The 55,488-nt window shown below is 71.7% G+C and carries 55 protein-coding genes and 2 tRNA genes; 34 read left to right on the top strand and 23 right to left on the bottom strand.

Annotated elements, in window-relative coordinates; all coding sequences use genetic code 11:
• The first annotated feature begins 109 nt into the window (after window positions 1–109).
• The 3 genes from N801_RS09180 to N801_RS09170 are packed head-to-tail and all read left to right on the top strand — an operon-like array spanning window position 110 to window position 1,624.
• Window positions 110–607 (top strand): cysteine dioxygenase, encoded by a 498-nt coding sequence (locus tag N801_RS09180; RefSeq protein ID WP_035936645.1) that lies wholly within the window; start codon window positions 110–112, stop codon window positions 605–607.
• Complete coding sequence (locus N801_RS09175; RefSeq protein WP_035936641.1) at window positions 604–1,017, top strand: rhodanese-like domain-containing protein; 414 nt, start codon at window positions 604–606, stop codon at window positions 1,015–1,017. Before N801_RS09180 ends, N801_RS09175 begins: the two co-directional genes overlap by 4 nt.
• Window positions 1,018–1,048: 31 nt before the next feature.
• The gene (locus tag N801_RS09170) at window positions 1,049–1,624 is read left to right on the top strand and encodes an HhH-GPD-type base excision DNA repair protein (RefSeq protein ID WP_035936639.1); all 576 of its coding nucleotides are present in this window, start codon (window positions 1,049–1,051) and stop codon (window positions 1,622–1,624) included.
• A gap of 52 nt (window positions 1,625–1,676) precedes the next feature.
• Here the strand turns inward: N801_RS09170 and N801_RS09165 are convergent, their stop codons facing one another.
• The 3 genes from N801_RS09165 to N801_RS21010 all read right to left on the bottom strand — a co-directional run bounded on the left by N801_RS09165 (window position 1,677) and on the right by N801_RS21010 (window position 3,938).
• Entirely contained in the window at window positions 1,677–3,011 is a 1,335-nt protein-coding gene (locus tag N801_RS09165; RefSeq protein WP_035936636.1) for an ABC1 kinase family protein, read from the bottom strand.
• Window positions 3,008–3,619 carry a hypothetical protein gene (locus N801_RS09160; RefSeq protein WP_035936634.1) on the bottom strand — a complete coding sequence of 204 codons (612 nt, stop codon included), beginning with the start codon at window positions 3,617–3,619 and terminating at the stop codon, window positions 3,008–3,010. Before N801_RS09160 ends, N801_RS09165 begins: the two co-directional genes overlap by 4 nt.
• A 157-nt stretch (window positions 3,620–3,776) precedes the next feature.
• Entirely contained in the window at window positions 3,777–3,938 is a 162-nt protein-coding gene (locus N801_RS21010; RefSeq protein WP_009775774.1) for a DUF5679 domain-containing protein, read from the bottom strand.
• Between the two features lie 152 nt (window positions 3,939–4,090).
• Here N801_RS21010 and N801_RS09155 point away from each other — a divergent pair, with 152 nt between their 5' ends.
• Window positions 4,091–4,657, top strand: coding sequence for a M48 metallopeptidase family protein (locus N801_RS09155; RefSeq protein ID WP_035936632.1), 567 nt, complete (start codon window positions 4,091–4,093; stop codon window positions 4,655–4,657).
• A 6-nt stretch (window positions 4,658–4,663) separates the two neighbouring features.
• Here N801_RS09155 and N801_RS09150 read toward each other — a convergent pair whose 3' ends face one another.
• Window positions 4,664–5,263 carry an NUDIX hydrolase gene (locus N801_RS09150; protein WP_052112794.1) on the bottom strand — a complete coding sequence of 200 codons (600 nt, stop codon included), beginning with the start codon at window positions 5,261–5,263 and terminating at the stop codon, window positions 4,664–4,666.
• Window positions 5,260–6,684, bottom strand: coding sequence for a zinc-dependent metalloprotease (locus tag N801_RS09145; protein ID WP_035936629.1), 1,425 nt, complete (start codon window positions 6,682–6,684; stop codon window positions 5,260–5,262). The genes N801_RS09150 and N801_RS09145 overlap by 4 nt, the downstream gene beginning before the upstream one ends.
• Window positions 6,685–6,773: 89 nt before the next feature.
• On the opposite strand from N801_RS09145, the gene N801_RS09140 reads away from it, so the two are divergent.
• Entirely contained in the window at window positions 6,774–7,229 is a 456-nt protein-coding gene (locus N801_RS09140; protein WP_084108567.1) for a molybdenum cofactor biosynthesis protein MoaE, read from the top strand.
• Complete coding sequence (locus N801_RS09135; protein WP_245618323.1) at window positions 7,226–8,365, top strand: YlbL family protein; 1,140 nt, start codon at window positions 7,226–7,228, stop codon at window positions 8,363–8,365. The genes N801_RS09140 and N801_RS09135 overlap by 4 nt, the downstream gene beginning before the upstream one ends.
• 4 nt (window positions 8,366–8,369) lie before the next feature.
• Here N801_RS09135 and N801_RS09130 read toward each other — a convergent pair whose 3' ends face one another.
• On the bottom strand, window positions 8,370–8,906 hold the full coding sequence (locus N801_RS09130; protein ID WP_035936626.1) for a PPA1309 family protein: 537 nt from the start codon (window positions 8,904–8,906) through the stop codon (window positions 8,370–8,372).
• 89 nt (window positions 8,907–8,995) lie between these two features.
• Here N801_RS09130 and N801_RS09125 point away from each other — a divergent pair, with 89 nt between their 5' ends.
• Together N801_RS09125 and N801_RS09120 are read left to right on the top strand one after the other, a co-directional pair.
• Entirely contained in the window at window positions 8,996–12,118 is a 3,123-nt protein-coding gene (locus tag N801_RS09125; protein WP_035936624.1) for a UPF0182 family membrane protein, read from the top strand.
• A 107-nt stretch (window positions 12,119–12,225) separates the two neighbouring features.
• Window positions 12,226–12,302: transfer RNA gene (locus N801_RS09120), tRNA-Met, on the top strand.
• A gap of 111 nt (window positions 12,303–12,413) precedes the next feature.
• On the opposite strand, the gene N801_RS09115 is transcribed toward N801_RS09120, so the two are convergent.
• The gene (locus tag N801_RS09115; RefSeq protein ID WP_035936621.1) at window positions 12,414–12,776 is read right to left on the bottom strand and encodes a hypothetical protein; all 363 of its coding nucleotides are present in this window, start codon (window positions 12,774–12,776) and stop codon (window positions 12,414–12,416) included.
• A gap of 307 nt (window positions 12,777–13,083) precedes the next feature.
• Between N801_RS09115 and N801_RS09110 the strand changes: the two genes are divergently transcribed.
• From N801_RS09110 to N801_RS09100, 3 genes are read left to right on the top strand one after another with little or no spacing between them, the layout of a single operon-like run.
• Window positions 13,084–14,469 carry an NAD(P)/FAD-dependent oxidoreductase gene (locus tag N801_RS09110; protein ID WP_035936619.1) on the top strand — a complete coding sequence of 462 codons (1,386 nt, stop codon included), beginning with the start codon at window positions 13,084–13,086 and terminating at the stop codon, window positions 14,467–14,469.
• A gap of 49 nt (window positions 14,470–14,518) precedes the next feature.
• Complete coding sequence (locus N801_RS09105; RefSeq protein ID WP_035936613.1) at window positions 14,519–15,805, top strand: M16 family metallopeptidase; 1,287 nt, start codon at window positions 14,519–14,521, stop codon at window positions 15,803–15,805.
• Entirely contained in the window at window positions 15,802–17,160 is a 1,359-nt protein-coding gene (locus N801_RS09100) for a M16 family metallopeptidase (RefSeq protein ID WP_035936611.1), read from the top strand. Before N801_RS09105 ends, N801_RS09100 begins: the two co-directional genes overlap by 4 nt.
• A 13-nt stretch (window positions 17,161–17,173) precedes the next feature.
• Here N801_RS09100 and hisN read toward each other — a convergent pair whose 3' ends face one another.
• Window positions 17,174–17,956: a histidinol-phosphatase gene (hisN, locus tag N801_RS09095; RefSeq protein ID WP_035936608.1), complete on the bottom strand. Its 783-nt coding sequence runs from the start codon at window positions 17,954–17,956 to the stop codon at window positions 17,174–17,176.
• A 195-nt stretch (window positions 17,957–18,151) separates the two neighbouring features.
• Between hisN and N801_RS09090 the strand changes: the two genes are divergently transcribed.
• From N801_RS09090 to N801_RS09070, 5 genes are all read left to right on the top strand, one after another.
• Complete coding sequence (locus N801_RS09090; RefSeq protein WP_035936604.1) at window positions 18,152–19,816, top strand: peptide ABC transporter substrate-binding protein; 1,665 nt, start codon at window positions 18,152–18,154, stop codon at window positions 19,814–19,816.
• A gap of 281 nt (window positions 19,817–20,097) precedes the next feature.
• On the top strand, window positions 20,098–21,027 hold the full coding sequence (locus tag N801_RS09085; RefSeq protein WP_035936601.1) for an ABC transporter permease: 930 nt from the start codon (window positions 20,098–20,100) through the stop codon (window positions 21,025–21,027).
• On the top strand, window positions 21,020–21,940 hold the full coding sequence (locus tag N801_RS09080; protein ID WP_035936598.1) for an ABC transporter permease: 921 nt from the start codon (window positions 21,020–21,022) through the stop codon (window positions 21,938–21,940). Before N801_RS09085 ends, N801_RS09080 begins: the two co-directional genes overlap by 8 nt.
• Window positions 21,941–21,978: 38 nt before the next feature.
• Window positions 21,979–22,989 carry an ABC transporter ATP-binding protein gene (locus N801_RS09075; RefSeq protein WP_035936679.1) on the top strand — a complete coding sequence of 337 codons (1,011 nt, stop codon included), beginning with the start codon at window positions 21,979–21,981 and terminating at the stop codon, window positions 22,987–22,989.
• Window positions 22,982–24,208, top strand: a complete 1,227-nt coding sequence (locus tag N801_RS09070; RefSeq protein ID WP_035936595.1) for an ABC transporter ATP-binding protein — start codon at window positions 22,982–22,984, stop codon at window positions 24,206–24,208. The genes N801_RS09075 and N801_RS09070 overlap by 8 nt, the downstream gene beginning before the upstream one ends.
• Window positions 24,209–24,271: 63 nt before the next feature.
• On the opposite strand, the gene rsgA is transcribed toward N801_RS09070, so the two are convergent.
• The 3 genes from rsgA to N801_RS09055 are packed head-to-tail and all read right to left on the bottom strand — an operon-like array spanning window position 24,272 to window position 27,151.
• Window positions 24,272–25,327 (bottom strand): ribosome small subunit-dependent GTPase A, encoded by a 1,056-nt coding sequence (rsgA, locus tag N801_RS09065; protein ID WP_035936592.1) that lies wholly within the window; start codon window positions 25,325–25,327, stop codon window positions 24,272–24,274.
• Window positions 25,327–26,625 carry a 3-phosphoshikimate 1-carboxyvinyltransferase gene (gene aroA, locus N801_RS09060; protein WP_035936589.1) on the bottom strand — a complete coding sequence of 433 codons (1,299 nt, stop codon included), beginning with the start codon at window positions 26,623–26,625 and terminating at the stop codon, window positions 25,327–25,329. The genes rsgA and aroA overlap by 1 nt, the downstream gene beginning before the upstream one ends.
• Window positions 26,612–27,151, bottom strand: coding sequence for a DoxX family protein (locus N801_RS09055; protein WP_035936586.1), 540 nt, complete (start codon window positions 27,149–27,151; stop codon window positions 26,612–26,614). The genes aroA and N801_RS09055 overlap by 14 nt, the downstream gene beginning before the upstream one ends.
• 104 nt (window positions 27,152–27,255) lie before the next feature.
• Between N801_RS09055 and N801_RS09050 the strand changes: the two genes are divergently transcribed.
• The 4 genes from N801_RS09050 to rsrA all read left to right on the top strand — a co-directional run bounded on the left by N801_RS09050 (window position 27,256) and on the right by rsrA (window position 29,810).
• A complete protein-coding gene (locus tag N801_RS09050; RefSeq protein ID WP_035936583.1) occupies window positions 27,256–28,098 on the top strand; it encodes an SOS response-associated peptidase in 843 nt (280 codons plus the stop codon).
• Entirely contained in the window at window positions 28,095–28,730 is a 636-nt protein-coding gene (locus tag N801_RS09045; protein ID WP_035936580.1) for an alpha/beta hydrolase family protein, read from the top strand. The genes N801_RS09050 and N801_RS09045 overlap by 4 nt, the downstream gene beginning before the upstream one ends.
• A gap of 148 nt (window positions 28,731–28,878) precedes the next feature.
• Complete coding sequence (locus N801_RS09040) at window positions 28,879–29,505, top strand: sigma-70 family RNA polymerase sigma factor (protein ID WP_035936676.1); 627 nt, start codon at window positions 28,879–28,881, stop codon at window positions 29,503–29,505.
• A complete protein-coding gene (rsrA, locus tag N801_RS09035) occupies window positions 29,502–29,810 on the top strand; it encodes a mycothiol system anti-sigma-R factor (RefSeq protein WP_035936577.1) in 309 nt (102 codons plus the stop codon). Before N801_RS09040 ends, rsrA begins: the two co-directional genes overlap by 4 nt.
• Before the next feature lie 69 nt (window positions 29,811–29,879).
• On the opposite strand, the gene N801_RS21975 is transcribed toward rsrA, so the two are convergent.
• The gene (locus N801_RS21975) at window positions 29,880–29,954 is read right to left on the bottom strand and encodes a 50S ribosomal protein bL37 (protein WP_009775747.1); all 75 of its coding nucleotides are present in this window, start codon (window positions 29,952–29,954) and stop codon (window positions 29,880–29,882) included.
• A gap of 167 nt (window positions 29,955–30,121) precedes the next feature.
• Here N801_RS21975 and N801_RS21005 point away from each other — a divergent pair, with 167 nt between their 5' ends.
• From N801_RS21005 to N801_RS09020, 3 genes are read left to right on the top strand one after another with little or no spacing between them, the layout of a single operon-like run.
• Window positions 30,122–30,262: a hypothetical protein gene (locus tag N801_RS21005; RefSeq protein ID WP_169744238.1), complete on the top strand. Its 141-nt coding sequence runs from the start codon at window positions 30,122–30,124 to the stop codon at window positions 30,260–30,262.
• A 16-nt stretch (window positions 30,263–30,278) separates the two neighbouring features.
• A complete protein-coding gene (locus tag N801_RS09025; protein ID WP_035936574.1) occupies window positions 30,279–31,526 on the top strand; it encodes an HD-GYP domain-containing protein in 1,248 nt (415 codons plus the stop codon).
• Window positions 31,523–32,812, top strand: a complete 1,290-nt coding sequence (locus N801_RS09020; protein ID WP_052112792.1) for an HD-GYP domain-containing protein — start codon at window positions 31,523–31,525, stop codon at window positions 32,810–32,812. The genes N801_RS09025 and N801_RS09020 overlap by 4 nt, the downstream gene beginning before the upstream one ends.
• 69 nt (window positions 32,813–32,881) lie before the next feature.
• Here N801_RS09020 and N801_RS09015 read toward each other — a convergent pair whose 3' ends face one another.
• The 4 genes from N801_RS09015 to N801_RS09000 form a co-directional block, all read right to left on the bottom strand.
• On the bottom strand, window positions 32,882–33,778 hold the full coding sequence (locus tag N801_RS09015; RefSeq protein WP_035936572.1) for a dioxygenase family protein: 897 nt from the start codon (window positions 33,776–33,778) through the stop codon (window positions 32,882–32,884).
• A complete protein-coding gene (locus tag N801_RS09010) occupies window positions 33,775–34,098 on the bottom strand; it encodes a DUF2218 domain-containing protein (RefSeq protein ID WP_052112791.1) in 324 nt (107 codons plus the stop codon). The genes N801_RS09015 and N801_RS09010 overlap by 4 nt, the downstream gene beginning before the upstream one ends.
• A 195-nt stretch (window positions 34,099–34,293) precedes the next feature.
• Window positions 34,294–34,695, bottom strand: coding sequence for a superoxide dismutase, Ni (gene sodN / locus N801_RS09005; RefSeq protein WP_035936570.1), 402 nt, complete (start codon window positions 34,693–34,695; stop codon window positions 34,294–34,296).
• 66 nt (window positions 34,696–34,761) lie between these two features.
• Window positions 34,762–35,121, bottom strand: a complete 360-nt coding sequence (locus N801_RS09000) for a S24/S26 family peptidase (protein ID WP_211254698.1) — start codon at window positions 35,119–35,121, stop codon at window positions 34,762–34,764.
• Between the two features lie 168 nt (window positions 35,122–35,289).
• Here N801_RS09000 and N801_RS08995 point away from each other — a divergent pair, with 168 nt between their 5' ends.
• Complete coding sequence (locus N801_RS08995) at window positions 35,290–36,447, top strand: NAD(P)-dependent malic enzyme (protein ID WP_035936565.1); 1,158 nt, start codon at window positions 35,290–35,292, stop codon at window positions 36,445–36,447.
• Window positions 36,448–36,451: 4 nt separating this feature from the next.
• On the opposite strand, the gene mmuM is transcribed toward N801_RS08995, so the two are convergent.
• Window positions 36,452–37,330 carry a homocysteine S-methyltransferase gene (gene mmuM / locus N801_RS08990; protein ID WP_035936561.1) on the bottom strand — a complete coding sequence of 293 codons (879 nt, stop codon included), beginning with the start codon at window positions 37,328–37,330 and terminating at the stop codon, window positions 36,452–36,454.
• A 58-nt stretch (window positions 37,331–37,388) separates the two neighbouring features.
• On the opposite strand from mmuM, the gene N801_RS08985 reads away from it, so the two are divergent.
• Window positions 37,389–38,357 (top strand): zinc-binding dehydrogenase, encoded by a 969-nt coding sequence (locus tag N801_RS08985; protein ID WP_035936559.1) that lies wholly within the window; start codon window positions 37,389–37,391, stop codon window positions 38,355–38,357.
• 15 nt (window positions 38,358–38,372) lie between these two features.
• On the opposite strand, the gene N801_RS08980 is transcribed toward N801_RS08985, so the two are convergent.
• The 5 genes from N801_RS08980 to N801_RS08965 form a co-directional block, all read right to left on the bottom strand.
• Window positions 38,373–39,059: a GDSL-type esterase/lipase family protein gene (locus tag N801_RS08980; protein WP_035936556.1), complete on the bottom strand. Its 687-nt coding sequence runs from the start codon at window positions 39,057–39,059 to the stop codon at window positions 38,373–38,375.
• Window positions 39,060–39,062: 3 nt separating this feature from the next.
• Window positions 39,063–39,239 (bottom strand): DUF6104 family protein, encoded by a 177-nt coding sequence (locus N801_RS21000; protein WP_169744237.1) that lies wholly within the window; start codon window positions 39,237–39,239, stop codon window positions 39,063–39,065.
• A 73-nt stretch (window positions 39,240–39,312) separates the two neighbouring features.
• On the bottom strand, window positions 39,313–43,251 hold the full coding sequence (locus tag N801_RS08975; RefSeq protein ID WP_035936553.1) for a multifunctional oxoglutarate decarboxylase/oxoglutarate dehydrogenase thiamine pyrophosphate-binding subunit/dihydrolipoyllysine-residue succinyltransferase subunit: 3,939 nt from the start codon (window positions 43,249–43,251) through the stop codon (window positions 39,313–39,315).
• 115 nt (window positions 43,252–43,366) lie between these two features.
• Complete coding sequence (locus tag N801_RS08970; RefSeq protein ID WP_035936550.1) at window positions 43,367–44,167, bottom strand: ABC transporter permease subunit; 801 nt, start codon at window positions 44,165–44,167, stop codon at window positions 43,367–43,369.
• The gene (locus N801_RS08965; protein ID WP_035936546.1) at window positions 44,167–45,159 is read right to left on the bottom strand and encodes an ABC transporter ATP-binding protein; all 993 of its coding nucleotides are present in this window, start codon (window positions 45,157–45,159) and stop codon (window positions 44,167–44,169) included. Before N801_RS08965 ends, N801_RS08970 begins: the two co-directional genes overlap by 1 nt.
• 120 nt (window positions 45,160–45,279) lie before the next feature.
• On the opposite strand from N801_RS08965, the gene N801_RS08960 reads away from it, so the two are divergent.
• Both N801_RS08960 and N801_RS08955 read left to right on the top strand, forming a co-directional pair.
• Window positions 45,280–46,629 (top strand): hemolysin family protein, encoded by a 1,350-nt coding sequence (locus tag N801_RS08960; protein WP_035936543.1) that lies wholly within the window; start codon window positions 45,280–45,282, stop codon window positions 46,627–46,629.
• Window positions 46,626–47,684, top strand: coding sequence for a hemolysin family protein (locus tag N801_RS08955; RefSeq protein WP_035936541.1), 1,059 nt, complete (start codon window positions 46,626–46,628; stop codon window positions 47,682–47,684). The genes N801_RS08960 and N801_RS08955 overlap by 4 nt, the downstream gene beginning before the upstream one ends.
• A gap of 128 nt (window positions 47,685–47,812) precedes the next feature.
• Here the strand turns inward: N801_RS08955 and N801_RS08950 are convergent.
• A tRNA-Arg gene (locus N801_RS08950) sits at window positions 47,813–47,884 on the bottom strand.
• Between the two features lie 74 nt (window positions 47,885–47,958).
• Between N801_RS08950 and N801_RS08945 the strand changes: the two genes are divergently transcribed.
• The 7 genes from N801_RS08945 to N801_RS08915 form a co-directional block, all read left to right on the top strand.
• Window positions 47,959–48,393 (top strand): response regulator, encoded by a 435-nt coding sequence (locus N801_RS08945; protein ID WP_052112790.1) that lies wholly within the window; start codon window positions 47,959–47,961, stop codon window positions 48,391–48,393.
• 9 nt (window positions 48,394–48,402) lie between these two features.
• Window positions 48,403–50,049 (top strand): arginine--tRNA ligase, encoded by a 1,647-nt coding sequence (gene argS, locus N801_RS08940; protein WP_035936538.1) that lies wholly within the window; start codon window positions 48,403–48,405, stop codon window positions 50,047–50,049.
• Window positions 50,050–50,060: 11 nt separating this feature from the next.
• On the top strand, window positions 50,061–51,500 hold the full coding sequence (gene lysA, locus N801_RS08935) for a diaminopimelate decarboxylase (RefSeq protein WP_035936536.1): 1,440 nt from the start codon (window positions 50,061–50,063) through the stop codon (window positions 51,498–51,500).
• Window positions 51,501–51,550: 50 nt separating this feature from the next.
• Window positions 51,551–52,882: a homoserine dehydrogenase gene (locus N801_RS08930; RefSeq protein WP_035936663.1), complete on the top strand. Its 1,332-nt coding sequence runs from the start codon at window positions 51,551–51,553 to the stop codon at window positions 52,880–52,882.
• A 1-nt stretch (window position 52,883) separates the two neighbouring features.
• Complete coding sequence (gene thrC, locus N801_RS08925; protein WP_035936533.1) at window positions 52,884–53,972, top strand: threonine synthase; 1,089 nt, start codon at window positions 52,884–52,886, stop codon at window positions 53,970–53,972.
• Window positions 53,973–54,013: 41 nt separating this feature from the next.
• On the top strand, window positions 54,014–54,916 hold the full coding sequence (gene thrB / locus N801_RS08920; RefSeq protein ID WP_342666914.1) for a homoserine kinase: 903 nt from the start codon (window positions 54,014–54,016) through the stop codon (window positions 54,914–54,916).
• A 296-nt stretch (window positions 54,917–55,212) separates the two neighbouring features.
• Window positions 55,213–55,488 (top strand): Rho termination factor N-terminal domain-containing protein (locus N801_RS08915; protein WP_245618322.1); only part of this gene is annotated, 276 nt, incomplete at its 3' end.

Below are 55,488 nucleotides of genomic sequence, written 5' to 3'. Positions count from 1 at the left end.
GGCCATGCCCGCTGCCGTCATGTGCTGTCGCTGTCGCTGTCGCCCCTGACGCAGGCACCATGTCGCGCTCCCGGCGCGCCCCGCAGACGACACCCCACCGGAGACATCCATGACCCTCGCACGACCCGCATCCGCCATCCCCGGCGTCAGCTCCTTCACCCCCGTCCAGCTGCTGCGCGTCGCCCGGCTCTTCGCCGCCGACCCGGAGCTGCCCGACCTGCTCCCCGCCCGCGTCGAGGACCCCAGCGGTCGGCGCTGGCACCAGCTCGCCGAGACCCCCCACCTCCAGCTCTGGCTCATCGAGTGGCCACCCGGGGCCGGCACGGGGTTCCACGACCACGGCGGGTCGCGCGGCGCGATCACCGTGGTCCGCGGCTCGCTCACCGAACGCCAGGTCGTCCACGGCGACCTCCACGCCCGGGTGCTCACGGAGGGGGAGGGCCGCGCCTTCGGGGCCAACCACCTGCACGACGTCCGCAACGACTCGGAGGAGGCGGCCTTGAGCGTTCATGCGTACTCGCCCCGGCTGGACCAGATGACCCACTACGACGTCGTCGACGGCGCACTCGTCCTGTCCGGTGTCGAGCAGCGGGGCGAGGGCTGGTGAGCGGGCACGGCATCGAGGAGATGCTCGTGAGGGCCCGAGCCGGGCTCGAGCGGGTCTCGGCACGGGAGGCGTGGCGCGAGGTCCGGTCCGGCGCCGCGTGGCTCGTCGACATCCGCCCCTCCGGGCAGCGTGCCGCCGAGGGTGAGGTGGCTCCGGGCCTCGCGCCGCTGGTGGTCGAGCGCAACGTCCTCGAGTGGCGTTTCGACCCCCGGCAGGAGGTGGCGCTGCCCGGCGTCGCGTACGACACCCGCGTGATCGTCATGTGCCAGGAGGGCTACACGTCCAGCCTCGCCGCCGACGCCCTGCGCTCCCTCGGACTGTCGCGGGCGACGGATCTCGTCGGCGGGTTCGCGGCCTGGCGCGGGGAGGGCCTGCCGATGGCCCGGTCGGCGTCGGACCGACCCGCGTGAGCCCACACCCGCTGCGTCCTAGTCTGGGCGCATGGTCACCTTGACGATCGCCCAGGACGCCGCTGCCGACCAGGTGCTCAGCGAGGACCCGTTCGCGCTGCTGACCGGGATGCTGCTCGACCAGCAGTTCCCGATGGAACGCGCCTTCGCCGGTCCCGCCAAGGTCCTCGACCGGTTCGGCACGCTCGACGTCGCCGCCATCGCCGCCGCCGACCCGGAGGCGTTCGCCGACCTGTGCGCGACCCCGCCCGCGGTGCACCGCTACGGACGGTCGATGGCCGGGCGGATCCAGGCCCTGGCGACGGTCGTGCGCGACGAGTACGACGGTGACGCCAGCCGCATCTGGACCGGGGCGGGCAGCGGCGCCGAGCTCTTCACCCGGCTCACCAGGCTGCCCGGGTTCGGTGAGCAGAAGGCCCGGATCTTCGTGGCCCTGCTCGCCAAGCAGCTGGGCGTCCGCCCGCCGGGCTGGGAGCGGGCCGCCGGTGCCTACGCCGAGGAGGGCAGCTTCCGGTCGGTCGCGGACGTCGTCGACGCGGAGTCGCTCCAGAAGGTGCGGGACTTCAAGAAGGCGGCCAAGGCCGAGGCCAAGGCGGCCAAGGCCTGACCGCTGCAGACCGGCATCGCCGAGGACGGTCAGGGCACCGTATGCCGTCCGCTCACGTCGCGGCCGGGAGCCGGTCCTCGTCGATGCCCGGAACGTGGGCGACGATGAGGTCGCGCATGGGCACGGTGCCGCCGACCTGGCTGAGCACGCCGATGCAGCCGAGCCACACCCGGTGGATGAGCAGGTAGTCCGGGGGGAGGTTGAAGCGCAGGCTGACGAGGAACTCCTCGCGCCTCGGGTCCTGGATGGTCGCGGACACCGAGCGGAGCCAGCTCCGGCTGAACGTGAAGGTCTCGTGCTCGAGCGGCGCGACGAACGTCTGCATGAAGTGCATGAGCGCCGCGTCGGAGACGTCGACCGTGGGCCGGATGAAGCCGGCCCGGCGCAGCACCTCGCCGAGCGCCGGCTCGTCGCCGGCGAGGGTGGCGGTGATGATCTCGCCCATCGTCGACGGCATGCCGCCGGGCAGGCGGTTGACCGCGCCGAAATCCATGACCCCCAGTCGTCCGTCAGGGGTGATCCGGAAGTTGCCCGGGTGGGGGTCGGCGTGGAGCAGGCGCGCGCGGTTGGGACCGCGCAGCAGGAACTCGAGGTAGAGGCTCGAGGCCTGGTCGCGCTCGGCCGGCGTCCCGTGGGAGATCACCTGCGAGAGCGGGCGGCCCTCGACCCACTCCGAGACGATGACCTGCGACGAGTGGGCGAGGACGTCGGGGACGAAGGCGTCGGCGTCGTCGCGGAAGGCCTTGGCGAACACCCTCTGGTGGCGCGCCTCGAGGTCGTAGTCGAGCTCCTCGCTCATCCGGGCCTTGACCTCGTCGAGGATCGGTCCCATGGCGATGCCGGGGATCCACGCCCCGGCCAGGCGCGCCACGCGCGACAGCTGGGTGATGTCGGAGAGCAGGGCCTCCCCGGCCCCGGGGTACTGGATCTTGACCGCGACGTCGCGGCCGTCGCGCCACACGGCGCGGTGCACCTGACCGATGGAGGCGGCGGCGACGGGCTTGTCCTCGAACGACTGGAACTTCGCCGTGCGCCAGCGCGGCCCGAGCTGCTCGGCGAGGATGGCGTGGACCCGGTCGACGGCCATCGGCGGGGCGGCGTCCTGGAGCTTGGTGAGGGTGGCGCGGTAGGGCCCGGCCAGCTCCTCGGGCATTGCGGCCTCCATGACGGAGAGGGCCTGGCCGAACTTCATCGCCCCGCCCTTGAGCTCCCCGAGCACGGCGAAGAGCTGCTCCGCGGTGCGCGCCTGGAGCTCGGCGGCGATGGCCTCGGCCGGAGCCCCGCCGACGCGGCGACCGAGTCCCACCGCGGCCCGGCCCGCATGGCCCAGCGGCAGTCCGACCAGCTTCGCGGTGCGCTTCAGCGACCGCCGCGGGATCTCACTCACCCGGCCATTGTGTCCTGACCGGGGCCAGGCCACGACGGCGCCACCCCGGCAGCGCACTCGGTGCAGAGCGGGTGCCTGCCCCAGTGGCGGTGGACCACGCTCGGGCCCTCGACCTCGATCTCCGTCGACACCCCCGCGAGGCGCGAGGTGCCCGCGACGGCGGCGAGCACGACGGTGGCCGTCACCGCGGCGGTGAGGACGCCGAGACTGCCCGAGGGGAGCCTGACCCGGTCGAGGGAGGCGTGCCTCGTGCAGGGGGCGCCGATCGAGTCGAGGTCGTGCGCGGTGAGGGCGCGGCACCGCCAGCAGGCCCCGGTGCCGGGGACGACGAGGGGTCCGACGACGGCGACCCGCCCGTCGCACGTCACCGGGAGGTGCGGGACTCCGGCGCGGTGCCAGGGCGTGGTCGCCTCGAGGGCCACCGTGTGGGTGTCGACGAGGACCACGGCGGCCGGGCGCTCGCTCGGGCTGAGGGCTAGCAGGGACTCGGCGGCGTCGGCGGCGTACGCCCCACCGTGGACCCGGGCGGCGCCGGCGAGCCTGAGCTGTCGGCAGATCTCGTCGGGGAGGCCGCCGCGGCCGTCCACGACGATCGCCGGCTGGGCCATCGCTGCCTCCCGGGGACGTGTGGTTCCGCCAATCTGGCACAGCCCGCCCGGCCGGCTGCGCCGTCGTCCACAGCCGTCGTCCACAGCCGTCGGCCCCGGACGCGACGCGGCCCCCGGTGGTCACCGGGGGCCGCGGGAGAACGAGGGGGCTGGGCGCTCAGGCCTTGCCGAGGATGCGGTTGAGGTTGGTCCCGCAGACCGGGCACTTGCCCTTGGCCATGCGGCGGCCGTTGTCGGACACGACGACGTTGCCCTCGGCCTCGCGCTTCTCCTTGCACTTCACGCAGTAGAACTCGCCCTTGTAGGTCTCGTCTGCCATTGCAACTCCTTGGTCGTGGTGCCGCGGTGAGCGGCGATGACCCTTGCACCCTAGACCAGCCTGAGCACGGATTCGTGCTCAGCCACGCTCCGTGGTCCGGCACGCCGCGCCCGCCTCCGGAGGATGACAGGGGGCTGCCCTACCGTGGAGACGTGAGCACCGAGGACGTCGAGGTCCGCCGCAGTGCGCGGCGTCGACGCACCGTGAGCGCGCGCCGCGAGGCCGGACGGGTGGTGATCCTCATCCCCGCGTCGATGAGCCGGAGCGAGGAGCGCGTCTGGGTGGCCCGGATGCTCAAGAAGCTCGAGGCGGGCGAGCGGCGCCGCCGCCCCAGTGACACCGACCTGCTGGCCCGGGCGAGCGACCTCTCTGCGCGCTACCTCGGCGGGCACGCCCGGCCCTCGAGCATCAGATGGGTGTCCAACCAGCGCTCCCGCTGGGGGAGCTGCACCCCGGCCGACGGCTCGATCCGGCTCTCCGACCGGCTCCGGGGCATGCCCTCGTACGTCGTCGACTACGTCATCCTGCACGAGCTCGCTCACCTGCTCGTCGCGGGGCACAACCGGGACTTCTGGACGCTCCTGCGGTCCTACCCCCGGCTCGAGAGGGCGCGCGGGTTCCTCGACGGGGTCGCCCTGGCCCAGGGCCTCGACATGGCCGACGACGTCGACGAGCCGGACGACGCGACGGGCGTCGAGGACGTCACGGTCACCGCCTGACGGTGTTCACAGGTCGAGGGCCAGCCTGGCCGCGTCGACCAGCGCGCCGAGCTCGGCACGGGTGCCCTGGGGCAGGCGCGAGGTCGGCCACCACGCCACCTCGAGCGACTCCTCGCCGGTGGTCGGGGTCGAGGTGCGGTCGAGCACCGCGGCGAAGCGCACGTCGAGGTGCTCCCGGCAGTGCACGAAGTCACCGTGCAGGATGTGCCGGTCGAGCTGGACCACGACCGGCGCGGGCGTCACAGTCGGGATGCCGGACTCCTCGCGCGCCTCGCGGGTCGCCGCCGCGTGCAGGTCGACGTCACCGACGTCGAGGTGGCCGCCGAACTGGAACCAGCTCCTGGCCCGACGGTGGTGGGTGAGCAGCACGTGCTCGGCGTCCGGGCTCAGCACGAGGCAGCTGGCGGTGAGGTGCTCGGGTGGCCCCGCCTTGGCCACGCCGTCCGGGTGCCGGTGGAGGTGCTCGAGGTAGGCCGCCCTGAGGGCGTCCTGTCGCTCGTCCGGCGCGTGCCACGACCCGAGCGTGGCTCGTGCCTGCGCGTGCAGGTGCGCGAAGGCCGCGCTCACGGCCGGGTCGGCGGACCTGGTGGAGACGTCCCGGGTCACGAGCCGGGACGGTCGTCGGTCGAGTCGCCGGGCGCCTCGCCGCGCAGCAACGCGTCCAGCTCGGCGTCCATGTCGCTCGTCGACGGCGCACCCTGGCGCTCGACGTAGCCCAACGGGTCGTCGAGGTCGGCGGCGTCGGGAGCGACGTCGGGGTGGTCCCACGCGGCGTCGCGCATCGTCGCGCCACCGGAGGCCTCGAGGGCGGCGAAGAGGTTGGCGGCGTCGCGCAGCCGGCGGGGGCGCAGGTCGAGCCCGACCAGGGCGGCGAAGGTCTTCTCGGCCGGCCCGCCGCTGGCGCGGCGACGACGCACCGCCTCGCCGAGCGCATCCGCCTGGGGGAGGTGGGCCCTGACGGCGGCAGCCGTCACGACGTCGACCCACCCCTCGACGAGGGCGAGGAGGGTCTCGAGCCGGAGCAGTGCGGCCTTCTGGGCCGGCGACTGCTCGGGGGCGAAGAGCCGACCGGCGATCGCCTGCTGCATCGCGTCCGCGTCCGTGGGGTCGATCGAGCGCAGCCCCTCCTCGATCGCGTCGGTGTCGATGGTCGTGTCCCGGGCGTAGTCGCGGACCGCGGCGAGCACCTGGGGGGCCAACCACGGGACGGCGTGGAACAGGCGGGTGCGGGCGCTCTCGCGCACGGCGAGGTGGAGCCTGGCCTGCGGCACGTCGATCTCGAGGCCTTCCGCGAACGCGGCGATGGCCTCGGGCATGAGGACGACGTCGGGTGCGGCGACGAGCGGCAGCGACACCTCGCACCCGGTGAGGACCTCGTCGGCCAGGGTCCCGACGGCCTGACCGAGCTGGAGCGAGAACATCGAGCCCTGCATCCGCCGGAGCATGGGCCCCATCTGCCCCATGAGGGCGGCGGGGTTGGTCCCGGGCGGCACGAGCCCTTCGGGCAGGCCACCCTCGCCGAGCGAGCCGAGCTGCTTGGTGATCGCGGCACCCATCGCGTCGCTCACCCCGACCGCGATGGGGTCGACGAGCTCGCGCCAGACCGGCATGGTCGCCTCGACCCACTCCGCGCGGCTCCAGGCCCGGCCGACGAGGCCCGAGTGGTCGACGTCCGTGACCGCGTCGAGCCAGAGGTTGGCGACGTCCACGGCCTGCCGGGTGTCGCTGACGATCGACGCCGCGACGCTCGGGTCGCCCTTGGCGGCCACGGTCCTGCGGGCGATGTCCGTCGCGGCGGCCACGTCGACCGACCCGCTCTCGTCGGCGCCGGCGAACATCGCCTGCACCTGCCCCGCCACCATCTGGAGCATCTGCGGGTCGACCTGGTCCAGTCCCATCCCGCGCATCATCTCGAGCATCTGCGGGTCGAGGGCCTGCCCACCGGTGAGGCCCCTGAGGACCTCCTCCAGCTCCGGGGGAATGCCCGAGTCCTCGGGCTCGTCCGGGCGGTCGGGCGAATCGGTCACTGCGGGACTCCTGGTGGTGGCGGTGAGAGGATGTGGTCTCATCAGTACCCAACCATGAATGGTCCGGCGATAGTTCCGAGGAGAAGCTCGTGCAGCACGACCCGAGCAGCGCCCCCGTGGCCACAGGGACGGTCGCCCTCGCCGAGATCCGCGAGCAGCCCCTGTCGGTCGACGAGGTCATCGCCGCGGTGCAGGACCCGGGCTGCGGTGGGATCACCGTGTTCGTCGGGGTGGTGCGCGACCACGACCGGGGTCAGGACGTCTCCTCGCTCGACTACTCGGTGCACCCGAGCGCCCAGGAGCGCCTGACCGAGGTGGCCGAGCTGGTCGCCCTGCGCTCGGACGCCGTTCGGGTCGCCGCGCTCCACCGGAGCGGACACCTCGAGGTGGGTGACGTGGCCGTGGTCGTCGCCACCTCGGCTCCTCATCGGGACGCGGCGTTCGCGTCGTGCCGCGACCTCATCGACACCCTCAAGGCCGAGGTCCCCATCTGGAAGCACCAGCACCTCGGCGACGGCGCCACCGAGTGGGTCGGACTGACGTGAGCACGTCCGAGCCCGCTGCCGAGGACCACGGCAGCGCCTCCGAGCGTGCGGCGGCACCTGCCGGGGCGGACGCGCCGAACCGCTACGCCGTGAGCCGACGGAGCGGGGGCCTGCTGACGATGCTGTTCCTCGCGATCGCGCTCGGTGCGGGCATCTCCCTCATCCCCTTGCCCTACGTGGTGCTGGTGCCGGGACCCGTCGCCAACACGCTCGGCGAGCTGGACGGCGAGCCGATCATCCAGGTGAAGGGTGCGACCACCTACCCCGCCAAGGGAGCCCTCGACTTCACCACGGTCCAGGTCCTCGGCGGCCCGGGCAACCGCGTCGACGCGTTCGACCTCGCCGTGGCCGCCCTGCGCGACGACCGCGAGGTCTTCCGGCGGGAGGAGTTCTACCCCGAGCCGGTGACCCGCGAGGAGATCCAGCAGGAGAACGCGGCCGAGATGGTCGACTCCCAGGAGGTCGCGGCCGCGATCGCGCTGCGGGAGACGGGTCGAGAGGTTCCGGAACGGGTCGTCATCTCGCAGCTGGCCGAGGGGTCTCCCGCCACCGGCGTCCTCGAGGCGGGCGACCAGTTCGTCTCCGTGGCGGGCGTCGCGACCCCCGATGCGGCCGCGGTCCAGACCGCCGTCCGCGCCCAGAAGGCCGGCGAACCCATCGCCGTCGTCGTCCGGCGCGACGGCGCCGAGAAGGCCCTGTCCGTCCCGACGCGGGACAACGACGGCACGACGGTCGTCGGCGTGATGCTCGGGCGCGAGTACGACCTGCCCGTCGACGTGACGATCACGGCCGGTGGGGTGGGTGGGCCGTCGGCGGGGACGATGTTCACCCTGGCCGTCTACGACGTCCTCACACCCGGCGACCTCACCGGTGGGAAGCGCATCGCGGGCACCGGCACGATGGAGCCGGACGAGTCCGTCGGCCCCATCGGGGGCATCCGCCAGAAGTTGGCCGGGGCGAGCGACGGGGGAGCGGACTACTTCCTCGCCCCCCAGGACAACTGCGACGAGGTCGTCGACCACGTGCCCGACGGGCTCACCGTCGTGCGGATCGGCACCTTCGACGACGCCCTCGGCGCGGTCCGGGCCATCGCGGCCGGCAGGGCCGACTCCCTGCCCGGCTGCTCGGCCGGCTGACGCGTCAGTCGGTCAGGGTCGCGCGCAGCGCCGCGACGAGCCCGGGTGCGATGTCGCTCCCGGTGGCCACCCGGTCGTCGCTGTCGTGCTCCCGCTGGCGGAGCAGGCAGATGCTCGCCCCGTCACGCGTGGCCGCCGCGAGCAGCCTGACGTCACGCCGGTCGGGGTGCCCGGCCAGCTCGGCCACCGCCGCGTCGCGGTCGGACGGGAGGTCGCGCTCGGCGTCGGGTGGGACGACCAGACGTTCCACGACGATCGCGCAGCCGACCACCGTGTCCGGCCAGGCGATCTGGGCGAGGAGCGACTCGATCGAGTCGGTCTCGGGGAGGTCCTCCTGCTCGATGGCCGTGAGGGCGCCCTCGATCTGGTCCGACACGGTGAGCCCTGCGGCGAGCTGGGGCTCGCGGGTGAGCAGCTCAGCCGTCGGCACGAGGGCGAACAGGCGCGGCGGCTGGTCCCAGCCGGCCGACCCGACATGGCGTTCGGTGTCGAGGGCGGCGATCGAGAGCGGGTCGGTCACGGGCTGCGAGGCGCGGGTCACGGACCCATCGTGCCGCACACATGTTGGGAAGATAGGTTGGCCCCTCCAGCCCGGGTTCGCTCGGGGAGCTGCGCGATGTGGAGTCAGAAGTGAGCCGGCCAGAGTGGTTCGACGGGATCAACCCCGACGACGCGGACAAGGGAGCCGGAGCGCCGGGCGGGCGCGACGGTGAGGGATCGAGCCGCCCCGGGGGTCCCGGCAACGGGGGCGCCGGCTTCGGCAGGCCGGTGCGGCCCGGGGGATCCGGGGCGCCGCCGAAGCGCGGACCCCTGGGCACGACGCTGGCGATCCTCGCCGGGCTCGCCGTGCTGCTGCTCATGGCCGCGGGTGTGGTCACCGACATCTGGTGGTACGACTCCGTCGGCTTCCGCGACGTCTTCGTCACCCAGCTCGGGACCCGCGTCCTGCTGTTCGTTGCCGCGTTCATCCTCACCGCCGGCGCGGTCGGCGCAAGCCTCGTGACGGCATACCGGACTCGTCCGCTGCGCATCGCGCCCTCGCCGTCCGCGCAGGTGCTCGACCAGTACCGCCAGGTGCTCGACCCGCTGCGTCGCCTGGCGACGGTCGTCATCCCCTCGATCCTCGGCCTGCTGGCGGGCGCTGCCGCCATGGGGGCGTGGAAGACGTTCCTGCTGTGGCGCAACGCCGTTCCGTTCGGCACCAACGACCCGCAGTTCGGCCTCGACGTCGGCTTCTACGTCTTCACGCTGCCGTGGCTGCGCTTCCTCGTCAGCTTCTTCACGGTCGTCCTGCTGCTCGCGCTCATCGCCGCCGCCTTCACCCACTACGTCTACGGCGGACTGCAGCTGCCCGGTCGCGGCACGACGACCCGGGCCGCCTTCATCCAGATCGCGACCATCGCCTCGCTGCTGGCCCTCGTGCGCGCGGCCGCCTACTGGCTCGACCGCTACAGCCTCACGACCCACGAGTCCCGGCTCATCACCGGCATCACCTACACCGACGCCAACGCCGTCCTCCCGATCAAGGCGATCCTCGCGGTCGCGACGGTGATGTGTGCCGGCTTCTTCATCGCGTCGATCTGGACGCGCAGCTGGCGGCTGCCGCTCATCGGTGTCGGCCTGCTCACCGTGCTCTCCGTCGTCGCGGGCGGCCTCTACCCGGCCGCCGTCCAGTCGCTCAAGGTGCGCCCCTCCGAGAAGTCGCTCGAGGCCCAGTACATCCAGCGCAACATCGACGCCACCCGCAAGGCGTTCGCCATCGACGGCATCGAGAAGACGCCGTACACGGCGACCACGGACGCCGCGCCCGGCCAGCTGCGCGCCGACGCCGACACCATTCCCGGCATCCGGCTCGTCGACCCCAACGTCGTCTCGCCGACCTTCCGCCAGTTCGAGGGACTGCGCCAGTACTACGCCTTCCCGGACATCCTCGACGTCGACCGCTACGCCATCGACGGCAAGAAGAGCGACTCCGTCGTCGCGGTCCGTGAGCTCAACCTCGCCGGGGTGCCCGAGGGCCAGCGCAACTGGCTCAACGACCACACCGTCTACACACACGGCTTCGGCTTCATCGGCGCCTACGGCAACCGCCGCACGAGCGAGGGCGACCCCCAGTTCTTCTCCAGCGGCTTCTCGACCAAGGGCCCGATGGGAGCGGAGTACGAGCCGCGGATCTACTTCGGCGAGGAGTCGCCCACGTACTCGATCGTCGGGGCCCCGGAGGGTGCCAAGCCGCGCGAGTTCGACTTCCCGGACGACCAGGGCGAGGGTGGCCAGGCCAACACCACGTACGAGGGCAAGGGCGGTGTCGCCATCGGCTCGTTCCTGCGCAAGATCGCATATGCCGTGAAGTACCGCGAGCCGAAGTTCCTCCTGTCCGACGCGGTCAACGGCGAGTCCCGACTGCTCGACCACCGCCAGCCGCGGGAGCGGATCGAGCGCGTGGCGCCGTTCCTCACCATCGACGGCAACGCCTACCCCGCGGTCGTCGACGGACGCGTGAAGTGGATCGTGGACGCCTACACGACCACCGCCCGCTACCCCAACAGCCGCCTCACCGAGCTCGAGGAGGCGACGTCGGACTCGGTGAGCGAGCGCTCCAATGTCGTCGTCGCCGGTGCGGGGCAGGTCAACTACATCCGCAACTCGGTCAAGGCCACGGTCGACGCCCACGACGGCGCCGTGAAGCTCTACGGCTGGGACACGACCGATCCCATCCTCAAGGCGTGGAGCAAGGCCTTCCCGGGAGCGGTGTCCCCGCTGTCCGAGATGTCCTCCCAGCTCATGTCGCACGTGCGCTACCCGCAGGACCTGTTCAAGGTCCAGCGCCAGCTGCTCGCGAGCTACCACGTGACGGACGCCAACTCGTACTACGGCGGTGGCGACTTCTGGAAGGTCCCCAAGGACCCGACGCACGCCTCGCAGGACCAGCCCGTCTACTACCAGTCCCTCAAGATGCCGGACCAGAGCGCCCCCGCGTTCTCGCTCACGACGACGTTCATCCCGTCGGGCAGCGGGCGTGAGATCCTGCGCGGCTTCCTCGCCGTCGACTCCGACGCCGGCACGGCAGCGGGCAAGCCGGCGGCGGGCTACGGGTCGATGCGCCTGCTCGAGCTGCCGCGCAACTCGGCCGTCGACGGGCCGGGCCAGGTGCAGAACCAGATCGAGGTCTCGACGGCCCGTTCGCAGAGTCCCAGCGAGCCGCTCAACCTCAGCCAGTTCATCGCGCAGAACCGGCAGTCGGGCAAGACCCTCACCTACGGCAACCTCCTCACGCTCCCCGTCGGTGAAGGTCTGCTCTACGTCCAGCCCATGTACGTCCAGGCCTCCCGCGAGGGTGGCTCGTTCCCCCAGAACAAGGCGACCGTGGCGGTGTTCGGCAAGCGCATCGCCTGGGGTGAGACCCTCGACCAGGCGCTCGACGGAGTGTTCGGCGGCAACTCCGGCGCCAGCGCCGGGGACAGCGGCTCCGAGCCGACGACGCCGGGGACCACGCCTCCCGCGCCCGGGGCCCCGGTCGAGACCGCGGCGGCGCAGCTGGCCGAGGTCATCCGCGACATCGAGGCCGCCAACGCCGCCGGCCAGGCGGCGCTCAAGAAGGGCGACTTCGCGGCATACGGCGTGGCCCAGAAGGACCTGCAGGACGCGATCGCGCGAGCGGCCGCACTGAGTCCGCAGCTCGCCGTCCCCGCACCCTCGGGCTCGGCGACGCCGAGCCCGAGCGCGACACCCAGCCCCAGCGCGTCACCGTGACGCTCGCCGGTCCGACCCGTGGCGAGGTCGGACCGGCACCGATTTGGACCTCGGCGCGACGTCACGTACCGTGGTGCTTACCGAGAGGCCGCAAGGTCCTCACTCGTCGCGGGGTGGAGCAGCTCGGTAGCTCGCCGGGCTCATAACCCGGAGGTCGCAGGTTCAAATCCTGCCCCCGCTACCACGAAGACGACAGCAGGCCCGGACCAGAGGTCCGGGCCTGCTGCCGTGCACCCGAGACTCCCCGACTCGTCGTCGGACGGGCCTCGGGGGTGGTGCCCCGTGCCGGGACTGCCTAGCCGTGCGCCACGGGCCGGGTGGGAGTCCCATGACGGACCCAGCCGGCGTGGTCAACGAGCTCGACCGCCCAGAGGACGACCAGCGAACCCATGAACGTGGCGAGCAGTGCCGCGGCTGCTGCTGTCTCGGCGAACGCCAGGGCCGCCAGGCCCAGCGCCAGGGACACGATGGCGACCGCTGCCTCGAGCTTGCCGACCCGGTCGAGCGGGTCTCCCTTGCGGAGGACGAGGTATGCCGCCGCGCCGAGGATCAGCCCGACCGCGGACATCCCGCGCTCGTCCTCGACGAAGGGCATCTCGCCGTTGATGACGAATCCGACGTAGGGGATCCCGATGGCCAGGAACAGGAGACTGCCCACGACATCGCGCATTGTCTTTCGCATCTGATCTCACCTCCCTTCATTCCCAGTCTCGTCCGTCCACGGGACGCCGTGCCGGGTCGAAGGTCCTGTGCCCTCGGGCCCGATCGAGGACCGGGGTGGGCGCCGCTTTGCCCCGGCCCCGGCTCGGCCGTCCCGCTGGTCCGCGGTAGGATGAGGGCGTCGACAGGTGCATCACCGCAGTGGCCTGTCGCACACGACAACGGTGGGTCGGCGAATGCCTGGCTCACCGTTTCGTCATTTCTCCGGGTGGAGGTCACCCGGCAGCCTGGAGGAGGCACACACCATGGCCCCGCACCGCGTCGTCGTCATCGGATCCGGATTCGGTGGTCTCTTCGGCACGCAGGCGCTCAGGCGCCGCGACGACGTCGAGGTCACCCTCGTCGCCAAGACGACCCACCACCTGTTCCAGCCGCTGCTCTACCAGGTCGCGACCGGCATCCTGTCGGAGGGTGAGATCGCGCCGAGCACCCGCGAGATCCTGGCCCGCCAGAAGAACGCCCGGGTCATCCTCGGCACCGTCACCGAGCTCGACCTCGACGCCCGCACCGTGACGAGCGAGGTGCTGGGCCGCCGGACCGTCTCGACCTACGACACGCTGCTCGTCGCGGCCGGCGCCGGGCAGTCCTACTTCGGCAACGACCACTTCGCCGAGTACGCCCCGGGGATGAAGAGCATCGACGACGCCCTCGAGCTGCGCGGACGCATCTTCGGCGCCTTCGAGTGGGCCGAGCTCACGACGGCCCCCGCCGAGCGCGACCGCTACCTCACCTTCGTCGTCGTCGGGGCCGGTCCCACCGGGGTCGAGATGGCGGGCCAGATCGCCGAGCTCGCCCACCGCACCCTGCGGCGCGACTTCCGCGCCATCGACACGCGCACCGCGCGGGTCATCCTCCTCGACGCGGCGCCCCAGGTGCTCCCGTCCTTCGGTGACCGCCTCGGCGACGCGGCGAGGTCACGCCTCGAGAAGATGGGCGTCGAGGTCGAGCTGGGCGCCAAGGTCGTCGGGGTCGACTCGACGGGCCTCGAGATCGAGAAGGGCGACGGCACCCACCAGCGCATCGAGAGCGCGACCAAGGTGTGGGCGGCCGGGGTGCAGGCCTCGGAGCTCGCCACCCTGCTCGCCGCCCAGTCCGAGGCTGAGCTTGACCGGGCCGGCCGGGTCAAGGTCCTCCCGGACCTCACCCTCCCCGGCCGACCCGAGGTGTACGTCGTCGGCGACATGATGGCGCTCGACAACCTGCCGGGCGTCGCCCAGGTGGCGATCCAGGGCTCCCGCTACGCCGCCAAGCACCTCAAGGCCCGCCTCGACGGCAAGCAGGCGCCCGAGCCGTTCCGCTACTTCGACAAGGGGTCGATGGCGACGATCTCGCGGTTCAGCGCCGTCGCCAGCATCGGCAAGGCCCGCTTCTCCGGGTTCGCTGCCTGGGTGCTGTGGCTCGCGATCCACCTCGTCTACATCATCGGCTTCAAGCACCGGGTCACGACCCTGCTGCACTGGGCGGTCAGCTTCATCGGGCGCGGGCGCTCGGAGCGCACCGTGACGGCGCAGCAGATCATCGCGCGCAACATCATCCGCAAGATGCCGCCGGAGGACCTGCCGACCCTGCCGGTCGTCGCGTCCGACCACGTGCCCGCGGCCGACGGGCCGTCGGCGGAGCGGACCGGCTGACCCCACTCGCGGGGCCGGCGCGGTCGACGACGCCACGTAGGGTGGCCCAATGCCGCTCGACTACCCGGTCCACGAGCGCACCCTCACCAACGGGCTGCGTGTCGTCGTCTCACCGGACCCCAGCGTCCCCAACGTCACCGTCAACATCTGGGTCGGCGTGGGGTCACGCCACGAGGCGTCGGGACGCACGGGCTTCGCCCACCTCTTCGAGCACCTCATGTTCCAGGGCTCGCGCAACGTCCGCAGCGGAGAGCACTTCGAGGCGCTGATGGCGGAGGGTGGTCGGCTCAACGCGACGACGTGGTTCGACCGCACCAACTACTTCGAGACCGTGCCGAAGGGGGCCCTCGAGCTCGCCCTGTGGCTCGAGGCCGACCGCCACGGACACCTCCTCGACGCGGTCAACCAGGCCAACCTCGACAACCAGCGCGACGTCGTCAAGGAGGAGAAGCGCCAGCGCTACGACAACCAGCCCTACGGCAACGCGTTGATCGACGTGTATGCCGCGGTGTTCCCGGACGGCCACCCGTACCACCACTCGACGATCGGGTCGATGGAGGATCTCGACGCCGCGAGCGTCGACGACGTGCACGCGTTCTTCCGGGCGCACTACGCCCCGGACAACACCGTGCTCACCCTCTGCGGCGACGTCACCCCCGACGACGGGTTCGCCCTGGTGGAGCGGTACTTCGGCTCGATCGAGCAGAACGCGCAGACTCGTCGCCCACCGGTCGAGCCGCTCGGCCCGCTCACCGAACCGGTCCGGGTCGAGCGTCGCGAGGACGTCCCCAACGACCGGCTGCACATCGCGTTCCGGCTCCCCGTCGACGAGACCGAGGAGTTCAGCGCCGCGAGCCTGGCCCTCGACGCGCTCGGTGGTCTCGCCTCGTCGCGCCTCGTGCGGCGACTGGTCCGCCGCGAGCAGACCGCGCTCGGCGTCCACGCCACCTCGTGGGGCTTCGTCGACGGCGTCTCCCTCGGGTTCCTCGTCCTCGACGTGGCGGGCGAGTCCGACACCGACGCCGTCGAGGCGGCCCTGCTCGAGGAGCTCGAGCGCTTCGCCGTGGAAGGTCCGACCGAGGCCGAGATGGACGCGGCGATGGCCCAGGCGGAACGCGGCTGGCTGTCGATGCTGGCCAGCCAGGAGGAACGCGCCGACGCGCTGTCCCACTACGCCCTGCTCCACGGCGACCCGGGGCTCGTCAACACCCACCTCGACCGGCTGCGTGCCGTGACGCCCGAGCAGGTGCGGGCCGCGGCCGCTCGCTGGCTGCGCCCCGAGAGCCGCGCGGTGGTCGCCTACCGCGCCGACGTCGAGACCGAGGAGGTCGCATGAGCACCCTCGCCACACCACGGCCCGAGGTCGCGCCGCCGGGCCCGTGGGCCTTCCCACTGCCGCACGAGAGCGTGACCGACAACGGCATACGACTCCTCTCGTATGCCGTCCCCGGCCAGTACGTCATCTCGCTGCGCCTCGTCGTGCCGCTGTCCATCACCGACGAGCCCCGGGACCGGGAGGGCGTCGCGTCGATGACGGCCCGGCTCCTCGACGAGGGGACCGCGACCCACTCCAGCGAGGAGTTCGCCGAGCTCATGGAGCGCACCGGCATGGTCCTCGGTGCCTCCGTCACCGACGGCGCCCTCAGCGTCGACGTCGATGTGCCGCAACGGTTCCTGCCCGCCGCTCTGGACCTGCTGCGCCAGGTCGTCTCGGAGCCGGCCTTCCCGCCCGCGGAGGTCCACCGCATCCTGCGCAGCCGGCTCGCGGAGATCGAGCAGGAACGTGCCTCCGCCCCGCACCGTGCCGCGCGCGAGGTGACGGCGTCGCTCTGGGCGCCCACCGAGCGGGCGTCGCGCCCGACCGCGGGGACGACCGAGTCGGTCTCCGCCATCACCCGCGACGACGTCGTCGACTTCCACAGGACGCACGTGGGACCACGGGGCGCCACCCTCGTCGTGGCGGGCGACCTCGACGGGATTGACGTCGCCGGGGTCGTGAGCTCGGGTCTGGGTCGATGGACCAACCCGGACCACCTGCCGGCGACGCCTCCCCGTGCGCCCTCGCCCGCCGGGGGAGAGACCCGCGTCGTCCTCGTCGACCGACCGGGCTCGGTCCAGAGCGAGCTGTCGGTCGCCGCCCCCGGCCCCGACCGGTCGGTCGCCTCCGGGTGGGCTCCCTACCCGGTCCTCTCCTTCATCATCGGGGGCTCACCGAGCGCCCGTGTCGACGCGGTCCTGCGGGAGGACAAGGGCTACACCTACGGGATCCGGGCGGCCTTCCGCCCGCGCGCTCGAGGAGGCTCGTTCGTCACGGCCGGCTCGGTGCGCGCCGACGCCACCGTCGACGCCCTCCGGCTCCTCGTCGGGATCCTCGACACCGCCCGGGACGGGTTCTCCGACGAGGAGATCCGCTCCGGCGTCGACTACGTCGTGCAGACCGCCCCGGGTCGCTACGCCACCGCGGACGCCGTCGCCGACGAGGCCTCTGCCCTCGCCATCGAGGGGCTGCCGCTGGACTTCCAGACGACGACCCTGGCGGCGATGCGTGACCTGGACGCGGACCGGCTGGTGACGGCCTACGGAGCGGTCGCGACGGGGGCGTGGGTCATCGTCGTCGTCGGCGACGCCGCGACCCTGCGCCAGGGGATCGAGGGGCTGGGACTGGGCCCGGTCACCGTCGTGCCCAACTGAGGGAGGCCCCTCGTCAGAGTCCGATGCGCGACAGGACCTCGTCGTGGAGCAGTCCGTTGGTCGCGAGGGCGTTCCCCCCGAAGGGGCCGTCCTCGCCCCGCAACGACGTGAACCGGCCCCCGGCCTCGGTGACGATCGGGACGAGCGCGACCATGTCGTGCAGGTTGAGCTCGGGCTCCGCGGCGATGTCGACGGCGCCCTCCGCAAGAAGCATGTAGGACCAGAAGTCGCCGTAGGCCCGCTCCCGCCAGCAGTCGCGGGCGAGGTCGAGGACCGCCTCCTGGCGCCCGACGGCGTCCCACGACGTCATCGAGCTGCACGACAGCGAGGCGTCGCTGACCTGCGAGACCTTCGAGACGGAGAGTCGGGTCGCGGACGTGAGGCTGCGTCCGGCCCACGCGCCGCTGCCCACGGCCGCCCACCAGCGGCGGCCCAGCGCGGGCGCGGCCACGAGGCCGAGGACAGGCTTGCCGTCGTCGATGAGGCCGATGAGGGTGGCCCAGACCGGCACGCCGCGGACGAAGTTGTGCGTGCCGTCGATGGGGTCGATGACCCACTGGCGCGGCCCGTGCCCGGTGGGCTCCATCTCCTCGCCGATGACGGCGTCGCGCGGGCGGGTCCGCCTGAGCTGGCTGCGCACCAGCTCCTCGGCGCTGCGGTCGGCGTCACTGACGAGGGTGAGGTCCGGTTTCGACTCGACGACGAGGTCCTCGGCACGGAACCGGGACACGGTCAACCGCTCCACGGCGTCGGCGAGGACATGGGCGAGTCGCAGGTCGTCGTCGTAGGTCGGCACGTCGTCACCGTAGCCGCTTCGGGAGAGTCACAATCGGGTCTCGTGTCGGTCACGTCCCTCCTTTCCGCGGCCCAAGTGGGGTTGGGTAGGGACCGCGCGCCCTCCCCGGGGTTCGCGGGGGCCACCCGACCGGGACCGGCTCTCATTGATGTCCGTCCACTTCCCTGGGACGGATCGACACGTAGGAGGACATCCATGCGAGGAACCACTCGCACGGTGGCCGTTGCCGGCATCTCGGCGGCAGCGCTGCTGCTCGCAGGTTGCGGCGGCGGCGGCAACGAGGACAACGGCGACACCACTACTGGCACGGCGGCCAAGACCGGCGGAGCCATCACGGTTCGCGGTTGCAACCCCGAGAACCCCCTTGTCGCGGGCAACACGTCCGAGACGTGTGGTGGCAACGTTCTGGACATCGTCACGGCGAAGCTCGTCGAGTACAACGTCGAGACCGCTGCTCCCGAGAACGACATCGCGGAGTCGATCGAGACGACGGACAACCAGACCTTCACGGTCAAGCTCAAGAAGGACTACAAGTTCCACGACGGCACCGTCGTCAAGGCGAAGAACTTCGTCGACGCCTGGAACTACACCGCTTACGGTCCCAACGCCCAGCAGGGCTCGTACTTCTTCGAGCCCATCGAGGGCTACGCGGACCTCCAGTCCGAGGACCCGGACGGCGCAGAGGGCCCGGTGAAGGCTCCGGAGCCGAAGGCCAAGGAGATGACCGGGCTCAAGGTCGTCGACGACACCACCTTCACGATCAAGACCGCCGAGAAGGTCTCCAACCTTCCCGTCCGCCTCGGCTACACGGCCTTCGCGCCGCAGCCCGACGCGTTCTTCGCGGACCCGAAGACCTTCGGTGACAAGCCGATCGGCGCCGGTCCCTACAAGCTCGACGCCTGGACCAAGAACGCCGAGATCAAGCTCACCAAGTTTGCCGACTACAGCGGCAAGACCAAGGGCAACCTCGACACCATCACCTTCAAGATCTACCAGGACAGCAACGCGGCCTACGCCGACGTCCAGGCCAACCAGCTCGACGTGACCGACGAGGTCCCGGCCAGCGCCCAGATCGACGAGAAGTACAAGACCGACCTTCCGGACCGCAACCTCCAGAAGCCGGTCGGCGTCATCCAGACGATCACCACGGCCCCGGCGAAGGTGGACCCGAACTACGGTCCCGAGATCCGCAAGGCCATCTCCATGGCGATCAACCGCGAGGCGATCATCAAGGCGATCTTCAACGGCACGCGTGAGCCCGCCACCGGCTGGGTCTCCCCGGTCGTCGACGGCTACAAGGCCGACGTCTGTGGCGAGTTCTGCAAGTTCGACCCGGCCAAGGCCAAGGAGCAGCTCGCCAAGGCGGGCGGCTTCAAGGGCGGCAAGATGACCCTGTCGTACAACGCCGACGCATCGCACAAGGAGTGGACCGAGGCCACCTGCAACAGCATCAAGCAGGCGCTCGGCGTGGACTGTGTCGCGACCCCGGTCGTCGACTTCTCCACCTTCCGCACCCAGATCGGTGAGGGCAAGATGAAGGGCATGTTCCGCACCGGCTGGCAGATGGACTACCCGTCGATCGAGAACTTCCTCGCGCCGCTCTACGGCACGGGCGCCTCGTCGAACGACTCCGAGTACAGCAACCCCGACTTCGACGCCAAGCTCAAGGAGGCCGCTGCGGCCACCGACGCTGCCGAGTCGAACAAGCTGTACCAGGAGGCCGAGGCGATCATCGCCAAGGACATGGTCACCATCCCGCTGTGGTACTCCACGACCACCATGGGCTGGTCGGACAAGGTCACCAACGTCAAGGTCACGCCGTTCGGTGTGCCCGACTACGCGAGCATCTCGCTGAAGTGACCCCCCCGTGTCGGGTGAGCACCTGACCTGACATCAGCAGGCTGTCGGCCTGCCGGCATTCGCCGGCAGGCCGACAGCATGCCGGGGCCCGTCCTCCCCGCGAGCAGGACCGTGATCCAGACCGGACGCGCGGCAGCACCCCATGCCGATCAGCGTCAGGTATGTTCAGTTCTGGCCCGGCCCACGAGGCCCCCCATCAGACTTCACGAGATGCGCGAACGCCGTCTCGCCGTGCCCCTCCGTCACCACGGATCGGGGCCGAACGTGACACAGGAGGTGACATGGGCAAGTACATCGTCAGGCGAATCCTGCAGATGATCCCGGTGGTTCTGGGAGCCACCTTCATCATTTTCGCCATGGTCTTCGCCCTGCCCGGAGACCCGACCGCCGGCAAGTGCGGAGACCGTCCCTGCTCGCCCGAGTACGTCGCGGCCTTCCGCGAGGAGCACAACCTCAACGACCCGCTGCCGGTCCAGTACGGCAAGTACCTCGGCAAGTTCGTCCAGGGGGACCTCGGGACGAACTACTACGGGATCCCCGTCAAGGAGGACCTCGCCAAGCGCTACACGATCACCGGGCGCCTCGCCCTCATGGCGATCGTCTTCGAGATCGTCATCGGCATCCTCGCCGGGGTCCTCGCCGGGGTGCGCAAGGGGAGGTTCATCGACAACCTCGTCACGGTGAGCACCCTGTTCGTCATCTCCATCCCGGTCTTCGTCATCGGTGTGCTGCTCCAGTACCAGTTCGGCATCAAGTGGGGATTGGTCCCGGCCACCGTGCCGAGCCTTGAGGCCCCGACCTCCTCGCTCATCCTTCCCGCCTTCGTGCTCGGGTCGATCTCCATCGCCTACGTCGCCCGGCTCACGAGGACCAACCTCGTGGAGAACCTGCGTGCCGACTACGTGCGGACCGCGGTGGCCAAAGGCCTGACCAAACGGCGCGCCGTCGGCGTGCACACGCTGCGCAACTCGCTCATCCCCGTCGTCACCTACATCGGCGCCGACTTCGGTGGCCTCCTCGGTGGTGCGATCGTCACGGAGCGCATCTTCAACATCCAGGGTGTCGGCGGATACATCTGGAAGGGCATCAACTCCCGCGACGGTGTCGCCGTCGTCTCCACGGTGACCGTCCTGGTGATCGTCTACCTGCTCGTCAACCTGCTCGTCGACCTGCTCTACGGCGTGCTCGACCCGAGGATCAGCCATGAGTGAGCCCATCGCCGCAGGCTTCTCTCCCGGCGCCACCGACGACGTGGACGAGGCGCGTTCCTTGAGTCAGGACGCCTGGCGCTCCCTCCGCAAGAGCACGATGTTCTGGGTGTCCGTCGGCCTCATCGGCGTCTTCGTCCTCATGGCCATCTGGCCGTCGCTGTTCACGCAGACCGACCCGACGTTCGGCGACATCAACAACGTGCGCGCCAAGCCCAACGCCGATGCGTGGTTCGGGACGGACACGCAGGGCTACGACATCTTCGCGCGCACGATCTACGGTGCCCGCGCGTCGATCATTGTCGGCCTCGCCGCCTCGCTGACCACGCTTCTCCTGGGTGGAGTCATCGGGGTGTTGGCGGGCTTCTACGGTGGGTGGCTCGACGCGCTGTTCTCCCGAGTGACCGACATCTTCTATGCCATCCCGCTCATCCTCGGCGGCATCCTCTTCATGGCCAGCTTCCCCAACGGTGCGAACTCCAACTACTTCGTCGTGGTCGGCAAGGTCGTGCTCGTCCTGACGGTCTTCGGCTGGACGACGATCGCTCGACTCATGCGCTCGAGCGTGCTCCAGGTCAAGCCCAACGAGTACGTCCTCGCGGCGCGTGCGCTGGGGGCCAGCCCGTGGCGGATCATCAAGTCGCACATCCTGCCCAACGCGCTCGCGCCGGCGATTGTCGTCGCGACGATCAACCTCGGCGTCTTCATCGTGGTGGAGGCCACCCTGTCGTTCCTCGGCATCGGCCTCACACCGCCCGCGATCTCGTGGGGCGTGGCGATCAGCGACGCCCTCGTGGCCGTGCGCACCTACCCGCACATCCTTCTCTTCCCCAGTCTGTTCCTCAGCCTCGCGGTGCTGGCGTTCATCCTGCTCGGCGACGCCGTGCGTGACGCCTTCGACCCGAAGTCCCGATGAGCAGGAGGAGCACTTAAGTGACCACCACCACCAAGTCCGTGGCGCCCGCGTCCGCCTACAAGCCCGACTCCGAGGGCCGGCTGCTCGAGGTCGACGACCTGTACGTCGAGTTCCACACCGCCGAAGGGATCGCGAAGGCGATCAACGGCGTCTCGTTCGACCTGCGCCAGGGCGAGACCCTGGCCATCCTCGGCGAGTCCGGCTCGGGCAAGTCCGTGACGGCGCAGGCGATCATGGGCATCCTCGACATGCCCCCGGCCGTCATCCCGAGCGGAGCAATCCGCTACTGCGGCGAAGACCTGCTGACGATGCCGGAGGAGCAGCGCCGCAAGGCTCGCGGGCCCGAGATCTCCATCATCTTCCAGGATGCGCTGAGCTCGCTGAACCCGACCTTCCCGGTCGGCTGGCAGATCGGGGAGATGTTCCGGCAGCACCGTGGCATGAACCGGTCCGACGCCTACGCGCAGGCCGTGCGCCTCATGGAGCGTGTCGCCATCCCCGCTGCCAAGGAGCGCGTCAAGAGCTACCCGCACCAGTTCTCGGGCGGGATGCGTCAGCGCATCATGATCGCGATGGCCATCGCCCTCGACCCCGCGGTGCTCATCGCCGACGAGCCCACGACCGCCCTCGACGTCACCGTCCAGGCCCAGATCATGGCCCTGCTCGCGGAGCTCCAGGACGAGCGTCAGATGGGGCTCATCCTCATCACGCACGACCTCGGTGTCGTCGCCGACGTCGCCGACAGGGCCGCCGTGATGTATGCCGGCCGGATCGTCGCGAAGGCGGACATCGAGGACCTCTACGCCCGGCCCGCACACCCCTACACCCGCGGGCTGCTCGAGTCGATCCCGCGCCTGGACCAGAAGGGGCAGACGCTGGCGGCCATCGGCGGCCTTCCGCCGAACCTCACCCGCATCCCCCCGGGCTGCACGTTCAACCCTCGCTGCCGCATGTCGCAGGACATCTGTCGCGAGCAGGAGCCCGACCTGCTCCCCATCGCCGGACAGATGTCCCGATGCCACTTCGCCGAGGAGGTCCTCAATGGCTGACGTCATTCTCAAGGCCGACGACCTGGTCAAGCACTACCCGATCAAGGGCGGTGTCCTGCGCACCACCGTGGGCCACGTCAAAGCGGTCGATGGGGTCTCGTTCGAGCTGCACCGCGGCGAGACGCTCGGCATCGTCGGCGAGTCCGGCTGTGGCAAGTCGACGCTGGGCCGCGTCCTCATGCGTCTGGAGGAGCCCACGGCGGGCACGGTCAACTTCGACGGCATCGACATGTTCTCGCAGAGCGGGTCCGCGATGCGCAAGCTGCGCCGCGACATCCAGATCGTGTTCCAGGACCCGTACACCTCGCTCAACCCACGCAAGACGGTCGGCGACATCGTCGCGGAGCCGTTCGAGATCCACCCGGACGTCGTGCCCAAGGGTGGCCGCAAGAAGGCCGTGCAGGAGCTGCTCGCCCTCGTCGGTCTCAACCCTGAGCACATCAACCGCTACCCGCACCAGTTCTCGGGCGGCCAGCGCCAGCGCATCGGCATCGCCCGCGGGATCGCGTTGCGACCCAAGGTCCTCATCTGCGACGAGCCGGTCTCCGCGCTCGACGTGTCGGTCCAGGCGCAGGTCATCAACCTCATGGAGAAGCTCCAGGACGAGCTCGGGCTGTCCTACATCTTCATCGCGCACGACCTCTCCGTCGTCCGGCACATCTCCGACCGCGTCGGAGTCATGTACCTCGGTCGCATGGTCGAGCTCGGCACCGAGGAGGAGATCTACCAGCGGCCGACCCACCCCTACACGCAGGCCCTGCTCTCCGCGGTGCCCGTCCCGGACCCGACGATGCGCGGCAAGCGTGAGCAGATCGTCCTCACCGGTGACGTGCCGTCGCCGGCGAACCCGCCCAAGGGATGCCGCTTCCACACGCGGTGCTTCAAGGCCCAGGAACGCTGCTCGGTGGACGACCCGGAGCTGATGGACCGCCCGGACGGCGTCGCGGCGCACCGCTCCGCGTGCCACTACGCCGAACCTCGGGTCATCGTCGAGACCGTCGACGTCAGTGCTCTCGCACCGGACCCCCGGTTCGCGACGACCGATGTCGTCGACCACGACGCGTTCAGCGACGACGGCGGCCTCCTGCCGGCGGACGCGGCCTCGATGGCCGAGCGGTCGCACGCCTCCGGCGAGTCCGAGGGCCCGATGGACCGTCCGCACGACATCACTCGGGTCGTCGACAACGACCCGAGCGAGAAGCGCGACCCGACGAACTGAGCCCGAGCCGACTGATGGCGCCGTCCGGTCCGGAGGGCGCCATCGGCGTGTTCTGGGGGAGGGTCAGTCCCCGGTCTGGATCTGGCGGGTCCGCAGCAGGCGGCGCAGCGACTCCAGTCGTGAGGCACCGGCCGGTCCGGCCTGTCCGCTCGCGACCCATGCGTCGAGACCGCACTCCTCCTCGTCGTGGCTGCACCCTCGGGGGCACTCGTCGGTGCCGGCCTCGAGGTCGGGGAAGTGGGTGATGATCCGCTCCGGGTCGACGTGGGCCAGCCCGAAGGAGCGGATGCCCGGTGTGTCGATGACCCAGCCGTCCCCGCCGGGCAGGCGCAGCGCCACGGCCGAGGTGGAGGTGTGGCGCCCGCGCCCCGTGACGACGTTGACGACGCCGATGGCGCGCAGGGCGTCGGGGACGAGGGCGTTGACGAGGGTGGACTTGCCCACCCCCGAGTGGCCGACGAGGACGCTGACGCGCCCGCGCAGGGCGTCCCGCAGGGCCTCGAGCCCGTCGGTGCCGTCGGCGTCGGTGGTCGAGGTGACCACCGACGGCACCTCGAGTGGCGCGTAGCTCCGCAGGAAGGGCGCCGGGTCGGCCAGGTCGGCCTTGGTCAGCGCGAGCAGGGGCGACATGCCCGCGTCGTAGGCCGCGACGAGGCAGCGGTCGATGAGCCGCGGCCGGGGCTCGGGGTTGGCGAGCGCCGAGACGACGACCAGCTGGTCGGCGTTGGCCACGATGGCGCGCTCGACCGGGTCGGTGTCGTCGGCGCTGCGGCGCAGCAGGGTGCGGCGTGGGTGGACCCGTACGACGCGGGCGAGGGCATCCGGGCTGCCGGACACGTCGCCGACGAGGGCCACGTCGTCACCCACGACGATGCCCTTGCGGCCGAGCTCGCGGGCGCGCATCGCGGTGACGACACGCTCCCCGTCGACACCGACCCCACCGTCGTCGGCGTCGCTGTCGCTGACGAGCACGGTGTAGCGACCTCTGTCGACGGCGGTGACCATCCCGGGCACGGCGTCGAGGTGCGCCGGGCGGTCCTTGGACCGGGGACGGCTGTTGCGCTTGTTCGGGCGGATCCGGGCGTCGGACTCGTCGTAGCTGCTCGTGGGCCTCGCCATCAGGCGGTGCGCTCCCGGGCGCCGTCGTGGCCGAGCAGGCCCGACCACAGCTCGACGAAGGTGGGCAGCGTCTTGGCGACCGTGTCGGGGTCCTCGACGACGAGCCCGGGGACCGCGAGGCCGAGCACGGCCCCGGCCATGACCATGCGGTGGTCCCCGTAGGTGTGGAACGTCGCGGGGGAGAGCGGGCGCGGGGTGATGTGCAGGCCGTCCTCCGTCTCGGTGACCCGTGCGCCCAGGGCGCCGAGCTCCCGGGCCAGGGCGGCGATGCGGTCGGTCTCGTGACCACGGATGTGGGCGACGCCGCGGATCCGCGACGGCCCGTCGGCGAGCGCCGCGAGGGCGGCGATGACCGGCGTCAGCTCGCTCGCGTCGTGGAGGTCGAGGTCGACCCCGCTGAAGCCGTCGACGGCGCTCACCGTGAGGCCGTCGCGGGCCAGCCGGACCTCGGCCCCCATCTCGTCGAGGATGTCGCGGATCTCGTCGCCGGCCTGGGTCGTGTGCTGCGGCCAGCCGGGGATGCGCACCCGTCCACCCGTGACGAGGGCCGCGGCGAGGAAGGGTGCGGCGTTCGAGAGGTCGGGCTCCACCTGGACGTCGAGGGGGTTGAGCGGGCCCGGCTCGACCCGCCACGTGTCGGGCACGGAGTCGTCGAGGTCGGCGCCCGCGTCCCGCAGCGCCTCGACGGTCATGTCGATGTGAGGTTGGCTGGGCACGGGTCCGCCGCGGTGGCGGATCGTCACGCCCTCGTCGTAGTGCGCCCCCGAGAGCAGCAGCGCCGAGACGAACTGGGAGGACGCCGACGCGTCCAGGGTGACCTCACCGCCGCGGACGGACCCGACGCCGGCCACCGTGAAGGGCAGCACGCCCCGACCGCCGTCGTCGACCGCGACACCGAGGGTGCGCAGCGCCTCGAGAGCCGGACCCATCGGTCGGGTCCGGGCGTGGGGGTCCCCGTCGAAGCGCACCGACCCTCGTGCCATCGCCGCCAGGGGCGGGACGAAGCGCATGACCGTCCCGGCGAGGCCGCAGTCGATGTCGACGTCGCCGACCATGTCGGCGGGGGTGACGAGCCAGTCCTCACCGTCGACGTCCTCGACCCCCGTGCCGAGGGCCCGCAGGGCGCCGGCCATGAGGAGGGTGTCGCGCGAACGCAGGGGTGATCGCAGTCGCGAGACGCCACCCCCACGCGCGGCGAGGACGAGGAAGCGGTTGGTCAGCGACTTGCTCCCGGGCAGGTCGACGGCCGCGTCGACCGGTCCGTCAGCGGCGGGGGCGGTCCACTCAGGTGAGGGCATTCTTGGCCTGTGCCGCCTTGAGTCGTGCCTCGCGACGCGCCGACCTGGTCGCGTGCCGCGCCTCGCGCTTCGTCGTCCGCGCCGTGCGCTGGACGCTCTCGCCCGCCCGGTGTGCGCGGTAGGCCAGGCTCGGCCGCCCGTCGGTGTCGACGGCGGCCAGGAGGAGGCCACCGAGCAGGCCGAGGTTCTTGAGGAACTGGATCTTCTGCTGCGCCCGGGTCTGGGGGTCGGACTCGGTCCAGAACGGGTGGGCGGCCAGCGTCGTGGGAACGAGCGTCCCGGCCAGCACCGCCGAGGCGATGCGTGGGACGTGCCCGGTCGCGAGCAGGGCACCACCGCCGACCATGGCGACGCCGTTGGCGCGCACGAGGAGCTCGGGGTCGTCGGGCAGGCCCGCCTTCGTGGCCCGGTCGATCACCGGGCGGGCGGCCTTGGCCTTCGCGCCGGGGTGCTTGAGCTGGTCGAGACCCCCGACGACGAACATGGCGGCAAGCATGGGACGGGCAACGCGACGCACGAGTGACATGCGTTCTCCTCACGGATGGGAACGGATCACGGACCTGCTCCTACCGTAGTTGCTGGGGCGCGGTCCGTGTCCGGGGTGGTCAGCCGCTGCGTAGATTGGGTCCCATGTGCGGGCGCTACGCGGCCACGGCCCACCCTGACGAGCTGACCCTGGAGTTCGAGGTCGACGACGACCGGAGCGCCGAGCCGGTGCGCAGCGTCCTCGTCAACCCCCAGTCGCCCCCGCCCGGCACCCCTGACCACAACATGGCCCCGACCAAGCTGGCGCCCGTCGTCCTCACCCGCGCGGCCCGCGGGGAGGACAGCGCGCAGCCACGGCGCCAGCTGCGCTTGCTCACGTGGGGGCTCGTCCCGAGCTGGTCCAAGGACCCGCGCTCCGGTGTGCGGATGATCAACGCGAGGGCCGAGTCGGTCCTGGAGAAGCCGGCCTACGCCAAGGCGGCCGCGCGTCGGCGCTGTCTCGTGCCCGCGCGGGGCTGGTACGAGTGGCAGGCCTCCCCGACCGCCACGGACGCCAAGGGCAAGCCCCTCAAGCAGCCGTTCTTCACGTCCCGGGCCGACGGGGGGACGTGCGCCTTCGCGGGGCTCTACGAGTTCTGGCGTGACCCGGCCGTGGTCGACGCCGGGGACCCGGCGGCCTGGCTGACGACCTTCACGATCATCACGACCGAGGCCGAGCCGGGCCTGGACCGGATCCACGACCGCCAGCCCCTGGTGCTCGACCGCGACGACTGGTCGGACTGGCTCGACCCCTCGCTCACCGACACCGCGGAGGTCGCCGCGCTGCTCGAGCCACGGCCACCGGGCCGCTTCACGGCCCACCCGGTCTCCCGCGCGGTGAGCAGCAACCGGTCCAACGGCCCACAGCTGCTCGAGCCGCTGCCCGAGTCCGAGCTGCGCGGGGTGCTCGACCCGATGACCGGCGAGATCATCGGCGCGTCGGCGTGACGACGCACCGGTTCGTCGAGGTGGCGACGCCGCTCGGCCCCGCCCACGCCCACGTCGTGCGTCCCGTCCGTGCCCGGGGGACGGTGGTGCTCACGCACGGGGCCGGCGGACGACTCGGTGGTGTCGACCTCGACGCCGTGGCGCAGGGACTGGTCGACGCGGGCTGGGCGGTCGCGTCCGTCCAGCAGGCGTGGGGCGTGGCCGGACGGCGCATGCCGCCGCGTCCCGTCCCGCAGGACGAGGCCTGGCTGCCGGTCGTGCTGGCCCTGCGCTCGGGCCGCACCCGCCTGCCCGGCCCGCTCGTGCTGTCGGGCAAGAGCAACGGCGCCCGGGTGAGCTGTCGGACCGCGGCCGCGCTGGCCGCCGACGGGGTCCTCTGCCTGTCCTTCCCCCTGCACCCGCCCGGGAGGCCCGAGGTCTCACGGGCCGACGAGCTGCGACTGCCCGGGATCGCGGGGATCCCGGTGCACGTCGTGCAGGGGGAGCGCGACCCCTTCGGCACCCCCGGCGAGGTGCGCGCGGAGCTGGACGGCCCGGCATACGTCACCGCCGTCGACGGTGACCACACGATCAGGGTGACCGGCCCGCTCGTCGCGGCCGCGCGGGCCTTCGTGGACTCGCTCGGCCAGTGACCGGACCGTCGGGAATGGCACCCCCTCGCCCCCTGTTGACATGGAGGTCCCGCACCGTGAGTCTCCGGTGTCAGCCGTCCAGAGAGGTGTGCCCGTGCTCGTGCTGCACACGACGTCCCCCGCCGAGACGGGTCTAGGGTGGAGCGCGATGAGCACACCACAGACCACCTCCGACCAACCCGCAGTGGACGTCGTGACCGAGACCCCTGCGCAGCGACAGGCCAGGTTCGAGGCCGAGGCGCTGCCGTTGCTGGACCAGCTCTACGCGGCAGCCCTGCGTACGACGCGCAACCCGGCCGACGCCGAGGACCTGCTCCAGGAGACGTACGCCAAGGCGTTCGCCGCGTTCCACCAGTACCGGCCGGGGACCAACCTGCGGGCGTGGATGTACCGCATCCTCACCAACACCTACATCAACACCTACCGCAAGAAGCAGCGGGAGCCGCAGCAGTCCGATGCCGCGGACGTCGAGGACTACCAGCTCGTGCGGGCCGAGTCCCACACGAGCTCGGGGCTCAAGTCCGCCGAGGCGCAGGCGCTCGACCATCTCCCCGACTCGGAGATCAAGCGCGCCCTGCAGGAGCTGCCGGAGGACTTCCGCATGGCGGTCTACCTCGCCGACGTCGAGGGGTTCGCCTACAAGGAGATCGCGGAGATCATGGGAACGCCCATCGGCACCGTGATGTCGCGTCTCCACCGGGGTCGACGTCAGCTCCGTGAGATGTTGACCGAGTATGCCGCCGAGCGCGGCTTCGGCAAGGAGGTCTCCTCGTGAACGAGCAGCACACCGACGGGCACGCCGACGCGCGCGCCGACGCCCATTCCGGGTCCCACGCCGAGTGCTCCGAGGTCCTGCACCGGATCTACGAGTACCTCGACGGGGAGATGCAGCCCTCGGACGTCGCCCGCGTGGCCCAGCACCTCGAAGCCTGTGGGCCGTGCCTGCACGAGCACGACCTCGACCGGGCCGTCAAGGCGGCGGTGCGCCGCTCGAACAGCATGGGCGAGCCCTGTCCCGACCAGCTGCGCGTGCAGATCCGTCAGCGGATCACGATGGTGCGTCTCGAGCTCGACGGCTGACCCGAGGGGCCGATACGCCGAAGGGACGACCACCGCGAGGTGGTCGTCCCTTCGTCACGTGCTGCGTGCTCAGGCGTTGGGCTTGCGGCCGTGGTTGGCCTTGTTGCCCTTGCGCGAGCGGCGCTTGCGGGCGCGCTTGCTCATGAGGACTCCTCGAGATCGGGGGGTGTGAATCGTGACCACGTGCCGTGACGTGCCGACGGCCGCACAGGTCATATGTCCAGTACATTGTCGCACACCCTCGTCACGTGCGAGGATGGAGTCAATCCAGATTCGGCCCGCCGGGCCGGGATCACCGAAAGGGTACTACCATGCGCGCTCTCCGCCTCGTTGCTGCTTCGCTCGCCATCGCCGCCCTGTCTGCCGTGGGCGCCTCGGCGGCCCAGGCCGAGAGCAAGTCCAGCGTCTCCGCCGCCGGCTGGCAGTGGAAGGCCAGCGGCTGGCAGTGGTGATCCCTCCCTCACGACGTTGAGGTCGGTCTCGCCGACGTCATGGTCGAAGCGCCACGCACCCGCGATCTACATCGCGGCGTGCGTGGCGCTCATGTCGGGGCTCGCCGTCCTGTGCCTCGCGCGCTACGGCTGGGACCCTGACTGGTCCGACCTCGTCGTGCTCGCCTTCGTCGGCGCCCTCACGTGGTGGCTGCCGTCCACGTCGAGCGACGGTCGCATCCACTTCACCGCGGACAACGTCGTCGTGCTCGCGGCGATCCCCATCGTGGGTCCGTTGGGCGCCGGTGTCGTCGGCCTCGTCATGGCCGCCCTGACCCGACGCCGGATCCCCGTGGTCCGACGGGTGTTCAACATGGCGATGGCCTCGTCCTCGGCGATGGTCGGTGGCCTGGCCTACGACCTCGTCGGCGGCTCGCTCGACATGGTCGGCCTCAGCGGCGCGATGCCCCTCATCTGGCACGTCGGCCTGCCCATCGTCGTCGCCGACGCCGCCAACCTCGTCGCCAACGCCCTGCTCGTCGCGGGCGTCATCCGGCTGACCGTCGGGGTGCCCCTGCAGCTCCAGCTGGTCGACATGCTGACGAGCTCCGGACCCACCCAGTTCGCCTACGGGATCATCGCGTTCCTCGTGGTCATCATGTGGCTGCCGGGCGAGCTCGGTCCCGTCGCCATCCTCGTGGCGCTCGTCCCCCTCGCCGGCGCCCGGTGGGCCCTCCTCCAGTACGGCGAGGAACGGACGGCTCGCGAACGCGCGCTGGGCGCACTGGTCAGCGCCATCGAGACACGCGCGCCGGAGCTCGAGGGCCACAGCGCGCGGGTCTCGGCGCTGGCCGCCGTCATGGCGCAGGACCTCGGCCTCGGGCCGAAGGAGGTGGCCGACGTCCGCACCGCCGGCCTCCTCCACGACCTCGGGCGGGTCGTCGTCGCGCCCGGTCGCGAGGGCGAGGACGAGGTCACGAGCGCCCGGCTCCGCGGCGCGACGATGCTCCAGGACCTGCCCTTCCTGCGCGGCGCCTCCTCCCTCATGGAGGAGATCGCGCGCGCGGACCTCGACGACGCGCCGCCCTCCCTGGCAGCGGACCTCGTCCGGGTCGCGGACGAGTACGACCTCGTGCGTCACGGAGCCCATCCCGTCACCGCACGGGACGCCTTCGAGGGGTTGCGCACGCTGCGTGAGGACGCCCAGGGGGAGCGGGTCTTCCAGGCCCTCTCGCGGGCCCTGCGCGACCAGGACCATGCCGACGCGGATGCCGAGGCGCCATGAGGCTGATCCCCAGCAGGGTCGAACGGCTCGTCGTGGGTCTCGCGGTCGCCGTGCTCGTCGTCGCGGCGGCCACGGAGCACGCGGCGTTCGCCGACGCGATCCGCAACCATGCGGTCCTCCTGGCGGCCTTCGCGGTCTCGATCGCCGTGGGGGAGATGCTGCGGGTCCGGATGCCGTCCGGCCGCGTCGCCGCACCGGTGTCGTCGGGCTCGGCGATCGGACTGGCCCTGCTGGGGACGATGCACGGTCATGCCACCTTCGACGTGCCGGCCGGCGTCGTGACCCTCGTCGTCGCCGCCGCACTCTGCCTCGGGCTGCTCGTGCGGGGGATGATCGGACGCCCGGTCGAGTGGACCATCGTCGCGGTCCGCACGATCGGGGTCGGGGTGACGGCCCTCCTCTTCCGCAGCATCCCGCTCGGCGGTGACAGCGCCTGGACCTGGGTCGCCGAAGGGGTGCGGCACCCCGCGGTGCTGGCCAGCGCCATGATGCTCGTGTCGGCCGCCGGCCTCTACGCCGACCTCGCCCTCTCCGGCCTGGTCCGCGCCCGCCGGTCCGGCGTGCCCGTCTCCGGGGCGATCCGTGAGGAGCTCCAGGAGGCGCAGGCGCTCACCTTCGGGGTGCTCGCCGCCGGCCCGCTCGTCGCCTTCCTCGCACCGGTCGTGGGTCTCCTCGCTCTTCCGCTCGGACTCCTGCCGATGATGCTCACCAACGTCGCGGTGCGCCGCTACGCCGCGAACCGGGCCACGTACCGCCAGACCATCGCGACGCTGTCGCAGCTCACCGACGTGGCCGGCTACACCCCGACGGGGCACGCGTCGCGGGTTGCCGAGCGCTCGGTGGCCGTCGCGCGCGCCATGGGTCTGCACGCCGACGTGGTGCAGGACCTCGAGTACGCGGCGCTGCTGCACGACCTGGGGCAGGTCGGGCTGCGCTCGCCGATCCCGGACGGGGCCACGGTGCTCGCCGCGCCCGACGACCAGCGACGGATCGCCCTGGAAGGGGCGCGGATCGTGCGCCGCACCGAGGTCCTCGACCGGGTCGCCGACCTCATGGAGCGGCAGACGACGCCGTTCCGGCACGTGCGGGAGTGGGGGGAGGAGGTGCCCCTCGCGAGCCGGATCATCAAGGTCGCGAACGCCTTCGACGACTTCTCCCACGGACGCACCGACCCGGCGTCCGTCGACGCGGCGCTGGAGCGGATCCACCTCGGGCTCGGCTACGAGTACGACCCCGAGGTCGTCGAGGCGCTCATCCGCACGATCGGAACGCCCGGACGGGGCTGACCGGGCGGCCTGACCGGGCGCGGCCGGCCGGGCGGGCTGACCGGGTGCGGCCGGCCGGCCGTCACGTCGTCAGGCGGCCTGGAAGGAGCGCTTCGCCAGACCGATGGCGTAGCCGTCGATGGTGGTCGTCGGCGCCGCGGCCGGGTCGGCGGACGCCCCGAGGGTGACGAACAACGGCGTGAAGTGCTCGACGGTCGGGTGGGCATAGGGCATTCCGGGTGCCCGGTCACGGAACCCGGACAGCTCGTCGACGTCACCGCGCGCGAGCGCCTCGGCGGCCCAGAGGTCGAAGTCGGAGGACCAGCCCGGCACGTTCGACGGGTCGGACCAGTCGAGGTAGGGCAGACCGTGGGTCATGTAGCCGGACCCGATGACGAGCACCCCGGACTCACGCAGCGACCGCAGCCGCCGCCCCAGATCGAGGAGCCGCTCGGGCTGGTGGGTGGGCAGGCTCAGCTGCAGGACGGGGATGTCGGCGTCGGGGTACATGATCTTCAGCGGCACCCAGGCGCCGTGGTCGAGACCGCGGCTGCGGTGCTCGTGGACCGGCTCCGTGTCCGGCATCAGCCGCGCGACCTGCTGCGCGAGCGCGGTGGCCGCCGGGGTGTCGTAGCGCATCTGGAAGTACATCGGGGCGAACCCGCCGAAGTCGTAGACCAGCTCGGTGGGCTCGCTGCTGCTGATGCTCAGCGGCGCGGACTCCCAGTGCGCCGAGACGATGAGGATGGCTCGCGGCTTCGGCAGCGACCGGGCCCACGTGTGCAGCTCGGTCATCCAGTCGGTCATCTCGAACAGCATCGGGGCGCCGTGGCTGAGGTAGAGGCTCGGCAGCGGTCCGTGGTCGGGGGTCCAGAGCACCTGGGCGCCGGCGCGCTCGGTCTCGGCGGCCCGGCGCAGGTGGGCGGCGAACGGGTGGTCGGCGCGGATGCGGGCGTCCGCAGCGGCGGTCGTCGTCACGGCGCTCATGCGGGCTCCTCGGCATCGACGGTGGGGGTGCGGACCCAGGTGACGACGAGCCCGGCGCGCTGCCCGAACGACTCGAGGTGACGGCCGAGCACGTCCTCGACGGTCGCGAGCCCCTGCTCGTCCGCGCTGGTGGCGCGCAGGGTGAGGACACCGTCACCGATGGTGACCTCGGCGGTCGCGTCCCCGATACGGGCGGTCGACGTCGCGCCGTGGGTGGTGAACTCGAGCTTGCGACCCAGGTGGGCGAGAAGCTGCTTGGCGTAGCGGGCGGGCGCGTCGGTGGCGACGTCGGCGTGCGCGGTGAGCAGGTGGTGCGGCATGGCGGGTCCGTTCGGTGCGGGTGTGGCGACTCCTGCACCGTATCCCATAAAGGTTGAAGCAACAACTAACGGGAGCGCCGGGACGGGTCGGACGCACGGCGCACGGACGCCGCCCCGGTCCACCGGCCCGTGGGGGCTCGGCGGACCGGGGCGGCGTCCGGTCGACGACGTGCAGGCCGAGGCCCGCGGTGGTCGTCAGGCCTGCTTGGTCTCCTTGAAGATCGCGTCGATCTCGTCGATCTTGGCCAGGAGCTCGTCGGCCTTGGCGGCGTCGAGCGTGCCCTTGGTCCCCGAGGCGCCGGCCAGCTTGGTGGCCTCGTTGACGAGGGTGTGCAGCTGCGGGTACTTCTCGAAGTGCGGGGGCTTGAAGTAGTCGGTCCACAGCACCCAGAGGTGGTGCTTGACGAGCTCCGAGCGCTGCTCCTTGATGAGCACCGCCCTCGTGCGGAAGTCGGGGTCGTCGTTGTCGGCCACCTTGGCGATGATCGCCTTGATCGACTCGGCCTCGATGCGGGCCTGGGCGGGGTCGTAGACACCGCAGGGCAGGTCGCAGTGGGCACTGACGTCGGTGACACGGAAGAGGGTGGGCAGGCGCATGAACGTCCCTTTCGTTGGGCGGGTGGTCGGCCACTGCCCAACCTACAACGCGCCTCGTCGGTGCGGTCAGGGCGTCGGCCGGGCTCTCATCCGGCCGGGCCGGGGGGCGATGCGGCCGACGACGACGGCGAGGACGTCCTCACCGGGGACCGACCCGACGTCGAAGGAGGTCACCCCCTCGCGGGCGTTGTCGGAGTCGAGCCACCACCGGAGCGGGTCGTCCGGGTCGCGCCCGAGGATCCGCTTGACCGACACCGGTCGCGCGGCGCCGTGGGCGTCGCGCGGGAGCCGGACGACGGCGACGTCGCCGTCGCGGACGACCGCGCCCCACAGGGCGAGCAGGAGGTCGCCCTCGCGCAGGGTCGGCTCCATCGACCGACCGCGCACCCGCACCACTCGTGGGCGGGGCACCGGTCGTCGTCGCACGCGGCGATTGTGGCACGGCGCACGTGGCCAGCCGCAGACGCCGCGAGACGCCGCGTGCGAGGATGGCGACGCGGCACACCTCCCGCTCCGGCCGTCCCACACCAGGGACTCGGCCCGTCGCTCCGACCTCGTCGGCCGCGCCACCGTCTGTGACCCGGGAGTCCCGCCATGTCTGCGTCCTCGTCGTACCCGAGCTTCGACTTCGACGGCCCGGTGTTCCGGGCCCACGAGGGCGGCAAGCTCGGCGTACACGCCACGCAACCGCTCCGGGACCGGGACGACCTGTCCCTGCTCTACACCCCGGGCGTCGCGGACGTCTGCCGTGCCATCGCCGCGGACCCCAGCCTCTCCGCGCGCTACACGGGCAGGCGCAACACGGTGGCCGTCATCACCGACGGCACCGCCGTCCTCGGCCTCGGCGACATCGGTCCGCTCGCGGCGATGCCGGTGATGGAGGGCAAGGCGGTCCTCTTCAAGCACTTCGCCGGGATCGACGCGGTCCCCGTGTGCATGGAGACCGGATCCGTCGACGAGCTCGTCGAGGCGATCGCCCGCCTGGCGCCGTCCTACGGGGGCATCAACCTCGAGGACATCTCGGCGCCCCGCTGCTTCGGCATCGAGGCCCAGCTCAAGGAGCGCCTCGACATCCCCGTCTTCCACGACGACCAGCACGGCACCGCGATCGTCGTGCTCGCGGGGCTGCTCAACGCCGCCACGGTCGTCGGGCGGACCCTGCCCGACCTGCGGGTGGTGGTGGCCGGCGCCGGTGCCGCGGGGGTCGCGGTCACCGCGCTCCTCCAGCGTGCCGGTGTGCGCGACGTCGTCGTGTGCGACTCGCGCGGCATCATCTCGCCGTCACGCGCGGACCTCACCGGGCACAAGCACCGGATCGCCGCCTCCACCAACCCCCGTGGCCTCTCGGGCGGGCTCGCCTCCGCCCTCGTCGACGCGGACGTCTACATCGGCGTCTCCGGGGGGACGGTGCCAGAGGCGGACATCGCGCGAATGGCGCCACGCTCGATCATCTTCGCGCTCGCGAACCCCGACCCCGAGGTGCACCCCGACGTGGCCCACCGGCACGCGGCGGTGGTCGCCACGGGCCGGTCGGACTTCCCCAACCAGATCAACAACGTGCTCGCCTTCCCCGGGATCTTCCGCGGAGCCCTCGACTCGGGGGCGAGCCAGATCACCGAGGCGATGAAGCTCGCCGCGGCCTCCGCCATCGCGGCGCTGGTGCCCGAGCCCACGGCCGAGGAGATCGTGCCGAGCGTCTTCGCGCCCGGTGTCGCGGACGCGGTCGCCGACGCGGTCGCCGCGCTGGCCTGACGGCTCAGGTGCGCAGGGCGTCCGAGATGCCGCGTATGCCGTCCGTGCCGATCCCGCAGCAGCCGCCGAGGTAGCGGGCCCCGAGCTCGTGCCAGCGGCGGACCGACGCCCGCGGGAACTGCGACGCCCCGTCGTCGGTCCACGTCTTGGTCCCGGCGTCGTAGACGGCGCCGGCGTTCGGGTAGACGACGTACGGCACGCTCGCCTGCGCCGACGCCAGCAGCTCTTCGACGTGCTGCGGCGCCGTGCAGTTCACCCCGACGGCGACGGCCTGGCCGCCGACGACGTCGACCGCCTCGGCGAACGGCGCGCCCCCGGTGAGCCGGGCGTCGCCCCTGGCCGAGAAGGACACCCAGTAGGGCAGGTCGGGCGCGACCTCGGCCAGGAGGTCCACGACGACCTCGGCCTCGAGGAGCTCGGGGAGGGTCTCGACGGCGACGAGGTCGGGTCCGGCCGCGACGAGGCGCTCGAGCCGTCGCGCGTGGAAGTCCCGCAGCTCGCCCCGGCGCACTCCGGGATAGCCCGTGTACTCGGACCCGTCGGCGAGGTGTGCGCCCCACGGGCCCACGGATGCTGCGACCCGGGCGCGGCCGTCCGCACCCTCACGCGCCAGCCGGACCGACGACTCGAGGTCGGCGTCGCACTGCTCGGCGGTGAGGCCGGCCCGCGCGTACCCGGCGTGGCTGGCCTGGTAGGACGCGCTGATGACGACCTCGGCTCCGGCGTCGACGAACGCCCGGTGCACAGCCACGACCTCGTCGGGGGCGTCCCGGAGCAGTCGTGCCGACCACAGCAGGCCGGACAGGTCGTGGCCCCGGGACTCGAGGGCGGTCGCGAACCCGCCGTCGAGGACGACCGGGGCAGGGTGCTCGTCGCTGCTCATCGACACATCGTCGCACTGGCCGCGCCGGGTGGGGGAGCGGCGTGGGTAGGGTCGGTGCATGCTCGCCGCCTACGCCGTGTCGCAGTCCTCCACCGACCCGCTCTCGGGTCTCGAGGTGGGGGAGCGACCCGACCCGCAGACCCCGGAGGGCTGGGTCGTCGTCGACCTCGTCGCGTGCGCGCTCAACCACCACGACGTCTGGTCACTGCGGGGCGTGGGCCTGCCCGCGGACCGACTGCCCATGGTGCTGGGGTGCGACGGCGCGGGCCGCGACCCGGACGGCAACGAGGTCATCGTGCATGCCGTCATCCCCTCGGACGGCTGGCGCGGCGACGAGACCCTCGACCCCCGGCGCACGCTGCTCTCCGAGCTGCACGACGGCACGCTCGCGACGAAGGTCGCGGTGCCACGGACCAACCTCGTGCCCAAGCCGGAGTCCCTGAGCTGGGAGCAGGCGGCCTGCCTCCCGACCGCATGGCTCACGGCATACCGGATGCTCTTCACCAACGCGGGGGTGCAGCCCGGGGGCACGGTCCTCGTCCAGGGTGCGGCCGGCGGGGTCGCGACGGCGCTGGTCCAGCTGGGCGCGGCCGCGGGCCTGCGGGTGTGGGTGACCAGCCGCGACGAGGCCAGGGGTCGGCAGGCAGTCGCGCTCGGCGCGGACCGGGCGTTCGCCTCCGGGGAGCGGCTGCCCGAGCGGGTCGACGCGGTGCTCGAGACGGTCGGGGCGGCGACGTGGTCGCACTCGGTCAACGCGCTGCGGCCCGGCGGGACGATCGTCATCTCGGGGGCGACCTCCGGTGACGCGCCCGCCAGGGCCGAGCTCACCAAGATCTTCTTCAAGCAGCTGCGCGTCGTCGGTTCGACGATGGGCACCAGCGACGAGCTCCAGCGTCTGGCGGCCTTCGTCGTCGGCCAGGGCATCGAGCCGCTCATCGACTCGGTCCTGCCGCTGGCGCAGGCCCGGGACGGGTTCGCGCGGATGGTCGACGGCCAGGTGGCCGGCAAGGTCGTCTTCACGACGTGAGCCGGCGGGCCCGGGTCAGATCCGGAGCCAGTCGTTCCAGCCGTTGTGGAGCACGAGCCACGCGATGAGGCCGTAGCCGGCCTGCCCCGGGTGGTGACCGTCGTGGCTGGCGGCCAGCTCCGAGCGCCACTGGTCGTGGCCGAGCAGGGGCCGGAAGCAGTCGACGAAGGGCACCGAGCGACGGGCGCAGACGTCGGCCTGCGACTCGACGAGGACCCCCAGCTTGTCGTTGAACGCCGGGTCGCTGCTCGGCGGCGGGCTGACGACGAACGAGGAGACACCGGTGCTCGCTGCCTCGTCCAGGATGTTGGCGAGGTTGAGCCGGTGCCGGGCGAGGGTGACGCCGGAGGCGATGTCGTTGGCGCCGACCTGGACGACGAGCCGCTTCTCGCCCCGGTCCTTCCAGCGGGGCGGGCACTCGGAATGCCAGCGGGCGAGCACGTCACCGCTGGTCTGTCCGCGCACCCCGAGGTTGTATGCCGTGAGCTCGAGGTCCGGGTGCGACGTGCGGCCGACGACCCGAGTGACCCAGCCCTGACCCTTGGGGTCGCCGACCCCCGCGACCATGGAGGCGCCGAGGAAGACGATCGCGACGTCACGGGGCCCGTCGGCGGGGACGCTGAACTCGGCGCTCGGCCGGAACTCGAGGTCGCCGCCGTCACCCTCGTCGGAGGGGTGGGTCGGGCTGTGGGCGTTGCTCATCGGTCAGTCGTCCTCGTCGTCGAGCCGGGCCAGCCAGGTGGCGAGTCGCTCGACGGGGGTCTCGAAATCGGGGTGGAGGTCCACGAAGGTGCGCAGCTGTTCGGCGAGCCAGGCGAAGGTGACCTCTTCGTCCCCGCGCCGCGCCTCGAGCTCCTCGATCCCTCGGTCGGTGAAGTACACGACGAAACCCTAACGCGCGGCGCCCCGGCGGTCGGTGACCGACGCCCGGCGGCGCCCCACCCGCCTTCCGCCGTCAGCGGGTGAAGGCCGCCGCGACGAGCTCGACCTGCTCGCCCTGGTGCTTCTTGGACGACCCGGTCGCCGGTGACGCCGACGCCTTGCGCGAGAGCACCCGCAGCGGGCGCTGGACGTCGTGCTCGGCGAGGGCCGCGGGGAGGTTGAGCGCGAGGAACGGCCAGGCGCCCTGGTTCTGCGGCTCGTCCTGGACGACGACGAGCTCGGCGTCGGGGTACTTGGCGAGCTCGTCGGCGATCTGCTTGCCGGGCAGCGGGTAGTACTGCTCCATCCGCAGGATCGCCGTCGACGTGTCGCCGCGCTTGGCCCGCTCGGCCTCGAGGTCGTGCACGACCTTGCCGGCGGCGAGGAGCACCCGGTCGACGGTGCCGCTCGTGGCGTCGTCGCGGTCGGGGAGGATCGGCCGGAAGGTGCCGGTCGTGAAGTCCTCGGGCATGCTCGCGGCCGCCTTGAGGCGCAGCATCGACTTCGGGGTGAAGACGATGAGGGGCCGTCGCGGGCGGGCGTAGGCCTGGCGGCGCAGCAGGTGGAAGTACGACGCCGGAGTCGACGGGTAGGCGACCGTCATGTTGTCCTCGGCGCACATCTGCAGGAAGCGCTCGATCCTCGCCGACGAGTGGTCCGGACCCTGCCCCTCGTAGCCGTGGGGGAGGAGCAGCACGACCGAGCTGCGCTGGCCCCACTTCTGCTCCGAGCTGCTGATGAACTCGTCGATGATCGTCTGGGCGCCGTTGAAGAAGTCGCCGAACTGCGCCTCCCACAGCACGAGCGCGTCGGGGCGTTCCACCGAGTAGCCGTACTCGAAGCCCATCGCCGCGAACTCCGACAGGAGGGAGTCGTAGACCCAGAACCGGCCCTGGCCCTCGCCGAGGTAGAGCAGCGGGGTCCACTCCAGCGCGGTCTTCTTGTCGATGAGGACAGCGTGGCGCTGCACGAAGGTGCCGCGTCGGCTGTCCTGGCCGGCGAGACGCACCGGGGTGCCCTCCTTGAGGAGGGAGCCGAAGGCGAGGAGCTCACCGGTCGCCCAGTCGATCCCGCCCTGGCTGACGCTGGCGACGCGCTTCTCGAGCATCTGCTGGAGCTTGGGGTGCACCGTGAATCCCTGCGGCGGGTTGGCGAACACCTCGCCGATCGCCTTGAGCTCCTCGGGGGAGATGGCGGTGTCGGAGGCCGAGCGGTCGGTGGCGTCCGCGGTCTGCGCGGTGGGCGGCTCGAGCCCGGTGTGGCCCTCGACGTCGGTGCCGGTGTAGTTGTCGTCGGCGGCCCGGGCAGCCTCCGCGTCGTTGGCCTTGAGGGCCTCCTTGGTCTCGACGAAGACCCGCTCGAGCTGCTGCTGGTAGTCGCGCAGCGCGGCTTCCGCGTCCTCGACGGTGATGTCGCCGCGCCCGATGAGGGACTCGGTGTAGAGCTTGCGGACGCTGCGCTTGGCCTCGATGAGGTGGTACATCAGCGGCTGGGTCATCGAGGGGTCGTCACCCTCGTTGTGACCGCGGCGGCGGTAGCAGACCATGTCGATGACGACGTCCTTGGTGAACTCCTGCCGGAAGTCGTAGGCGAGCTCCGCGACGCGCACGCACGCCTCGGGGTCGTCGCCGTTGACGTGGAAGATCGGCGCCTGGATCATCCGGGCCACGTCGGTGGAGTACGTCGAGGAGCGTGACGAGCTCGGGGAGGTCGTGAACCCGACCTGGTTGTTGATGACGACGTGGACGGTGCCGCCGGTGCGGTAGCCGCGCAGCTGCGAGAGGTTGAGCGTCTCGGCCACGACGCCCTGGCCGGCGAAGGCCGCGTCACCGTGGAGCAGGACCGGGAGGACGGTGAAGCCCTCGCCGGCGAGGTCGAGGCGGTCCTGCTTGGCGCGCACGATGCCCTCGAGCACCGGGTTGACCGCCTCGAGGTGCGACGGGTTGGCCGCGAGGTAGACCTTGGTGGTCGCGCCGCCCTCGGCGGTGAAGGTCCCCTCGGTGCCGAGGTGGTACTTGACGTCGCCGGAACCCTGGACCGAGCGCGGGTCCTGCTTGCCCTCGAACTCGCGGAAGATCTGGCCGTAGGACTTGCCCGCGATGTTGGCGAGCACGTTGAGGCGCCCCCGGTGCGGCATCCCGATGCAGACCTCGTCGAGGTCGTCCTCGGCTGCACGCGACAGCACGCGGTCGAGGAGGGCGATGACGGATTCGCCGCCCTCGAGGGAGAAGCGCTTCTGGCCGACGAACTTCGTCTGGAGGAAGGTCTCGAACGCCTCGGCGGCGTTGAGCTTGCGCAGGATCCGGAGCTGCTCCTCACGGGTCGTCTTGGCGTAGCCGACCTCGATCCGGGACTGGATCCACTCGCGCTGCTCGGGATCCTGGATGTGCATGTACTCGACACCGATGGTGCGGCAGTAGCTGTCCCGCAGGATGCCGAGGATCTTGCGCAGCTTGAGGAACGGCTCCCCGCCGAAGCCACCCGTGGCGAAGAAGCGGTCGAGGTCCCAGAGCGTGAGGCCGTGGCTCGTGACGTCGAGGTCCTGGTGGCTGCGCTGCTTGTACTCGAGCGGGTCGGTGTCGGCCATGAGGTGGCCGCGGACGCGGTAGGCGTGGATGAGCTCCTGCACGCGGGCGACCTTGTTGATGTCGTCGTCGTGCGAGGCGGAGATGTCCTGGACCCAGCGCACCGGCTCGTAGGGGATGCGCAGGCTCTCGAAGATCTCGTCGTAGAAGCCGTTCTCACCGAGGAGGAGCTGGTGGATGACGCGGAGGAACTCACCGGACTGGGCACCCTGGATGATCCGGTGGTCGTAGGTGCTCGTCAGCGTCATGGTCTTCGAGACGGCGTTGCGGTTGAGCGTCTCGTCGCTCGCGCCCTGCCACTCGGCGGGGTAGTCCATCGCGCCGACGGCGATGATCGTGCCCTGGCCGGCCATGAGCCGCGGCACGGAGTGCACGGTGCCGATCCCGCCCGGGTTGGTCAGCGAGATCGACGTGCCCTGGAAGTCCTCGACGGTGAGCTTGCCACCGCGCGCCTTCTTGACCATCTCCTCGTATGCCGTCCAGAAGTGCGCGAAGTCCATCGTCTCGGCTGCCTTGATGGACGGGACGAGCAGGCTGCGCGAGCCGTCCGGCTTCTCGAGGTCGATCGCGAGCCCGAAGTTGACGTGCGCCGGGGTCACGAGGACCGGCTTGCCCTTCTCGTCGGTGGCGTAGCCGTTGTTCATGGCCGGCATCGAGCCGAGTGCCTTGACGACGGCGAAGCCGATGAGGTGGGTGAAGCTCACCTTGCCGCCGCGCGAGCGGGCGAGGTGGTTGTTGATGACGATCCGGTTGTCGACGAGGAGCTTGGCCGGGATGGCGCGCACGCTCGTCGCGGTGGGCACCGTGAGCGAGGCCTCCATGTTGGTGACGACCCGGGCGCTGGCCCCGCGGATGGGGGTGCTCTCGGGCTGGTTGACCGCGCCCTCGGACTTGGGCGATCCCGCCTCGCGCGTCTTGGGCTCGCCCGACGCGGCAGTGGCGGGGGTTTCGGCCCTGGCCGCCGGCGCGGGCGTCTTGGCTGCGGAGGTGGCCGTCTTGGCGGTCGGCGCGGGCGTCCTGGCAGCGGGCTGGCTCTTCGGGGCGGGGGGCGTGGCCGGCGTCGACGTCGGCGCGTCAGCCCTCGCAGCCTTGGCCTTGGCCTGGGGAGTCGGGGACGCCGCTGCGCTCCGGGGCGGCGCCGGCCGGGCCGAGGCCGAGGTCGTGGGCTGCGTGCCGGACCCGGTCTCGGGTTCCGATCCCGACGCCGCAGGGGCGCCGTTGCCGCCGCCGGGGTGACCGGCCGCCGGGTCGTAGTCCGCGAAGAAGTCCCACCACGCCTTGTCGACCGAGTTCTTGTCGGTCTGGTACTGCTCGAACAGCTCGTCCACCAGCCACTCGTTGGGTCCGAATGCGGTCAGGGGGTCCTGGGATGCGGGCTGGTCAGGCACGGCGGATACGCCTCTTTCTGCGTGTCGACATCGACGTTCACGTGTCCGACCAGCCTAGCCCTCCGGGGTGGTCGCGCGAGCGTCGGCCCAGCCGGTCGCGTGGCGCGCGGAGGACCTAGGAGATGTCCTGCCGGACGGTCCGCCACGTCCCGAAGGCGCTGAGTGCCGCGGCGTACGCGGCGAGCACGAGCGCGCCGGCCCACCACGGGAGGTAGTCGACCTGCGAGCCGCCCTGCGTCACCCCGTTGACCATCGCGTTGGTGGCGTTGCTCGGGAAGTACGGCACGACGTCCTTCGCGGCGTCGACGTAGCTCAGGCCGAGTCCGAGGAGGGGCTCGACGATCCAGGCCACACCCACCCCGACGAGGATCGCCGCGACCTGGTTGGGGATGAGGATCCCCACGCCGAGCCCGATGAGGGCCCAGAGGCCCAGCGCCAGCAGGCTGAGGGCCAGGGTGCGCAGCACCTCGGTGGACGGGAACGGGTCGACGTCCCGGAGGGTCAGCACGATGGCGCCGACGGCGACCGACCCGAGGAGGCTGATCAGCCCGTAGACACCGCCGATGCCGAGGAGGGCCACGACCTTGGCCAGCATCGCCCGCACCCGCTTGGGTGTGGCGAGGAACGTCGCGGTGATGGTCTTGTGGCGGTACTCGGAGCCGATCTGCAGGATGCCCATCGTGAGGAGCAGGAGGTAGCCGACCCCCAGCCCTGCCGTGTAGACGGAGTTGACGACCTGCGTGGCGTCGCCCTCGAGCGCGGGACCCCCGCCGGGCCCCCCGGGCTGGTCCGACGTGAGAACCCAGCCGAAGAACCCGGCGAAGAGCGCACCGGCGACGAAGATGCCGATGGCCATGCCCCACCACAGGCGGGTCGTGAAGATCTTGCGGAACTCGGACCTGATGGCAGCGCCCATCACTCGTTCGCTCCTTCCTGGCCGGACACGGCATCTCTCTCGGTCGGTGGGGGCGGGGACGTGGCGCCGTCGCCGAGGTTGCGGTTGGTGCCCTCGGTGAGGTCGAAGAAGAGCTCCTCGAGATCGGCCTTGCGGTCGCGCAGCTCCCAGATCGGCAGCCCAGCGCGCAGGGCGACGTCACCGACGAGGCGCTTGTCCGTCGTCTCGACGACGAGCTCGCCGTCGTCGCCGGCTGCCGCCATGACGTCGGCCACCCGGAGGGCTCCGACGAGGCGGTCCGGGTCCGACGTGCGCACGATCGTCGACGGCGCTCCCCGCAGGTCGGACATCGCGCCGGAGCGCACGAGGCGGCCGTTGGCGATGATGACGACGTCGTCGACGGTCTGCTGGACCTCCTGGAGCTGGTGGCTCGACACGAGGATGGTCTTGCCCTGGCTGCTGAGGTGGCGCAGGAACCCCCGCAGCCACCGGATGCCCTCGGGGTCGAGACCGTTCGAGGGCTCGTCGAGGAGGAGGACGCGGGGGTCGCCGAGCAGGGCCGCGGCGAGGCCGAGACGCTGGCGCATGCCCATGGAGTACTCACCCGCGCGCTTGCGCGCAGCTGCCGGTATGCCGGTCAGCTCGAGCATCTCGTCCACGCGGCTGTCAGGGAGGCCACCGGCCGCGGCGAGCACCCGGAGGTGGTCGCGCCCGCTGCGCCCGGGGTGGAAGTTCGTCGACTCGAGTGCGGAGCCCACGGTCGCCGAGGGGTTCTCGAGGTCGCGGTAGTCGCGCCCGTCGATCGTCGCCGTACCCGAGGTCGGGCGGACGAGCCCGAGCAGCATCCGCAGCGTCGTCGTCTTGCCGGCACCGTTCGGGCCGAGGAAGCCGGTGATGCGCCCCGGCTCGACCTCGAAGCTCAGGTGGTCGACGGCGGTGAAGCTGCCGAAGGTCTTGGTGAGGTCGCGCACCTCGATCCGCGCGCCGTCGGTCCTCTGTGCTGTCGTGGTCATCGTGGACCGCCCCCGTGGTCGTGTGTTGCCATGCCTGCAGTGTTGCAGGCCGGGGCGGCGGTGGGGTCGACGCAGGGGTGGACCGGCCCGCTCACGCGCGGTCCATAGGATGGCTCCACTATGACCGAGTGGTTACTCGTCCTCGCCGGCATCGCGCTGACGCTGGGGACCGCCGTGTTCGTCGCCGCCGAGTTCGCGCTCGTGGCCCTCGACCGCCTTTCGGTCGAGAAGAGCGTCGAGCGTGGTGACGCCCGCGCGCGGAGCGTGCTCGCCTCGCTGCGGAGCCTGTCCACCCAGCTCTCGGCGTCGCAGGTCGGGATCACCCTCACCACCCTCGTGCTGGGGTTCCTCGCCAACCCCTCGATCGGCGCCCTCCTCCGCGGGCCGCTGGAGTCGGCGGGCCTCGCCGAGTCGGCCGCCTCGCGCGTGTCCGGCGTGCTCGCGATGGTGATCGCCACCGTCTTCTCGATGATCGTCGGCGAGATGGTCCCCAAGACCCTGGCGATCTCGACCCCGCTGAGCACCGCCAAGGTCGTCGCGTCCCCGGTGCGCTGGTTCGCGATCGCGCTCAAGCCGTTGCTCTTCTTCCTCAACGGCACCGCCAACTCCGCGCTGCGTGCGCTCGGGGTCGAGCCGCAGGAGGAGCTCTCGGCCGCGCGCAGCCCGGCCGAGCTGGCCTCGCTCGTCCGGACGTCGGCCGAGGCCGGCACCCTCGACCTGCGCACGGCCCGCCTCGTCACGGCCTCGCTGGGCTTCGGCTCGCAGACGGCCGCCGACGTCATGACCCCGCGCTCGCGGGCCACCGCCATCGACCGCTCCGCCTCCGCCCGCGAGTGCGTCGAGCTCGCCCGCCGGACGGGTCACTCTCGTTTCCCGGTGATCGACGACGACTGGGACGACGTCGACGGCGTCGTCCACGTCAAGAAGGCGATCGCCGTGCCCCACGACCGCCGCGTCGACGTGCCGGTGTCCGCGCTGATGACCCCGCCGCTCGTCGTGCCCGAGACGATCCGCCTCGACCCCCTGCTCATCCAGCTGCGCGACAGCGGCCAGCAGTTCGCCATCGTCGTCGACGAGTACGGCGGCACCTCCGGCGTCGTGACCCTCGAGGACCTCGTCGAGGAGATCGTGGGTGAGGTCTCCGACGAGCACGACCGGAGCCAGACCACCGGCCGGCAGATGTCCGACGGGTCGTGGACCGTGCCGGGCCTCTGGCGACCCGACGAGATCCTGCGGCGCACCGGGATCGCGATCCCGGAGGGGGCGGCCTACGAGACCGTCGCCGGGTTCGTCATGTCCGAGCTGGGCCGGGTCCCGGAGGTCGGCGACGTCGTCGAGGCGGACGGGTGGCGGATCACGGTGATCGACATGGAGGCCCGCCGGGTCGACCGGCTGCGCCTCACCCCCGTCGACCCGGACACCCGGGACCACCCGAGAACGCGCGACGACGACGAGGGGGCCCCGGCATGAGTCTCGGGACCGTCCTCATCACCGTCGTGCTGCTCCTCGCCAACGCGTTCTTCGTCGGGGCCGAGTTCGCCGCCATGTCCGCGCGCCGCAGCCAGCTCGAACCCCTCGCGGAGCAGGGCAGCCGCGGCGCCCGTGCCGCCCTGGACGCCCTCTCGCGCACCGGCATCCTGCTCGCGACCGCACAGCTCGGGATCACCGTCTGCTCGGTTCTCCTCGGCGCCATCTCCGAGGCGGCGCTGCACCACGCGCTCGTCGGTCCCGTCGAGGCGGTCGGCGCACCGGAGGAGGTCGCGGACGTCGTCGCCCTCGCGCTCGCCCTGCTCATCGTCGTGTTCCTCCACGTCGTCGTCGGCGAGATGATCCCCAAGAACCTCTCCATCGCGACGCCCGAGCGCGCCGCGATCGCCCTCGTTCCCGCGCTCGTCATGGTGTCCAGGGTGGTCAAGCCGGTCATCAATGCGATGGACTGGATCTCCAAGCGCATCGTGCGGGCCCTGGGGGTCGAGCCGCGCGACGAGCTCGCCTCCGCCTTCACCGCGGAGGAGGTCGCCCAGATCGTCTCGGAGTCGCACAAGGAGGGTCTCGTCGAGCCCGAGCAGTACGGCCTGCTCGGCGCTGCCCTCGAGTTCAGCGACAAGGACGCCGGCGACGTCGGTGTGCCGCTCGACCGCGTGGTCTCCGTCGGCACGGGGACCACGCCGGACGAGATCGAGCGGCTCGTCGCGCGGCACGGGTTCTCCCGCTACCCGGTCGTCGACGGGGCCGGAACGCTGTCCGGCTACCTCCACCTCAAGGACGTCCTCTTCGCCGACGAGCAGGAGCGGCTCCAGCCGGTGCCCGCCAAGCGGGTCCGCCGCATGGCCAACGTCCGCCGTGACGACGAGGTCGAGTCGGTGCTGGCGACGATGCAGCGCACCGGCTCACACCTGGCTCGGGTCGTCGGCGACGACGGTGCGGTGCTCGGTGTCGTCTTCCTCGAGGACGTCATCGAGGAGCTCGTCGGCGAGGTGACGGACTCCTCGCACGGCGACCGCTGGACGCGCCGCCGTGTCTGAGCCCGGCTGAGCCCCTCGTGGTCGGGTCCGGGTCGGCGCTCTCACGTCCTTCGAGCGCGGTTGCTTCCGCCGTGGGCCAAGACGAATGGCCCGGACGCCGCTTCGCGCTGTCCAGGCCATTCGTCGGGTGCCCCCGGCAGGATTCGAACCTGCGCCCCCGCCTCCGGAGGGCGGTGCTCTATCCCCTGAGCTACGGGGGCTCGGACCGTGCTGTCTCCAGCGGGTCCGGGCCTTGTTGGGCTGCCACGGAGGGTAGCAGCCTAGAGTTGCCCCCATGGAATCAGGGGAGGCTGCGTCGACGGTCTCCGACCGTCCCCTGGTCCTCGTGTGCGACGACATCGACTCGATCCGGGAGATCATCCGGATCAACCTCGAGCTCGAGGGTTTCGACGTCCTCCTCGCGGCCGACGGCCACGAGGCCATGAGCCACCTCATCGACCCCTCGTCCCGCACCCCCGACGTCATCGTCCTCGACGCCCAGACCCCCCGCCGGGACGGCTGGTGGGCGATCGCCGCGATCCGGTCTCACCCCCGCCTGGCGCACGTGCCGAGCGTGCTCGTCACGGCATCCACGACCGCCCACGACCGCAGCGAGGCCGCTCTCGCCGGGTTCGACGCGTTCGTCGCCAAGCCCTTCGACCCGGTCGAGCTGGTCGACGTCGTCTCACGGCTCGCGGTCAACGGCAGGCCCCACGAGAGCGACCAATAGACTCCACGGGTGACTCCCGAAGAACTGTCCTCCGCGATCAGGGCTGCCCTGGTCGAGGCCGCCGCCGCCGGAGATCTCAGCGCCCCCGTGCCGGACGACGTGCGCGTGGAGCGGCCCCGCAACCGCGACCACGGCGACTGGTCCACGAACATCGCGCTCCAGCTCGCCAAGCCGGCCGGGGTGCCGCCGCGCGACCTCGCGACCACCCTCGTCGCACGTCTGCTCGACGTGGCCGGGATCTCCGCGGTAGACGTCGCCGGACCGGGGTTCCTCAACATCACGCTCGACACGGCGAGCGCGGGCGAGCTGGCGCGGAGCATCGTCGACGCGGGGCCGGCATACGGTCGCAACGACGCCGAGGCGGGCCACACGATCAACCTCGAGTTCATCTCCGCCAACCCCACCGGTCCGCTGCACATCGGCCACACCCGGTGGGCGGCCCTCGGCGACGCGATGCGGCGGCTGCTCGTCGCGTCCGGCGCGGACGTCACCGCCGAGTACTACATCAACGACGCCGGCACCCAGATGGACGTCTTCGGCGCCAGCGTCCTCGCCCGAGCCAAGGGTGAACCCACGCCCGAGGGCGGCTACCCCGGTGCCTACGTCGACGACCTCGCCGCCGCGGCGCTCGAGCAGCGGCCCGACCTCCTGGACCTGCCCGAGGCGGACGCGCTCGTGCTGGCACGCCGGATCGGCTACGAGGCGCAGCTCGCCGAGATCCGGGCCACGCTCGAGAGCTTCGGCGTCCACTTCGACGTCTGGTTCTCCGAGGCGACGCTTCACGACGGCGGCGCGGTCGAGAAGAGCGTGGACCGGCTGCGCGAGCAGGGGCACGTCTTCGACGAGGGCGGCGCGGTGTGGCTGCGCACGACCGACTTCGGCGACGACAAGGACCGGGTGCTCATCCGGGCCAACGGCGAGCCCACCTACTTCGCCGCCGACGCCGCCTACTACCTCAGCAAGAAGGACCGGGGCTTCGACGAGAAGATCTACCTCCTGGGCGCGGACCACCACGGGTACATCAACCGGCTCAAGGCCATCGCCGCAGCGGCGGGCGACGACCCGGAGCACAACATCGAGGTCCGGATCGGGCAGCTCGTCAACCTCGGGGGGGCCAAGCTGTCCAAGCGCGCCGGCAACATCGTCGAGCTCGCCGACGTCATCCGCTGGATCGGCAGCGACGCCATCCGCTACAGCCTCGCCCGCTACCCCGCGGACAGCCCGCTGAGCCTCGAGGGCGAGGAGCTGCGCAAGCAGACCAACGACAACCCCGTCTTCTACGTCCAGTACGCCCACGCCCGCACCGCCAACGTCTCGCGTCTCGCGGCTGAGGACGGCGTCAGCGCCGAGGACGGCTTCGACCCGTCGCTGCTCGCGGACCCGACGGAGGCGACCCTGCTCGCCACTCTCGGCGACTTCCCGCGGGTCGTGGCCCACGCGGCGCAGCTGCGCGAGCCGCACCGGGTCGCGCGCTACCTCGAGGACCTGGCCGGCCGCTACCACAAGTGGTACGACACCTGCCGGGTCCGGCCGATGAACGCCGAGGAGGAGGTCACCGACCTCCACCGCACGCGGCTGCGGCTCAACGACGCCACCCGGCAGGTGCTCGCCAACGGTCTCGACCTGCTCGGCGTCAGCGCGCCCGAGCGCATGTGAGGGACTGACCGATGCGTTCGCACGAGGCCGGCGCCCTCCACGCGGAGGGGTATGGCGGCCCGCCGCTCTACCTCCCGCACCCCGACGACGTCATGGCCCTGCTGCCGCAGCTGTGGCCGGAGACGGTGCGGCGCGACGCCGAGGGGCGCCTCACGGTGGCGGGCGTCGACGTGGTGAGCCTCGCGCGCGAGTACGGCACGGCGGCATACGTCCTCGACGAGCAGGACTTCCGGTCGCGGGCCCGCGCCTTCCGTGACGGCTTCGCGGACGCCTTCGCGCAGGTGTGCGGGGGAGCCGACGTCTACTACGCCGGCAAGGCCTTCCTGTGCACGTCGGTCGCGAGGTGGGTCGCCGAGGAGGGACTCTCGCTCGACGTCTGCAGTGGCGGAGAGCTCGCGGTCGCCCGCCGGGCCGGCTTCCCGCCGGAGCGGATCGGCTTCCACGGCAACAACAAGTCGGTCGAGGAGATCCGGGCGGCCCTCGAGTACGGCGTCGGGCGGATCGTCCTCGACTCCTTCACCGAGATCGAGCGCGTGGCGGACGTCGCCACCTCGCTCGGGGTCGTCGCGCCGGTCATGATCCGGGTGACCGTCGGTGTCGAGGCGCACACGCACGAGTTCATCGCGACCGGCCACGAGGACCAGAAGTTCGGCTTCAGCCTCTCCGAGGGGCAGGCCCTCGAGGCGGCTCGCACGGTCCTCGCCCACGACCGCCTCGACCTGCGCGGGCTGCACTCGCACATCGGCAGCCAGATCTTCGACACCGGGGGCTTCGAGCTCAGCGCCCGCCGGCTCGTGGGGCTGCACCGGCAGGTCGCGACCGAGCTCGGGCACCACAGCCCCGAGATCGACCTGGGCGGCGGCTTCGGGATGGCCTACACCTCGCAGCACACGCCGCTCCCGCCGGAGCACCTCGCCGCGCAGCTCGCCGACATCGTCCGGCACGAGTTCGCAGCCCTCGGCGACGAGGCCCTCACGCGGGTCCCGCGGGTGTCCGTCGAGCCGGGCCGGGCGATCGTGGGCCCCTCGACGTTCACCCTCTACGAGGTGGGCACGGTCAAGGAGGTGCAGCTGGGCGACCTCCACTCGCGGGCCTACGTCTCCGTCGACGGCGGGATGAGCGACAACGTGCGACCGGCCCTCTACGAGGCCGACTACTCCTGCACGCTCGCGAGCCGCAGCTCGGACGCCGCCCCGATGCTCGCCCGCGTCGTCGGCAAGCACTGCGAGAGCGGGGACATCGTCGTCCAGGACGAGTGGCTGCCTGCGGACACCCGCCCCGGCGACCTCATCGCCGTGCCCGGCACGGGGGCCTACTGCCGCGCCCTGTCCAGCCAGTACAACCACACCCCGCGGCCGCCGGTGCTCGCCGTCCGAGACGGCGCGGCACGCGTCCTCGTCCGCCGTGAGACCATCGACGACCTGCTCGCCCTCGACGTCGGGAGCAGCTGATGTCGCAGCACCGTGATGACCAGCCCGTGACGCCCGAGGAGGAGAGCGAGATGGCCGTGCCCGTCCGACCCGCGGAGCCCGCCCTCAAGGTCGCCCTGCTGGGCTGTGGCGTCGTGGGCTCCGCCGTCGCGACGATGCTCGTCACGAACGCCGACGACCTCGCTGCCCGTGTCGGTGCCCGCCTCGACCTCATCGGCATCGCCGTGCGCCGCCCCGAGCGGGCGCGTCCCGACGTCCCGGTCGACCCGTCCCTGTTCACCGCCGACGCCGACACCCTCGTGCGCAGCGCCGACGTGGTCATCGAGGTCATCGGGGGCATCGACCCCGCGCGTGGGCTCATCCTCACCGCGATGAAGCACGGGGCGTCGGTGGTCACCGCCAACAAGGCGCTTCTCGGCGAGGACGGGCCGACGCTGTACGCCGCGGCCGCCGACGCCGGTGTCGACCTCTACTACGAGGCCGCCGTCGCCGGTGCGATCCCGATCGTGCGGCCCATGCGTGAGTCGCTCGTCGGCGACGACGTCCAGCGCGTCCTCGGCATCGTCAACGGCACGACCAACTTCGTCCTCGACAAGATGGACAGCTCGGGCGCCGGGTTCGCCGAGACCGTCGAGCAGGCGCAGGCTCTGGGGTACGCCGAGGCCGACCCGACCGCCGACGTCGAGGGCTTCGACGCCGCCGCCAAGGCCGCCATCCTCGCGTCGCTCGCCTTCCACACCCGGGTGTCCAGTGCCCAGGTGCACCGCGAGGGCATCACCGAGGTGACGGCCGCAGACGTCCAGGCCGCCCGCGAGATGGACGCCGTCGTCAAGCTGCTCGCGATCTGCGAGCTCCTGCGCGACGAGTCCGGGGTCCCGAGCGGTGTGAGCGTGCGGGTCCACCCGGCGATGATCAAGCGTTCGCACCCGCTCGCGTCGGTGCATGACGCCTACAACGCCGTCTTCGTCGAGGCGCGCGCCGCCGGCGAGCTGATGTTCTACGGCAGGGGTGCCGGCGGTGACCCCACGTCGTCGGCGGTGCTCGGCGACGTCGTGGCGGTCGCCCGCCACCGCCTCGCGGGTGGTCACGGCCCGGTGGAGTCCGCCTACGCCGACCTCCCCGTCGTCGCGATGGGTGAGGCGATGACGAGGTACCACATCAGCCTCGCCGTGGCCGACCGCCCGGGCGTGCTCGCCTCGGTCGCGTCCGTCTTCGCCGACCACGGGGTCTCCATCGAGACGGTGCGCCAGCGCGTCCTCGGTGACGGCGAGAGCTCGCGCGCCGAGCTCGTCGTCGTCACCCACCGCGCACCCGACGCGTCGCTCTCCGCGACGGTTGCCGCACTCACGGGTCTGGACACGGTCGACAAGGTCGTCTCGTGGATGCGCGTGGAAGGAGCCTGACGTGGCACACCTGTGGCGCGGAGTCATCCGTGAGTATGCCGACCGCCTGCCGATGCTGTCCGGCTCACCGGTCGTGACCCTGCAGGAGGGGGGGACGCCGCTCATCCCGGCCGAGCACCTCTCCGGGCTGGTCGGCGCCAACGTCCTCGTCAAGTACGAGGGTCTCAACCCGACCGGCTCGTTCAAGGACCGCGGGATGACGACCGCCATCTCCTTCGCCAAGGGGCGCGGCGCGAAGGCGGTCATCTGCGCGAGCACCGGCAACACGAGCGCGTCGGCGGCGGCATACGCCACGAAGGCCGGCATGACCTGCGCGGTCCTCGTCCCCGAGGGCAAGATCGCGATGGGCAAGCTCAGCCAGGCGATCGCGCACGGCGCGACGCTCATCCAGGTCGACGGCAACTTCGACATCTGCCTCACCGTCGCGCGCAAGCTCGCGGAGATCCATCCGGTCGAGCTCGTCAACTCGGTCAACCCCGCACGCATCGAGGGACAGAAGACCGCCGCGTTCGAGATCGTCGACGCCCTCGGCGACGCGCCCGACATCCACGTGCTCCCGGTCGGCAACGCCGGAAACATCACGGCCTACTGGCGGGGCTACACCGAGTACGCCACAGACGCCGAGGGCCTGCCGGCCGTCGCGACCCGGACCCCGCAGATGTGGGGCTTCCAGGCCGCCGGTGCGGCGCCCATCGTCCTCGGCCACCCCGTCGACGACCCCGAGACGATCGCCACGGCGATCCGCATCGGGAACCCGGCGTCGTGGCGCCAGGCCGAGGAGGCTCGCGACCAGTCGGGTGGCCGCATCGAGTCGGTCACCGACGAGCAGATCCTCGCGGCGCACCGGCTCCTGTCCTCGACCGAGGGCATCTTCGTCGAGCCCGGGTCCGCGGCGAGCATCGCCGGCCTGATGCAGGCGAGCGAGCGCGGCCAGGTCCCGCCCGGCGCGACGATCGTCTGCACCGTCACCGGACACGGCCTCAAGGACCCGCAGTGGGCCCTGCGCACCGCGGACGGCTCGGAGATCGAGCCGGTCAAGGTGGCCGCCGAGGCCCAGGCCGTCGCCGAGGTCCTCGGCTTCGAGGGCTGACCGTGGGGGAGTGGCAGCCGGGCGCCGGGGTGACCGTGCGAGTGCCGGCCAGCAGCGCCAACCTCGGGCCGGGCTTCGACTCCGTCGGGGTCGCGCTGGGACTCTGGGACCGTTGTCGCGCAACGGTGCTGGCGGATCACGCTCTCGAGATCACCGTCTCCGGAGAGGGCGCTGGCTCGGTCCCCACCGACGCGACGCACCTCGTCCACCGCAGTCTCGTCCACGCCTTCGAGGAGCTGGGCGAGAAGCCGCCGTCCGGACTCCGGCTCGAGTGCGACAACGAGGTCCCGCACGGGCGCGGTCTCGGGTCGTCCGCGACGGCCATCGTCACGGGCGTCGCCCTCGCGCACGCCCTGCGCGCCCTGCGTGACGGCCGACCGGTCGAGGGCTTGGACCTCACCCCGGTCAACGACCTCGCGGCGCGGCTCGAGGGCCACCCCGACAACTCGTCCGCCAGCGTCTACGGCGGGGTCACCCTCTCGTGGTCCGACGACCCGGAGCGCGGGACGACCACGCTGCGGCTGGCCCCGCACCCGGACGTGGTCCCCGTCGTGTTCACCCCGGAGGTCCAGCTCTCGACCGCGACCGCGCGGGCCGTGCTGCCGGCCCAGGTCCGGCTGTCGGATGCGGCGGCCAACTCCGCCCGGGCGGCGCTCCTCGTCCACGCGGTCACCCGGGCGCCGGAGCACCTGCTCGACGGCACTCGCGAGTGGCTGCACCAGGAGCCACGGCGCGCGTCGTACCCCGCGTCGATGGCGCTCGTCGACGAGCTCCGCGCGGCCGGCCACGCGGCCGTCATCTCCGGAGCAGGACCCTCCGTCCTCGTCCTGTCGACCCGGGGAACGGCGGACGAGGTGACCACGGCCGGCGGTGCGGCGTGGCGGGTGCGACGGCCCGGCATACCGGGTCGTGGGGTCGAGTTCGCGGTGTCGGAAACGCCGTGACACGGCGGGTCGTGACCCGGCATCCCTGCAGGTGAACCGACACGAACGTCCCGCCGCGCGTCCCGCGCAGCGCCCCGGGACAGGTGTTACCCTGATGCTGCGGTCGAAGTTGATGGCGGGGGCGCCTTCTGCCCCCGATGCCTACCGCGACATGCATCCACCACATTGGGCCGGTCGATCGGTGCAGCCTCACGCTGACCTCGGCACCCGTGGATCAATCCGTCAGGTCTTCTGACACCCATTTTCGGCCCCGTCCCGAGCGGGCGCGGGCCCACTGACGAGGGGAAGGATCCTTCGTGACAGACACCACCACCCTTGACTCATCCTCGGCATCCGGGCAGAGCCCGCGCCGATCGGGTTCGTTGACGGCCATGCGCCTCGCCGAGCTCCAGGGGCTCGCGTCGAGCATGGGCATCTCCGGCACCGCCAAGATGCGCAAGGGCGACCTCGTCGCCGCCATCAAGTCCCGCCAGAACGGCGACAGCGGCCCCGTCGCCACCGAGCCCGCACCGGCGCAGCGCCCGCCGCGCCAGCGCCGGGCCGCGTCGTCGAGCCAGGGGGCCCCGCAGGTC

Origin of the sequence: Knoellia aerolata DSM 18566 (assembly GCF_000768695.1) — a bacterium.
Taxonomy (GTDB): Bacteria; Actinomycetota; Actinomycetes; order Actinomycetales; family Dermatophilaceae; genus Knoellia; species Knoellia aerolata.
Note: the sequence above shows the minus strand (reverse complement) of the source record. Positions and strands in the feature narration are given on the sequence as shown.

Excerpts from the sequence above, each read along its gene's own strand:
- N801_RS09180 (WP_035936645.1), top strand. The coding sequence starts at position 110 with ATGACCCTCGCACGACCCGCATCCGCCATCCCCGGCGTCAGCTCCTTC.
- N801_RS09170 (WP_035936639.1), top strand. The coding sequence starts at position 1,049 with ATGGTCACCTTGACGATCGCCCAGGACGCCGCTGCCGACCAGGTGCTC.
- N801_RS09160 (WP_035936634.1), bottom strand. The coding sequence starts at position 3,619 with ATGGCCCAGCCGGCGATCGTCGTGGACGGCCGCGGCGGCCTCCCCGAC.
- N801_RS21010 (WP_009775774.1), bottom strand. The coding sequence starts at position 3,938 with ATGGCAGACGAGACCTACAAGGGCGAGTTCTACTGCGTGAAGTGCAAG.
- N801_RS09110 (WP_035936619.1), top strand. The coding sequence starts at position 13,084 with ATGGCCCCGCACCGCGTCGTCGTCATCGGATCCGGATTCGGTGGTCTC.
- N801_RS09105 (WP_035936613.1), top strand. The coding sequence starts at position 14,519 with ATGCCGCTCGACTACCCGGTCCACGAGCGCACCCTCACCAACGGGCTG.
- N801_RS09100 (WP_035936611.1), top strand. The coding sequence starts at position 15,802 with ATGAGCACCCTCGCCACACCACGGCCCGAGGTCGCGCCGCCGGGCCCG.
- N801_RS09090 (WP_035936604.1), top strand. The coding sequence starts at position 18,152 with ATGCGAGGAACCACTCGCACGGTGGCCGTTGCCGGCATCTCGGCGGCA.
- N801_RS09085 (WP_035936601.1), top strand. The coding sequence starts at position 20,098 with ATGGGCAAGTACATCGTCAGGCGAATCCTGCAGATGATCCCGGTGGTT.
- N801_RS09080 (WP_035936598.1), top strand. The coding sequence starts at position 21,020 with ATGAGTGAGCCCATCGCCGCAGGCTTCTCTCCCGGCGCCACCGACGAC.
- N801_RS09070 (WP_035936595.1), top strand. The coding sequence starts at position 22,982 with ATGGCTGACGTCATTCTCAAGGCCGACGACCTGGTCAAGCACTACCCG.
- rsgA (WP_035936592.1), bottom strand. The coding sequence starts at position 25,327 with ATGGCGAGGCCCACGAGCAGCTACGACGAGTCCGACGCCCGGATCCGC.
- aroA (WP_035936589.1), bottom strand. The coding sequence starts at position 26,625 with ATGCCCTCACCTGAGTGGACCGCCCCCGCCGCTGACGGACCGGTCGAC.
- N801_RS09055 (WP_035936586.1), bottom strand. The coding sequence starts at position 27,151 with ATGTCACTCGTGCGTCGCGTTGCCCGTCCCATGCTTGCCGCCATGTTC.
- N801_RS09050 (WP_035936583.1), top strand. The coding sequence starts at position 27,256 with ATGTGCGGGCGCTACGCGGCCACGGCCCACCCTGACGAGCTGACCCTG.
- N801_RS09040 (WP_035936676.1), top strand. The coding sequence starts at position 28,879 with ATGAGCACACCACAGACCACCTCCGACCAACCCGCAGTGGACGTCGTG.
- N801_RS21005 (WP_169744238.1), top strand. The coding sequence starts at position 30,122 with ATGCGCGCTCTCCGCCTCGTTGCTGCTTCGCTCGCCATCGCCGCCCTG.
- N801_RS09020 (WP_052112792.1), top strand. The coding sequence starts at position 31,523 with ATGAGGCTGATCCCCAGCAGGGTCGAACGGCTCGTCGTGGGTCTCGCG.
- N801_RS09015 (WP_035936572.1), bottom strand. The coding sequence starts at position 33,778 with ATGAGCGCCGTGACGACGACCGCCGCTGCGGACGCCCGCATCCGCGCC.
- N801_RS09010 (WP_052112791.1), bottom strand. The coding sequence starts at position 34,098 with ATGCCGCACCACCTGCTCACCGCGCACGCCGACGTCGCCACCGACGCG.
- sodN (WP_035936570.1), bottom strand. The coding sequence starts at position 34,695 with ATGCGCCTGCCCACCCTCTTCCGTGTCACCGACGTCAGTGCCCACTGC.
- N801_RS08995 (WP_035936565.1), top strand. The coding sequence starts at position 35,290 with ATGTCTGCGTCCTCGTCGTACCCGAGCTTCGACTTCGACGGCCCGGTG.
- mmuM (WP_035936561.1), bottom strand. The coding sequence starts at position 37,330 with ATGAGCAGCGACGAGCACCCTGCCCCGGTCGTCCTCGACGGCGGGTTC.
- N801_RS08985 (WP_035936559.1), top strand. The coding sequence starts at position 37,389 with ATGCTCGCCGCCTACGCCGTGTCGCAGTCCTCCACCGACCCGCTCTCG.
- N801_RS08980 (WP_035936556.1), bottom strand. The coding sequence starts at position 39,059 with ATGAGCAACGCCCACAGCCCGACCCACCCCTCCGACGAGGGTGACGGC.
- N801_RS08970 (WP_035936550.1), bottom strand. The coding sequence starts at position 44,167 with ATGGGCGCTGCCATCAGGTCCGAGTTCCGCAAGATCTTCACGACCCGC.
- N801_RS08965 (WP_035936546.1), bottom strand. The coding sequence starts at position 45,159 with ATGACCACGACAGCACAGAGGACCGACGGCGCGCGGATCGAGGTGCGC.
- N801_RS08960 (WP_035936543.1), top strand. The coding sequence starts at position 45,280 with ATGACCGAGTGGTTACTCGTCCTCGCCGGCATCGCGCTGACGCTGGGG.
- N801_RS08955 (WP_035936541.1), top strand. The coding sequence starts at position 46,626 with ATGAGTCTCGGGACCGTCCTCATCACCGTCGTGCTGCTCCTCGCCAAC.
- N801_RS08945 (WP_052112790.1), top strand. The coding sequence starts at position 47,959 with ATGGAATCAGGGGAGGCTGCGTCGACGGTCTCCGACCGTCCCCTGGTC.
- lysA (WP_035936536.1), top strand. The coding sequence starts at position 50,061 with ATGCGTTCGCACGAGGCCGGCGCCCTCCACGCGGAGGGGTATGGCGGC.
- N801_RS08930 (WP_035936663.1), top strand. The coding sequence starts at position 51,551 with ATGGCCGTGCCCGTCCGACCCGCGGAGCCCGCCCTCAAGGTCGCCCTG.